Raw genomic sequence first — 57,079 nt, forward strand, 5'->3', positions numbered from 1 at the left:
GGTAACTGCCCTTGAAATAATGAAATATTATTCAGTGTCTTTAAAAAAGGTAACATCCGGTGGTCAAACTCTGCCTTATCAATAAGGCCCAATTCGCGAGCAGACACCAACGCCGCCAAATAAGATGCACTGTCCCACATTGTGGTCGAAGGATAATTATTAACGGCATTAACAAGCCCAGTTGTAGGTTGTAGATTGTGGACAAAATATTGCCAGGCATTGACAGCAACCGCCATCTCCCGCGGCGTTAATTCGCCGTGGCGGATAGGATAGGTTTCAGCCGCTAATTTATCACCCGTCGGTGTGGCATCAGCATAAAAAGACAACATCGCCAACAGTGCCAATATCGAGCATACAACCTTAATAAATAGGCTTGAACTTCGCAAAACTGACTGATTTCTCATCATAAAACCTTCCTACTAAAGTTATTTATCCGTTGCGCCGACTGGCTGTTTCACCTGAGTACAGCCAGTACAAAGTAGTTTTCCGCCATTAATAAACGCCAAACTTTCCAGTACGACACCATTAGTATTGGCATTCAGTGAGGTATTTACTTTGTTGTCTATTTCATAAATACCGGCGTACCAACCCTTTGATGGCACCATCAAACCACTTAATTGACGGCGTGTTTGCTCACTATAAGCCGTGCGCCACAATGCATACCAACTAAAGGCTGATTTGGTTGATAACTGCCGCAATTTATCAACTCGCACCCCTTTTTCAGTAATAACCGCCCAATCGTTACCTGAATAGTGCAAGGTGCTATAGATAAAATAAGGCGCGGTGTCCACATGGTCTTCACTGACTGAAGTATAAATTCCTGTTCGCTGAAAACGATTTTCCTGAGCTTTAAATACCCGCCAGGCTAATTCAGACGAATAAAGATCAAAACCCAGCTCTAAGCCCGTCAAAATATAAGGTTCGCTGACGATAAAGGTATTTGCACCTTCTTTTTGTGAGATACGAATATCATCAGGCACCAATATCCCTTCAACTTTAATAAATTGCAGATGTGCTGTGTAATCCAGGGCTAAACTGGCATTAATACCCACCAGTTGCAGGGTTCGTGCAGCATATTGCTCATAACCCATGCGCCCTTCCTGATGCAAGGAGACGGCCTGATTTTTATCGTTAATCGTTGAACCTTGTAATTGATCATCTGCCACTAGCGCATTTAATTTCCAATGTGAAATAACCTTATTCACCTCGACAGCATGTTGGGGATAATTCCAGACCAATATATTTAATGGCACCATCATTCGACTAATATCAATAGCCGACCAACCAATACCTTTAGTACTGGGCTGATTAATATAATTCACCATAGATAATGTCTGCGTGTTATACGCTTTGTTGGGTAGTTTATCCTCAAATAGAGGCAGTTTAGCCAGCGCACCTAATGCATTACTGATACGAGAATCAAACTCGTCTTGCTGAATAATACCAATCCGTTGAGCGGAAATAATTGCCATAAAGTAGCTACTCGTATCCCACATCGTAGATGACGGAAACTTGTCTACGGAATTCACTAAACCACTTGGCTGGGTATTATTTACAAAGTATTGCCATGCGGCTTTGGCCCAAATTATTTCTTCCGGATTCAATGGGCGCGGATTCGGTGTTAATGGTCTTCCAACACTGGGAGCAATATGAACACGGGAATCACCGTTATCCTCGGAATGACTCTCGACATACAACACAATAGAAAAAGCGATTAAAATACCAATCACCATCGCCAGATAACTTCTCGCCTTCAGGAGGTTATATTTAAATGACATCAGGAACCCTCCTGTGCATTAAGTTCAGCATGGTCAGGCTGCCAAAGAGCGGCCAAAACCATTGGCATCATGGCAGCAATGTTTGCGGCCCCCCAAAAGATATTAATCACGAAGCCTGAGGGATCTTTTATATTCCCCTCGGCTATCTGAATCGCCCCCCAAATCAGCCCCAATAAAGTCAGCCCGATAATGGCGAGTTGGGGCTTAACTAAAGATAGAAAATTACCTTGCTGGCGTTCCTTAGGTGTCACATGAAATTTAATCTTCTCCCCCCGCAGCACAGTATCTAATGCCCGTAAATTCATAGAAAATAAAGCCAGGAAAGATGACTTCCCATCCCAGGCGGAGATACCCCATGTGCCAAACATAAACGCTAATTCCGAGACAATCATAAAGGGCAGAAAATGCAGATAAAAAGGCGATGAATACGTCGAAACAGGAGGAATACCCGTAAAGAGATAAATTAACGGGGCAATCAAAAATACCGTATTCCAGATACAGGCAAAATAGGACCAGAAGGTGGTGCCATACATTATTTTTTGTATTGCACTGAGTTTAATACGTTTGCTGGAAAAAAGGCGGTCATGTAAGGCGATATCCATTGAACCTGCGGCATATTTAAATCGTTGGATCATCCAGGTCAGTAAGTCCTGTGGAGAAAGCATTTTTGATTCTATTTGTGGGTGCATCACGGAGCGCCATTTACGACCAGGATCGCCATGTAAAACGATAGAGGTATAAATATCTTCTGACACATGAAATTTATACGGCATCAACTCGGTATCATGTACCACATGAGGCAGCATGGCCTGAGCCAAATCCGCTTTTATTTCACTGTCGGTTAAATCATTAGTATATTGCTCTATCTCATCTTCAATATTATCGACATAGCGCCGCAGTGCGGCCTGCATAATAGCTTCACGCCGATGAATTGATGCTGCACCACAACAAAAAGCGGCATTAGCCCAATTACGTCTGCGCAAAATAACATCATAAAACATCTGGGGATCATTAAAAAAAGGGTCATGACCTACTGTTAATGGGCCAATCAATTTTTCTATCCCTTTACCAAGCAGATAGCCGGTTGTGCCCAGTTTTTGTTTAGCCCATTCAGGTAATGGTTTGCCCTGCGGTAAATCATAAAACCACTGTGGTGTTTGCACCCAGGCAACATCAACATCACGGAAATACCCTAACGTATCGGTTAATATTGTTGGGAACACACGGGTGTCAGCATCACAAATAATAATAAAGTCCCCCTGCGTCATCTCCATGCCGTTACGAAGATTACCAGCCTTATACCCAATATTATTTTCCCGACTTAAATAGTTAACCCCCTCTTCTTGCGCGACCACCGCCATCTCGCTTCGCTTTCCATCATCTAATACATAAATACGATAATCTAAGGGAAAGGGATAAGTTACGGCCAGTGCATCCCGAATCGATAAGCGCACCAATTCAACATCTTCATTATAAGTGGCAATAAATAAATCAACTTTAATCTGCCGCCCTTCTTGCATCTCTTCAGCTACTATACAATCGTCGATTGTTTCAGGTGCTGGCTGAGCAGGAATATCTCTCACTTTCCAGAGGTTGATAGTAAATAAAGCTGAGCCAATAAATGCCAGAGTTTCAGCCATTACCAACGGGATTGCATACCAAAGCGCATCGTAATTAAGTGAATTCATCCAACGCCAGCGGATATAGTTTGCCCCCAAGATGAGAGCAGCAACCGCCAGGCTTTGCCATAAAAACTCAATAGCCCAATGAGTTTTTAGTGGTGATGGTGGTTTTCTGTTTTCAAACGAAGAGAAATAAAAAGCCATATCACAACCTCAGTCAATCCATGAAGATAAGTGAGATAAATCAGTCCATTCAATGAGCTATTGGGGAGATTTAGCCTGATTATCAAACACAATACTTATGTCGGCCCTTCTGTTTTCTTTATCAATGATAAAGAATTAATACCGTCTTTTATTTCGTAATCAATTTCATCGACAGCATTAAACATCATCATTAACCCCATACCATTCTCCGGCCAGGAGTCAGGTGTGGACACCTCAGGAAAATGAGATAAACCACTTTTATTTTGTAACAACTCAGCGGGTATCGATTTTCCTTTATCTTGCAAGTTCAAGACTAACTGATTATTCCCATAACGCATTTCGACAATAATATTTTGAGTGGCATCATAATTAACACCATGTTTTACTATATTGATAAATGCTTCATTTAATGCAAGTTCCATAGCATAACTGCTGGATGAGTCAATTTGTAAGGGCTGCATAAATTGCACCAACTTCTCATGCAAAATATGCAGACTCGACAACGAGGCTGGCAGGCTTATGCGTATTAACTGAGCCTGTGACGTGCCTGGATGATAACTCATAGCAACATATCTTTATGAAGAAACTCATTGAATAAAGACTTCTCCGCCGTAATAATATCCTTACGTCGTTTATCATCAATAAGCCAATTTAGACCGGCCTCAGATAAATCAATTGCGATTCCCTCAGGCGAAATAACCTTCCCAGCAAAAATTATCTGTTGATGTAAATGCGCGATACCCCCAACGCGGGTGTAATCAGCAATAAAACTTTGATCAATGACAGCCCCCTGCTCTAATAAACACCCAGCACCAATAATTGCTGGCCCTTTAATCGTCACTCCGGGTTGTATTTCTGTACTACTGCCAATATAAACAGGCCCTTCAATATCTAAGGTCGAAAAATCAGCTTTAACGTTAAGCCCACACCAGACTTGGGGGGCAACTTTAATGCCTGGCATGGGATAATGTGGTAACTCTTGATTGAGGATCATCCGGTTCACATGCCAAAAATCCTGTAATGACCCAATATCAACCCATTGGAATGGTAAGGCAATACCATAGAAAGGAATGCCTAATTCAGCAAGCTGAGGAAATAACTGACTACCAATATCATACTCAATACCATCAGGAATATAATCGAATATTTCGGGTTCAAAAACATAAATGCCAGTATTGGCATTGTTTGATAATGCCTCTTCTATTTTAGGTTTTTCCTGAAACTTACTGACTCTACCTTGATCATCAGTGACAACAATACCGTATTTATTCACCTGATCCGCTGAGACAGGGCGCATCACCAAAGTCGCCACACTTTTTCTGGCCCGGTGGAAAGCCAATACCTGGTCAAAGTCTACATCAATTAATGCGTCACCACACACCACCACAAAAGTCTCATCAAAAAAACCCGAGAAGTTCTGAATATGTTTCATGCCACCGGCGGAACCTAATACATTATCGACAAAGGTATTCCCCTCCATAATGCCTTCATAGGAGTAACCCATTTCGACGCCCCAGGCATGACCATCACGAAAATAATTCTCTATATCCATAGACAAATAACTGGTATTCACCATTAACTGATTAAAACCATACTGTCTTAAATGCTCAACAATTGATTCCATAATAGGTTTGCGAATCAATGGGATCATCGGTTTCGGCAATATGGTGGTCAGTGGTCTGGCTCTGGTTCCTTTCCCGGCAGCAAGGATCATGGCTTTCATAAATAAATATTCCTTAGAAATTAAGGTGCTACGGAGCGCATTTGTTGTAACGTTTCGGTTTGATCAGTACCGATAGTAAATATCCTGTCCATCCGGGTTAGCTTAAACATGCCATGAATGTTGTTATTGAGTGAGCAAATAGCAAGTTCACCTTTTCCATTCAAAGTTTTCAGCAGCGAAACCAGAGCCCCTAAACAGCTACTGTCGATGAAATCTACCCGACTAAAATCTAACAAAATACTTTTGGCTCCCAGGGCAATCATTGCCTGTATATCTTCCTTAAACTTCAGGGCAACCGAGGCATCCAATCGCCGTATCAAGGGGGTAATAACCAGCACATTATCAATTGTCTGAGTTTCAAAGTTCATTATTTCTTCCTTACAATGCCGTTGCGTGGGGTGAACAGTTATTGCGCTCGATCACCAGTAAAGAGATATCATCACTAAATGCAGAACGCCCGTTCTGAATATCACTTTGATGCTCATCTGTTAGTATTGGGTGCCAGCAAGTTAACGCCTGCTGTACTTGCCGAAAAACGGCTTGCACACTGTCCCGATGGCTTACAGCCAGCAAGTCTTGTAAGCGCTGTTCACCAAAGAGTTCTTGTTCTGCGTTCTCACACTCAACGATGCCATCGGTAAATAAATAGAGCCGATCTCCTGAGGCAAGCGAGAAAGCGGTATCCTGATAATCCATTGAATCAATCAGCCCAACCGGTGCCCCCCCATTACCAATTGGGGTTACCTGGCCAGAGCCACTGACAATAAACGGGGTTGGGTGCCCAGCCTGACAAAGCACCCCGGTCGCGGTTTGCACATCTATAACGCCATAGATGAGAGTGAAATAGCTGGCTATATCATCGTTCTCAATGCAAAAGCGCCGATTAAGTTCAGCGACAACTTTATGAGGCGGGTTAATCCGATAACCTGAAGGAGTATTAGCAGGTGAAATCAGTAAGTTATCAGCGGCACGCCCATTAAGGAATTGGCGTGCAACTGACAGTGAGAGCATTGCTGCGGCTACACCGTGACCTGCAACATCAATACTATAGAAACCAATGTGTTGGGTGCCCAACTGGAAAAAACTTAACAAATCCCCGGATACATAGGCTGAAGGCATAAACATCCATTCAGCCTGAAAACCACTTACCATCAGCTTTTCCGCGGGTAATACACTGCGTTGCAGTTTTGCTGCGGACTGCAAATCAGCTTCTATCTGTTGATACGCTTGAGATAACTTCTGATTACGTGCATCAAGGGTTGCTTCTAGCATTAATATTCGTTCGCCAGCATGTAAACGGGCGCGTAGCTCACTTTGATTTATCGGTTTTGACAGAAAATCATCGGCCCCCGCATCTAAACCCGCGATCAAATCCTCAACAGATTGGCGCACAGTTATCAATACTAAATAAATATACCGATCAGAATAGTGTTTGCGGATAGTGGTGCAGAGCTTCAATCCATCCATGACGGGCATCTCCCAATCACTAATCACCATATTGATGGCATTATTATCGAGAATAGCCAACGCATCCTGGCCATTTTCTGCTTCAAAAACAGAGAATTGCCATTTTTTTAGCAAATTGACCAGTAAAAAGCGGTAGCTTGCTGAATCATCAACAACAAGTATAGATGTCACACCTGTAACTGGAGCATGAAGTTGCATAAGTTATCCAAATACTTCGTGTAAACATAACTAATCAAACATCATCAGTAATGCGTGATATTCGACGTCCCTGACTTTTTCATACACCGATAAAACATGACACTATCTTAACTATTAATAGTGCTATTAAGCGTAGCACAGAGTTTTAACCTTTCAATTTACAAGGGTAAAGTCCAGCTAAGATTTATTGTTCCACTGCGAAAATTTGCATTTGCGTTCTCCCGCCACGGGTAGCGAGTTCCGGTATAATTGCCATAATAAAGCGACCAGGATCCCGGAGCATAACCAGACGTATAGCCAAAACTATAAGTGTAATCATAATTCCAAGGTTGCTGCTGGTTCTTGTCTGGGTAGTAAAAAGCAGATAAGCGAAAAAAATAGTGTTGTAGTAAGGTATAGCCACAACTCCCTAAAAAACTGTTCTTATTTTCTTTCATGGTTGATGAGGCGTCAGAGTAATAACGCGGCACATAGCTATAGCCAACTTGACAAATCAGTGAGTCGTTTTTGTTAATCAATAACGCAGACTCTACCGTCTTAGGTAAGGCAAATTTGTAGCCCAAAGTCCAAGAGCCTTGCTCAAATCGTGTTCTTTGAGCACCTGTCGCAGGAAAAAAACTATTATTATCGTTGTAATTACCATAAACCAGGCTGAAAGTACCCGGATGCCAATCGTCATAACCAAAACTATAGACAAAATCGGTACTGTATTTACTGGTATTTTGTAATGGAACCCGAATAGTCATATTGCCAAAAAAATAACTTATCGGGGAATACTGCATACTAAAAAGCCCCCGCTGATTGAGTTTGTATACTTCCTCGGAGGTATGTTCCCCAGTAGGAACATTGACCATCTTTTTTTTAAGTGGTGAGCTATAGGTTAATGCCGTCGAAAATGTATCCTCATCACCAGAAAAAAGGCGCGACCAAGGGCTGGTAAATAATTTAACAGCCGGTGGATTAGCTGTCTCCGCCATAATATCTAACGGGTAGACAAATAATCCACCAAGTAACATTGTAAATAATATGTTGTATCTCACTTCAAACTATCCTCTCCCCAAATATCCCTGCTATAACCACGAATAGTCCTGTCACTGGAAAATTCTCCCATACCACTTATTGTATTTAATGCTCTGCTATGCCAATTGTAAGTATTATTGTAATCAGTCAAGGCTTGATGTTGGGCCTGACAATAGCTGGAGAAATCAGCCAAATGGAAATAGTGATCACCATGATTTACCAGCATATTAAATAGGGGGTAAAATAGATTCTTATCTGCATGGAAAAAACCTGAAATGAGTGAATCAACAGTCATTTTCAGTTCTGTATTAGATGCATACTCGTCATATGGAGAACGTCCTTTTGATCTTTGTTCTGCAATTTGTTCCGCTGACAAACCAAAAACATAGAAATTCTCATGGCCAACAGCATCTCTTATTTCGATATTAGCACCATCTAGCGTGCCAATAGTTAAAGCACCATTCATTGCCAACTTCATATTACTAGTACCCGAAGCCTCAGTACCCGCAGTAGATATCTGTTCAGATAAATCAGCAGCGGGGATAATACTCTCAGCTAAAGAGACTTTATAATCCTCTAAAAATACCACTTTTAGCTGCCCATTAACGTTAGGATCATTATTCACTTTCAGAGCAACTTGATTAATCAGCTGTATGATCAGCTTGGCCATTGCATAGCCTGGTGCAGCTTTACCTGAAAAAATATGAACTTTAGGCGCGATAGAGACCACACCGTCAAGAATCCTATGATAAAGATTAATGACATAAAGGACATTAAGTAGTTGCCGTTTATATTCATGAATACGCTTTATCTGGCAATCAAACATTGCATCAGGGTTAATAGTTATGCCTTGCTGACGGGTTATTATCTGACTTAACTTCAGTTTGTTGAATTTCTTAATCTCTGCAAGCTCAGCAATAACATCTCGGTCACTCGCTAACGATCTCAATTTGGTTAGAAGTGTCAGATTGGTAACCCACTCATTACCTAGGTGAGCATCTAAAAATAGTGATAAGCGTGGATTAGCCTGCTGTATCCAGCGCCGTGGAGTAACTCCGTTTGTTTGATTGGTAAACTTCTCCGGCATCAGATGATAAAAATCAGGCACCAGGTTTGACTTAATCAAGTCCGAATGCAATTTAGCCACACCGTTAACTTTGTGGCTGCCGATAATTGCAAGATAGGCCATCCGGACTTTCTTTTCAGGCATCTCTTCAATCAAAGACATTGACGCCAATAAGTCTGTACGTTCCGGCTGCCATCTGTGTACTTCCAGTAAGAAACGCCGATTAATTTCATAGATAATTTGTAGATGTCGCGGCAAGAGCAACTCGAACAAATTAACTGACCACTTTTCTAACGCTTCAGGCATTAAGGTGTGATTGGTGTAGGCGCACGTCCGTTGTGTTAAATCCCAAGCAATATCCCAGTCGACAGCATGTTCATCAACCAAGATCCTCATCAGTTCAACAATAGCGAGTGCCGGATGGGTATCATTAAGTTGTATTGCCACAAACTCTGGCAACTGATTAAGGTCAGTGGAATGCAAGAAGAAATCATGCATAACATCTCGCAATGTACAAGCTACCAGGAAATACTCTTGGGTTAGGCGCAACTCTTTACCCGCCAGAATTTCATCTGATGGGTAAAGGACTTTAGAAATATTTTCTGATGCTATTTTTTGATTAACCGCCTTCAGGTAATCACCATGATTAAAAATATGAATATCAAATGAATCTGAAGCACAGGCACTGTATAGACGAAGTGAATTCACCGTATTATTATTATAACCCGACACCAGATAGTCATGAGGTACGCCAATTATAATCTTCCAATCCATCCACATTGGATTGTAATTACCTTGTAGATCTTTTATTTCCTCAATACGGCCATAAAGCGGAATTATCATCGCCTGACTTTGATGCTCTATAAGCCAGGGTGAATGAGCAGAGTGCCAATCATCAGGTTTCTCTATTTGCTTACCATCCTGAATTTGTTGGTGAAATAAACCATACTCATACTTGATCCCATGACCCGATCCAGCAAGATCTAATGTGGCCATTGAATCAATAAAACAGGCAGCTAGACGCCCTAACCCACCATTACCCAGTGCCGCATCTTCTTCACTTCTGACAATAATTTCAAAATCTACACCGAGAGACTCTAATGCAGCTTTTGTGATTTCCATCATTCCTTGATTTATTAGGTTATTTCGTAATGACTGACCAATCAAAAACTCCATCGATATATAGTAAATACGTTTTTTTCTTGCCTGATAGTGGCGTTCTTGGGTACTGAAGTAGTCATCTACTTGATTTCGTCGCACAACCAATGCTAATGCACTAAATACATCACTGGATGATGCAGTTAAAAGCGTTACTCCGAGAGAATATTTCAATTCATAAAGTATGCTATCACGCAGTTTGTTGACCTGATCTTTATCTGGAGTCGACTGTGTATCTTTCATCTCTGGCCTCTTTATCATTTTGAGTAAAAATATCAGTTAGGAATAAACTTCCTGCCAACATTATATTTCGCTAATAACCATAACATCAGTAAAGCACAGAGATGAACCAGTGTATTTAACAGCCATGCACGATGCCATAATCCAAAATCCACAATTTGATTAACCAGTAAAACCACATATACATGGACAATGAAAACATATAAAGAATGTTGACCTAGCGTTATTAAAAACCAGCCAAATATCTTATTTATCGGCACCCACAAATAGCTCAATATCAAATAACATGTTATTAGCAGACTAAAATCATTCATAACGCGCAGTGGCCCTAACGCATTTTTAGCAGCGAAGTTTTCATAGAACCAATTGAAGCGTGGCGCATTTATAACATGCAGCATAACGTCATAAGGCATAAATGGATTATTATGATTTTGTGCAATAAACATCATTACAAGTGTAAATAAAACTATAATACATAAACTCCAAAATCCAGCCTTAGTGCGAGCCAGAGAAAGCAACTCTTCTTTATACCAACCAATCGTCATGCCCAGCACATAGATTAATTGCCAGGCCAAGAATGGAAACGCAAATTCAAACTGAGCCGAGGTCAACTTAATTCTAGTGAAAAAATAGAGTATATATAATGCAAGGGATATAATTAATAGCCATCCAACCCATCTACGTACCAATAAATAGAGAAAGAAAGGCGTTGCCAGCAACAGATAGAAATATAGACCTAAAATCTGACTTTGGTGTGGCCCAATTTGCAAATAGAGCACCATGTTAAACCAGGATTCTTTTATCTGATCGTAAACTGGATATAACGGATAGTTCACGTCTGAAAATCGATCGGTAAAATGCGTCACTTCAAAGGTGTTTATGAATGTCAATTTAGTTAGCAGCATTATACTTATAATGATAACTATATTGACGATATATATCTTGCAAGCTCGCCGGTATAGTGCATAGCTAACGGTTAGCAAGGCTTCTTTTTGCAGGCGTTGACGATTAATTACGCCCAACATAAACCCCGAAAGAATAACGAATCCTTCCGCGCCGGTCGTCAGACCAAAGCGCTCCCAGGTAAAAATATCCAGTACAGACATCACTTCAATGTGGGCAACAACCATCATCACTAAGGCAATACCCCGCAACAGATCGATTCTTAGGTCACGTTTATCTGGTGACACATAGCGCAACGATTTTATCCAAACGGGAGCAGTTCTACATTTATTTTCAGATATAGCAAATGCGTGAATCATCCAATCACCCGCAAATTTTACCTATCGATAATGAAGGATATTAGCTATCCATCCGTGTTTTAATCTCACGCCATTCACGCACCCACACACATTAGAACATTTTAACTGTAGAACAATGTGAGTAACCTTACAATTGTGGTTAATTATGAGGATAATTTATGAGTATCAGGATACGTAAAAGGCAGCCCCTTCACGGTGAAGATAACTATTGGCCTATGGTAAAAATCTTATTGGATGCCCGCATCAATAAGAATCAGACCAAGGCATATCAAATTCATCTTATTAAGCCAGTAAAAAATGTTATATAATACATTGAATTACATAGCATTACCCTTACGGGCAGGTTAAAATCTAAACTGCCCCAGCATCTGCTACAAATACTAAATTATCAGTATTTTAACCATCATATTTATTCAGAAGCTTCATTCGTTTCTCCGGCATGGCTGTCGTGGTGCTGAACTTATTCTCTCCTCGAGCCGTTGGCCAGCGTAAGCAAACGAGAATGGCAACTGAACTGGCGATAAATACTTTATTAATAGTGTTATGGCGGAGAAAAGCTTTATCTCCTGTTCTATTCAGGAGGCCAGTTTGCAAATGAATGCTGGAAACCTTTGTGTCAACTCAAGGGGGAACACAGTATATGTCGACGGGGAAATACCATAGAAGTGCCGTAGCAGAGAGTTTTTCAGTTACTGAAAATAGAATGAGGCAAGGGTCTGTCTAATCGAGTACAGGTAGTGCTGCTTCAGCATTCGCATTATATTAGCAATGTTATCGTCGTGGATTAAGTGCCTGAGAGTCACTGTCGTTATGCGTAGTGATTGGGGATAATTGTGATCGAGCAAACCCCAAATAAAATAGTCATCGTCAATCACCCAGAACGCAATACTTCGCATAACGATAGATTTTCACAAACATGATTATGACGTGCTTAGTATAATTGCCCTATCAGCCCCCATTTTTAAACCGATGGTGCATATTAATCAGTGTTGCTATGGCGGCGACCAATGCCGGAATACACATAAACAGAAGAATATTATCCACCTGCCAGTGCATATTGAGTAATTGTGCGGCCAATAAAGTACCCGCGACACCCCCAAAACGCCCTATTCCCTGCATCCAGGAAATTCCTGTCGCACGGCTATGCGTTGGATAGAAGTTAACCGCCAAAGATTGTAAACCAGACTGAGCACCGTTCATGGTGACCCCCATCAGAAAAATCAAACCGCCTAATAAGAGTATCTGGCTATTCTGAGTGGACATCAGGACAATCAGAATAGCGGTAATCATAAATCCGCATGACACAACTTTATAAGCATTCCAGCGATCCATCAGCCAACCTGCAATGATAATACCCAGCGTTCCACCGAGGGTAAACAAAGAGGTGAGTATTGCCGATTGTTGCAGTTGATAGCCGAGGCCATTCATCAGGATCGGCATCCAACTCAGTAATACATAATAGATAATTAACCCCATAAAGTAGGTTAACCATAGCATCAGTGTGCCAATCAGGTAGCGGGAAGAGAAAAGCAGGCCAAGGCTACTTTTAGTCTGTGTCAGTGGATCTTGATAAAGGTAGAACTGAGTCGTAGGTTTGATATCCCGTTGCATAAGCAAAATAAGAATCTGGCGAACTTTCTCTGGGTAACGTTGCTTACTGACGAGATATTTCACGGATTCAGGTAATAAAAACACTAACAAAAGGGTCAATGCTAGCGGCATGATAGCCCCAAGTAATAACACGCTTTGCCAGCCATAAAGTGGCACCAACCAGGAAGAGATAAATCCACCCGCAGCAGCACCTAGAGGAAAACCACAGTACATCGTGTTAATCGCCAGTGCCCGGCAACGTGCAGGGGCGTACTCTGATATCAAGGTAATGGCATTAGGCATAGCCGCTCCCAGCCCCAAACCCGTCATAAAACGCCAAAATGTGAGAAGGTTAAGGCTGCTGGCATAAGCGGAGGCCAAACTGGAAAGGCCAAAAAACAAGCAGGAATAAATCAGCACTTTTTTGCGCCCTATCCTGTCGGATATTGGCCCGGCCACCAACGCACCAAGTGACAACCCGAGCAGTGCGGCACTCAATACTAGCCCCAAACTCTGCTTGGGAATCCCCCAGTCATCTGACAATGCCGGCGCGATGTAACCCATAGCGGCTGTATCGTAACCATCAATTGCCAGAATAAGAAAGCCTAATATGATAATTTTCCAATGAAAAAAAGAGAAATGGCTGTTATCGATCTCTTGCTGAATATCCAATTTATAGCTATGAGTCATCATTAAGCTCTCATCGAGTATGTACATGTATATACATTTGTTGCATTTGATGAGCACTTGTCAAATATATTTATTATATTTGTCTGTAGCTTGTTATTTTTGTTGTATATTCTTCCTATTAATTAAATTTCAGTGTTATGTTTACTAATCTGTTAATTAACTAGCAATATAATCTGTGTAACTTAACTTAGTGACTGGAATGTATCGTGTATTGCGGCCTTATTCATGTTGTATGCGCTGAAATTTATTACAGCCGATATCTTTCGAGCAACGCCAACAGATCGCCTTGACGTCACGATATAGACAAACATAAGGTGCAGAAGCGGCGACATGTTTGCATCAGGAATCCAGCTAGATAATTTAGAATAATCCGACAAACGATCATCTGAGTCAGCGCTCCAGCCAATGATGAGCCGGAATGGTTCGACTCTTACTATAAGGAGTTAGTATTGAATACAAAGAATATGCATTACGTCGATATAGGTTCGGGTTTTCCCCTGTTGCTCGGACACAGCTATCTTTTCAGCAGTGATATGTGGTCATCGCAACTGCCCGAGCTAGCCAAGCGCTACCGGGTCATTATTCCTGACTTATGGGGACATGGCGCGTCCCCAGAACTCCCTGATGGCTACAGTAGCCTTTCAGATATTGCCCATGACCATCTCAGCTTAATGGATGATTTGGGTATAAAAGAATTTGGCATTTTAGGGTTGTCAGTCGGTGGAATGTGGGGAGCTGAATTGGCAGCCCTTCATCCTGAAAGAGTCAAATTACTTGCCCTGATGGACACTTTTCTTGGTGAGGAGAGTGACGCTGAAAGGTCGCGCTATTTTGGTATGTTAAATGAGATAGATAAAATCGGGAGCATACAATCTCCACTGCTAGAGTATGCGGCGAAATTATTCTATTCAGATAATGTTTCCAATATGCTGTTACACCCTCTAATCGATCATTTGAGGAGTATCCCAGCCGAACGTTTACGCCAAAGTATTGTTCCTTTGGGTAAGCTAATCTTTGGGCGTCCAAATAAATTATCTTTACTTGAAAAAATCACTGTTCCTTCGATAGTCATTACGGGGGAGTATGACAAACCCAGGCCACCATCTGAAGGTGCATTAATGTCAAAATTACTGCGATGTGATCATGTCATTATTCCAGGTGCGGGACATATCAGTAATAAAGAAAAACCCGATATAGTGACAGACACCTTACTACAATTCTTATCCAAAGCTCATAGCGCCAATTAGTGCAGCAGCGTTAGTCACTAATCTGTCGGGTAGGATTTGCTCCAATCTTGCTATGTTACCCTTGTATTTATACATAAAAAATAGGTCGTTAGGATGAAAGCAGCCATACATCAATTACCCAACGGTATTTCTCTGACCCTGCGTACCACGGAACATCAAGGCAACAAGCCAGTCGTGATCTTGTGTCACGGTTTCTGTGGCATTCAGGAGATTCTGTTACCGGCATTCGCAGAAGCGTTTACCTTAGCAGGGTTTAACACGGTCACTTTCGATTACCGCGGTTTTGGCAGCAGTTTAGGTGAACGTGGTCGTCTGGTTCCAGCAATGCAAATTGAGGATATTCTCAGCGTTGTGGCATGGGTTAAAACTCAGGCAGACATGAATACCAGCCGTATCGGGTTATGGGGAACATCATTCGGCGGGTGCCATGTATTTGGTGCTGCGGCAGATAATCCTGATATCGCATGTGTAGTCAGCCAGCTCGCATTTGCTGATGGTGAAGATATCGTCACGGGAAAAATGTCTGAGGAAGAGAAAAAGAGCTTTATTGCCACACTGGATAAGATGGTAGAAAAGAAGCAAGCCACCGGCAAAGAAACATTTGTTGGTGTAACTCGCGTGCTGAATGACAAAGAATCAAAAACATTCTTCGAAACAAACAAAATAATTTATCCTGCAATGGACATTAAGATCCCATTTCTTACCGTCCGCGAAACCCTGCGATATAAACCTAAAGATAATGCTGCACGAGTCACCTGCCCAACGCTGGTTGTTATCGCAGGTGCTGACACTGTAAACCCTCCGGATCAAGGGCAAGAATTATATAATGCAGTGAGTTCATTACATAAAACGTTGCATATGGAGGATGGGGCTATGCATTATGATATGTATAGTGGTAAGCATTTTGACAATATAATCGCTATTCAGACTGACTGGTTCAGGAAGCATCTTTAGATTAATAAAACATACGGTGACATATCGTGGATATGTCACCGTAGAGATATTGTTGAAACCGGTATTAATTTTGCTATCGTAGGTTACCGTTGCTCGACAATTTCTGACTTCCCAACGCATTAGAGTATCTAACGGCTGAAAGTGTTTGGGATAGAAGAAAAGACGGGAGTATTTCGCTCCCGTCTACGCAGTAATAGCGCAGTGAATTAACTAGACAAATTAAAGCGTAAGATAAAATATACCATGAGTTCTGCCAAGGGAACAATCGGGAGTGTATACAGTGGCGTAGAGAACAAGTTAGTATATATTTAATTTTTTGAATATATGTGAATGAGTATCAGTAAAATACAAAAGATCTGATGTTATATTTAACATGATAAAGCTTTATGCCGAGTATGTTCTTGATAAACAGGGAGTGTTAGAAATTCTGTGTCATTCCAGTAATATGCAATCAAAAAGGAATGACACATGTCCCAACCCTTCGATTTCGACAAAGCGCTTAAGGCACTCCAGTCCGGTCAGGCATTAACCGGGAAAGATGGTATCTTAACGCTATTAATCAAACAGTTAACCGAAGCTGCATTAGCTGCTGAACTCGATTCACATCTGGCTCAGGACGTTGAAGCCAACCGTAAAAACGGCTCAGGCAAAAAGACCGTTAAAACACCCACTGGCAGCTTTGAACTGGCCACGCCCCGCGATCGCAATGGTACTTTTGAACCTCAGTTGGTGAAGAAGCACCAGACCACACTTTCCGATGAGATCGAGCGCAAGATCATCCGTATGTTCGCACTTGGCATGAGCTACAAAGATATCAGCCAGGAAATTGAGGATTTATATGCTTTCAGCGTGTCCAGTGCCACCATCAGCGCGGTCACCGATAAAGTTATTCCTGAGCTGAAACAGTGGCAACAACGCCCGCTGGAAGCGGTATACCCCTTCGTCTGGTTGGATGCTATCCACTATAAAATCCGCGAAGACGGGCGTTATCAGAGCAAAGCGGTCTACACTGTTCTCGCCCTGAATCTGGAAGGCAAAAAAGAGATACTGGGCCTGTATCTGTCTGAAAGTGAAGGCGCTAATTTCTGGCTGTCGGTACTGACCGACCTACAAAATCGTGGTGTGAACGATATTCTGATTGCCTGTGTGGATGGTCTGACAGGGTTCCCGGAAGCGATAAACAGCATTTACCCCGATACAGAAGTTCAGTTGTGCGTCATCCACCAGATCCGTAACTCGATAAAATATGTCGCATCGAAGCATCACAAGGTATTTATGGCTGATTTAAAGCCAGTTTATCGTGCGGTATCAAAAGAGGCAGCGGAAATCGCACTGGACGAACTGGAAGAAAAATGGGGCCAACAATATCCAGTGGTACTTCAGTCGTGGCGGAGAAAATGGGCCAATCTGTCGTGTTACTTCCGATATCCGGCAACGATCCGCAAGGTCATTTACACGACAAACGCCATTGAATCGGTGCATCGCCAGTTCAGAAAACTAACAAAAACGAAAGGCGCGTTCCCGAATGAAAACAGTCTGTTGAAATTACTGTATCTGGGATTAATGAATGCGCAGGAAAAATGGACAATGCCGATCCAGAGCTGGAATTTGACATTGTCCCAGTTGGCGATTTATTTTGAAGGCCGCCTCGATAAAGTGATTACGTTGTAATGATTTTTTAACGTGACACAGAATTATGAACGTTCTCACTTCATACGCTTCCAAAGCGGCACGACGTGTATTTAAGAAAACAAAAATCCCATTTGGTATATCCTTACCCACATGGTTAGGGGGTTATACCCCGCTGACTGCGAAACGAGTTATGGTTCGCAATCTTGCCCCGTTTGTTGGTCGCTCGATCCCCCTGCTTGGCATTATCATTATTGCTGCTGACGTATCAGAGATTACCTACCATACAATTCGTGATTACAACATGATAGCAAGGGGAGCAGATAAATTATGGTAGATGATATTGAACAGCGCATTTATGATCTTGTACGACCTTATGCTGGCTTCTATATATTCACTAGAAAGAAAGTAGCTTTAACTCCCGATACAGACTTAGACACTGACCTTAGTATTGATGAGCTTGAAGTAGAAGACCTCATGAATGATTTCTTTAAAGAATTCTCTGTAGAAAAAGGGAATTTCAATATTAAAAATTACTTCCCTGATGTTCCTTTTTCTTTCAATCCATTCAAGAAAACAGCCCCCATACCCGTTCCAGACTTCACCATCGGTATGCTTATTGAATCCGCCAAAGCGGGTCGCTGGTTGTACGATTGAAATAGGCCGGGCAATTAAGCCCGGTTTTGTATTTTAGAATACCGGTGGCCACGCAGGTACTCGATAGCCTTGATTTACCGCTTCAATCAGTAACCACTGTGGTAATTCTGGTAACTCAATTAACGGCCAGCTTTCCACTGTCGGCCATGAGCGATACGCGGTGCGGGCTTCCATCAGCTCAGTGCGTTGCGCTTCCGTCAACTGTGTATCGCCGATGCAGTAATCACTGACCATCATCGGATCGGTGGCAGTAATAGAATCATCACGATAACTGCGCGCCGTGGCGGCCAGTTCATTGGCGGGTGAGTACTGGCGGTGAGATATCCGCCCACGCAGGCATCTCTGACATGGACACCTCATATTTTAGATATAAAAAAACCCGCGCAGTGGCGGGTTTGATACTCGTAGGAGTACTTATAATGGTGTTTACTGTAACAATCAGTTCGTCACAGTCACCATGACGCTATTAGAAGTCATAATCATTAATGACTTCTAGCAATTGCTTATTCTCTTGGTATTTGGTGCTTAATTTTTTTTGCAATTCAGTTGCTTTAGGGCAAGTAACATTGACTTCTTTCTCTATGGCAATTTGCCGTTCTTTGGGGATTGATGAGTCCCATTCGCCAGCAAGATATTGGCATTCATCTGCTATTTTTAAAAACTCGCTAATATCAGCCGGGTATTTTTCAGCAGCATGGGAGCATCCAAGTAAAAGAATAAATGGCAAAATAAAAACAATCATTTTCTTCATGTTATCTACCATCCGTTGACCAATGAGGTCTATCTTTGGAACCACCATGGTATTTTATAATATCAAAGCTTTTTCCTACGATATGGAGTTCTGTATTCATCCCATCTTTGGGAAAACTCTTAATTAAGACATCTTCCCCTTTTTTATTTTTTATTTTTAAATCTCCCATCCATGAGATATTCATATCTATAGCATTGCCTTCGGTATGTCTGCTTTTTAATGATGGAGCAACATTAAGTCCTGTCATACCGTACGCTCTTACCATATCCTGTGCGGCTTTAATGCTTTTCGCCGTGTCTATACTGCCATCGCTCTTTTTATGTGCCCATTGAATGCTGATACCGGTTTTTTCCGGTACATCTTCAGGCTTGGCAAGGTTTCTTGATATTTTCCAAGACCAATGCATCAAATAAGCCCTTTCAGGTGGTCTTAATGTTGCTGATATAACGATTGTCGCACCCGACTTTGTTAATTCAGATATAAAGTTGTCAACACTTATTTTAAATGACGGGCTTAATGATTGGGTTGAAGCACTTCCCTGAAAACGAGAAACCCATTTTTCTCCACTGATTTCTTTCATTCATAATATCCTTATATTTAATATCCATAAAGATAGTATGTTTTACTCTTTAAATTTGCAATTCATTTACATTATAGGCGATGCAGAATAACAGTCTATTGCTAACCCAACCCCCTTTCCACCACCGCCGCAATCTCATCCAACACATCATGCATCAGTTGCACATCATCAATGGTGTAAGTGCCATCCAGCATATCTGACCACCTTGCCAGTGGCGAGCAGTGTTGCCCGATACCGGCGCAGGGTCGCCATAAAAACCAGTCTACGCGGGAGGGTGCTGCGGATTGTTTTCCGCGCTTTTTCCCTCGCCGCTGAGTTGCCAAAAAGGGCCGATATTTTCCCTCAGTACCTGTCCCAGCAATACCAGGTAATTATGGGCCTCATCTTGGAACAGGTTTTCGCCCACCGGGATGTTATCGGATTGGCGAACGATGCTACCGCTGTTAAAACACAGCTCTTTCAAGCGGTTTAAGCTCATCGTATCGACAGAGGCCAAACTAGCTGCCATACCCATCGCGGTGACATTGGGATTGATCGCCGGTAACAAACCAGACTTAGCGGCGATTTGCAGCATTTCCACTTGATCTCTGGCCGGTGATGTTGCCCCGCGAAAAAGGGTATCACCGATCACAACTTCAATTTGACGCCCCATAGTTAGGTTTCCTCAGAGTCAGAAAATTCAAAAATAAATTGTTCATCCGACACGCCACTTTTCCCGGCGCGGGTGGCTGAGCCACGGTTAGTCATGATGCCGTCTAACCCGGCAAAACGTTCGTCAGTGCCGGTCTGTGAAAAGATAAGGGTGGCATCAATACCGGATTTTTCCACCGCCAATAACTGGCGCGCCTGCACCGAGCCAGGGATCAGGTTGATGGTCAACCGTTTGGCGCGGGTTTTATTGTCCAGCCGTACTGACGTGCCGCCGATACCGCGTTTTAGCGCGGCGCGGGGTTCTAAATCTTCAATGGTGATCGGTGGGTCGGTATCACCAAAATCATCAATAGGAATACCAAAGACGGTGAGGTTAGAGCCATCAGCGCCGTATCTGTGCATGGTCATAAGGGATTACTCCGCGGTGGTATTGATTTCAGCGATATGACCGGCACGGCCTAAAATCACTAACAGGGTGGTTAACGGGTAAACGCGCTTTTTGCGTTGGTCGGAGGTCAGCGAAAGAACATCCTCAGGGCGCGAACGGATGACAAAACCAAAATCAGCCACTTTCGTCACGCCATCGTCAGGATCAACATAAGAGCCGGTACCGAGCACCCCGTTATTGAAAAAGCGTTTGCAGGTAGTGGCAACCGTAGACAGCAATCCGTCATAGTCGCGTGGTGTCAGTGCGAGCTTGGTGCCGACATTGGCAATGTAGTTGTAGCCATCCACCTGAATATGGTTTTTCAACACATCCAGATTGACCACATCATCAATAAATTCGCCATAGGACGACATCGATTTACTGTTGATCACCCGGCTGTTATCAATTTGCCCAGCCAGTTCAATTTTGGTGAAAAACACCGCGTTCTTGGCTTTTAAGGCATTGTAGGCACTGGTGGCCATATTATCGCCCATCACCCCCGGTAACACTTGATACTCGCCGGTAATGGCGGTGTTTAATCCTGTTGGCCTGAACTTATGGAACGCCGCCGCCAATTGCACCATGGCATAGGCTTGGGTCGGGTCAGTATTCACGGATTCAGCAGTTTTATAGCCCGCAAACACATGGCGGTTACCTTTGCTTTTCAGCAGTGAAACCACATCCCCCACCTTGTTCTGGCTGGCAATATCATCATCACTAAACGTCCACCAGACCGGATGGCTATTAGCATCAGACCAATCGGCCAACTGGAGAATAATGTCATTGCTGGCTTTAAAGAAGTAGTGATAACGCCGAAGATGCGAGTCATTAGAATACCAGACGCGCCCGCCGTCCACTCCATCAGCACCGCCAACACCTCCCCCAAGCCACCGAAAGAGATTTTTTTGCGATCAAGGGTTTCTTTGGAATCCAGCAACGCTAGCCGAAAGAGCGATTTCATCATGCCGAAAGTGTTATAGCGTTTGGCTATCGCCTCATCCATATCGCCAGAAGCTAAATCAGTGGCCAGATTTTCTTTACTGATGGTGTCGATATTGGCTTCCAGAATCAGTGAAGAAATCCCCCCTTTGGCAGCGACTGCATCTTTCACATCCTCAAGGCAGCGCCTCAAGCGGCTATCATCCCAGCCGCCGTTAATCATGCGTAAGCGCATCGGCAAGGCCGCACCGGGCGCACGCACAAAATGGCTGAAATGGATTTTCTGCTGACCGCCGTTAACCAGGTAATCATGCCAGTCATCACATTCGACAAACCATCAGCAGTCAGGCGAATGCGGGGTTTACCGCCAAAATCCAGTTTTTCACTCATCGTTAAACCCACTTGTCATAACTGATGCTGCCACCAGCAATTAATTCGATCTCTATCGAATCCATCATTGTGTCGAGAATGTCGTCGTTTTTATGGCTGTCATCCGCTGAGAAATCAGCGCATTCCGTCAGTGCAGGCATCACCCAATCAGTCGAGGCAGCCACCGCGCCATCCCAGTAATAAACCTGCGGGATTTTTTGACCGTCGTCAGTCATCAGTCATCAGTCATCAGTCATCAGTCATCAGTCATCAGTGCCGGAAGATAGACACAACCGGTCTTCATCTGCGGAATGGTATTCAGGCAGCGGATCAGCTTGTTTTGGCCTGAGCCACGCGGGATGGTCAGAATGGGAATGCTTTTACGTTTTACCAGCGTGGTAATCAGACCTTGGGTGGTAATTTCATTGCTGGTGACTTTGGGGTATTTGCCGTCGGTGAAATACACCCGCTCATATTTATCCTGCGCCACCGGGCTGCGGATCGCATCAACCAAGTCAGTCCAGGCAAACCAATAATCATCACGGTAACGGAAAATAGTCGTTGGTTTCAGACTAAAGGTTTTCACTCCATCCACATCAGCCATGATCGGTGTAATAACTCCATGCCGAAAATGACAATTTTTGGCTACAGTGGCCGCTTGCTCAGGCAATAGATGTGGAACCGTCCGAGGCATTTCGCCGCGCATGGTGGTGATATCGATAGCTGACATAATGAGAGGTTTCCGGCAGGCATAAAAAAAGCCCCACTAAAAAGTGAGGCTTGGCATCTTTGGGTAATCTACCGCGTAATTTACTTCACATCAACGGACATTAGCTTTTTTTGACACTAAAGAATCTAAAAAAATGATACATAGCACAAAAAACAATAACGAATCACATATCTGTCTTATCAAGATGTATACAATTTGATAATATTAAAAAAGAAATTAGGTGTACGTTGCAATCTCAAAACTGATTTTTTCAGGACGAAAACATAAGGGAGTTATGTGGCTAATTTAATTTATTTAACTATAGAAGGCGAAAAACAGGGACTTATCTCTGCCGGGTGTTCAACTTATGACTCTATTGGTAACAAATTTCAGGCCGCTCATACCAATCAAATCATGATTTATTCACTAACGCATGGTATTAACCGAGAGCAAAATGCTAACCACTTACCTATCAATATAATCAAACCAGTAGACAAATCTACACCATTGTTGGGCATGGCTATTTCTAATAATGAATTATTGCATCTTACTTTTGATTTTTACAGGACGTCAAAAGAAGGAAGCCAAGAACGTTATTTTTCTATTGACGTCAATAAGGCCACGTTAAAACGAGTGGGAATTAATTATCCTCACATTCTGACACATGAAGATAGTCAACCTGAAGAAATGTTAAGTGTTTCTTATAAAGACATAAAATGGATTCATCATATCGCGGGAACAACAGGCTATAGTGTGTGGGATGAGCGAATTTATTAAACCACACTAACACATACCACTGATGTATAATATATACCCTACTTATATACCAGTGGTTTTATTATCTTTCTAATAACCTATTCCATTGTTCATTTTCATCACTGTTATTCTCATTATTGTTATCTATTATCTGATAGATGGAGAATCCTGTTGCGGAGTTACCGACAAATTCGCTGGTTATTCCTGCTACTCCCAGTGTTTTCCAGCCGATAATATAATCCTCTCTGATGTAGTGGAACAGTTTCCAGGCATCGGGTTTTAGTACAGATCTGAACAGCGTTACTCCAGAGAGCGTCAGGTCTACGGTTGAATAGGCGATATCACCATCTCTTTCTGTGCCACCTAGCTTCACAGCAGCATACCTGTAAGCATCTCGTAGTGGTATGTAACTTGATTCTTCGCGAAATAAAAGATAGTGAATGTTCTCTGACGCATTTTCTAATCCATGAAGAACTAAAGGAGTTCCGATGGAAGCGCATGCAGCCCCTAAGCTTACGCTGCAAATACCATATCCGCCGATAGTCTGTAATACTCCACTGACAAATCCGACTTGAGATAATATTATTTTCTTAACAGAGTTTTCTCTTTTTATTTTTGCTATGGCATATATCTTCGCTTTCCCACTGACTAAATCAAAATATCTGTCATTGAGTATTTTGTATTGCTCATGCAGTTTTGCAATAGCATCGGAATATGAAATCCTTCCCAGTTTGAAATCATTAATATAAACGTTAGCTAATTCACCCTCGCTGCGAATGAAGCTGCTGCGAAGTCTTATGTCATTTATATATAAAAAAGCGACATTCATAGCTGTGCGATTAATATCTTCTTTTTTTCTTTCCAATGTGTTTATTGAATAGCTATTCATTTATTGTCCTTTTAAGCTAAACAACACTTTTAAACTCCAAAAAAAAGTTTTTAATGATGGAGTAAAAAAGTAAATAACAATAACTATTGATATATACATAACTGAGAATGAAATTAAACTTTTAGCGTCCATGTTGTATGTAAAAAAAAAGTAAGCAACTATTAATAATAAATTTGCAAAATACAATCCTCGTAAACTCATGAGGAATACTCTGCTCACGCTAGTGTTCTTTTTTTTTGCCATGTTTATTAATGTGTCTGCATCTAAATTACTGACGCCCAGACGCAATAACTTATGTTTAACCTCTTGCTCATCCATATATTTAAGTCCTTCTAAAATCAGTGTCCATGGTGGATAAGTTTAGTCAATTGCCAAAACGCTGCATCGATCCTTTATCGAACAGGCGAAAGCTTACCCTTATCCATCTGTTATCGCAAATATCTACATCTTTCCCGTAAAACATCCGCCGCTGGTAAGCCAATGTAGGTTACTTACATCTATGTAATAAAATGAGTTAATTACTCAGTATCAATGGATACAGAATTTTTTTCAACCTGTGGCATCTGAACACGCAGATCAACAAAACGCCCTGCCGGTATATCTATTAGCTGGCCGTCCTCATAACCTTCGATAATATTTCTGGCAAATTCAGGCGATACAGGGTGTGTTCGGTGATAAGTTTTAATCAGCAAATCACCGTTGGCAGTCACTTTATAATCTACCCAGATTAATGCCAGCTTGTTTTTATCGAGAGGAATTTCAATACCACCCTCTGTCCCCCAGCTTTCATCTGAGTTAAAACCGAGTACCCCTGATATTTTATAAACACCCTCACTTATGCGTTCGGACATTGCGCCCTCTGATTCGGGGTTTGTTTCAGACGTACCATCACCAAACAATTTAATTACTGGGGATGCAGCTTTGTAAAAACCATTGGAATCTACAGTGGAGTTCTGTTGTGTGATTAGGTCATATTGATATGGGCCAGCAGAATACCCTCCAAATGCAAGCCTATTATTGGTACTTAATCCGAAAAATACGGCGTATTGAGTTACGCGATGGAACATCATGCAAGCAGTCGCATACGTACCCAGCAAGCCCCCCACTTCAGCAGATCCAGAGAAACGGATTGCAATCGTTACCCGCCAGAAGGTGCGCGGTTGCAGCAAGTTACCGCGCGGCGTGCGATAGATATTCATTAGCAGCAAAGCCAAATAAACCCTCGGAGCTACAGCTTAGGCTGTGGCTCTTTTTTTTACCTGTAAGGAACCCAAATAAGTAAATTATCAACAATTAATAGGCGGCAGATTGAATCCTCCCAGATCCTCAGCATCGGCCATGACCCGATTAGCAATACGCTGGCGATTCGCTTTAAGTCGAAAGGTGAACCGGCGGCGCTGTATCACTACCAAAACGTATCCGCTGCTGATTACGCGGCATTCTCCGGTGTTGAATCAATTGGCTCCCACTTCTACCGCAATATCAAGCCAGATACAGATCGCTACCCATTCCAACGCATTAACGAAAAGAAAGACGGCGAAACTGGTAGCTAAACGGCCCGGGCGTCATCGCTATCCACGCGGTGGAAAACCCGCTGTCGTGGCCGCTAATCTGTTGAACCGGCAGTTTAATCCAGAGACATTGAATACCTGGTGGTCAGGTGATATTACCTATCTGCGTACCGCTCAGGGCTGGTTATATCTGGCTATCGTGATGGACTTATGTTCAAGAAAAATAGTGAGTTGGGCCTTCTCAGATAAACCGGACAGCGACTTGACTGTCCGGGCCTTAAGGCTGGCCGTAAATAAACGCCGACCCACAGGGTCTGTGGTGTTCCATAGCGATCAAGGGGCGCAATATACCAGCGCGCAGTTCCAATTCAGCCAGCAGGAACTGGATGTTACAGGTAGCATGAGCCGAAAAGGTAACTGCCTGGATAATGCTGTTACGGAAAGGTTTTTCCGCAGCCTGAAAGCTGAGAGGGTTAACTATCGTCGTTATGAAACCCGAAGTCAGGGTATCGCTGATGTTATCGATTATATTGACAGTTTTTATAATCTGAAAAGGCGGCATTATCGGCTGGGAAATATATCGCCGGATGAATATGAACGCCGACTACAGCAATGTGCCTAAATCCGTGTCCGGTTTTAGTTGACCGTTACAGTGCCAGATAAACTCCGCGCCGACTTGAAAGCGTGGAAGCAATATCGAGTGAAGGTGAAAACGCTGATGTTTCGAATGCGCTAAATATCGAGTGGCCAGTGTCTCCTGATGCTGTTTTAACTGAAGCGTAAAATACAAAACCGGGCTTAATTACCCGGTATCTGCAAGTCATGTTAGGTTACGCAAAGTTATACGCCGTCATGGATTTTATCTGCAATATAGTAAATGGCATATGCGATGATAAATCCGACACAGGATAACGCGGCTTTAAAATATCTAAATTCGGATTCAGATATGAACAAAAACCAGACTATAGAGGCAATTGTTGCGAGTATGACAAAATCACAAAGGCCTGCAATCCCGCGCGAGGCTAAACGCTTAAGTAGGTTCATTAATACCTGACCTTTTGAAAGAAGTACTTAGTGACTTCATCAAAGAGTTGACGATTTCGAGACCATAATGCGGTAGCGTCCTCAAATGGCCTAATCCGTTTTTCTACCAAAAAATATAACAGGTCGAGATCCCCAAGTCGGTTAAGATAGGCGTATAACTCAGGGTCACGCATACTCAGTTCACGGGATGTATAAACAGCACGGGACTGAACAGCCCCAATTGATAGTATGGTCGTGAATGAAAAACCTATCAGCATTTTTGCGATTAAATTTCTGGCAAAGATAGCGCCGATATTACCCAAAACAAGTCTGTTTGCCACCATACTTCCTGCAATGCTGGCTGAGCCGTTAATCGCTATGTTTTTGAGTTTATCCGCGTCAACCTTATCTAAATATCGTGTGAAAATTACGTTTGCAATTTTCTCCAGATTTTCCCCGTTAGCAAAACCACGCTTAACTAATCTAATGCAACGTTCTTTATCTATACTATTAGCCCAACGATTGTCAGTATTGAGGAAATCGTATCCCAGATAGTACAAATCAACAGGTAACTCCAAAGCACCGCCAGCAAAACTACGAAGAAAGCCACTTTTTAAATTGATAGAGTCAGCCATTTTGGTGGCTAATTCTTTAGCGCTCGTCATCGGATAAATTCCCTTTAAAGTTACCGTATCCAGCGCCGATTTCATTTACATAGCGTAGATATATATTTTTGATTTTGATGAATTCATCATAAGTTATCAACAATCTGAAGTTAGATTAATTAACCTAAACATTAGATCAAAAACCAAGTTTGCCATTAAATATTCACGGCACCAAGCTCGAAACTAATTATCAGATATTTCCCACGTATATTGAAAAATATCCTCTACCTCGAAGCCAGGTAGTGTGGCATTACTGCCGGGATAGGGATTATTGAATCAAACTTTCAGCCAGTAGCCCTGCTTGAACGATTACAAGCCCCTGCCCCAACTCCTGCGGCTAAAGCCGAGGTGAATACTGTGGCTCGCTGGCTTAAACGCTATTCAGAGCTATTAAAGCGTCGTGAGCTGGCTGAGAACACCATGAAAATGAGAGTCCTGCAAATCGGATATATTAACCAAGAATTTGGCGAGAGACCGATCGAGACCGTTACCACCAAGCATATCGCTGATTTTATTAACACCTATGTCGATAGTGGTAAAAGTTCAATGGCAGTAAATCTACGTTCTGTTTTGTCTGATGTTTTTAGGGAAGCCATTGCTGATGGCTTAATTAGCAGCAACCCAGTGGAAGCAACACGCACGCCGTCACCAAAAGTTAAGCGGGAGCGACTTGACTATGCAACCTTTTGCAAAATTTATGAGGCTGCAGGCCAACAACGGAACTGGGTTCAACTCAGCCTAGCACTGGCGCTGATTACCGGCCAGCGCCGTGACGATGTGCGGCAATTAAAAAGAAGCGATGTTCATGACGGCAAGCTTTGGGTAATTCAGGGCAAGACCGGCAATCAAATTGCTATATCACTCTCTTTACGGTTGGAAATAATGAACGCTAACGTTGGGGACATTATAGAAAAGTGCCTGAATAACAGTAAAAGTGAATATCTCATCAGCTCATCCAGCAAAAGTTCAGGCCGAGAACCTGGAGCCTTAAACGCCGACTCGCTTACCAAAGCATTTGTTAAAGCATTGAAGGCTACCGATCTGATTTATGAAATATCCCCTCCCAGCTTTCACGAGATCCGCAGCCTGGCATCGCGTCTTTATGAAGCGGAATACGGTAAGGAATTTGCACAGAAATTGCTTGGTCACAAGTCGATGAAAATGACGAATGTATACCTGGATTCACGTAAAAATGAGTGGGTTGAGATTTAGTCCGAGTATAGGATTTCGTGGAAATTTCGTTTATTTTCGTTTGTTGTGAAAAAAAATCTTTAAAATCAACAACTTAAAAAGAGACCGAATACGATTCCTTTATATGCCGAAAAATCAATAAACCCTTTAAATTCATAATGATGCAATAAAAATCCATTCTAAAACACACCGAAATACCTTCGTTTTACTTCCTTTAAATTCAAATGCCTATCTGTTTTTTCGGATCTGTTCGGAAAAATTTCGGTGCATAGTCATAGTAAAAAAAACAATGATCGGCCATCTAAATATGATGTGGGTTATCAGTTTTTCAGGGGCTTTAGAAAATATGGAAACATGGGAAAGTGCTGATGATTGGTTTCAGCCCTAATGCAAAAAAGGCGACCTGAGTCGCCTTCTACACATATTACTGTTTAGTGCTTTCAGTGGCAGCTTCAGTCGTTTTTTCATGAGCCTTTGTAGATGTCTCATGAGCCATGCCAGCTTCTTTTTTCGCTTCTTCTGTCTTGCCTTCTTTATGATGCTGAGCTGCTTTCTTATGCTGCTCAGCAGCTTTCTCATGCTGGACTGCTGCGTCGGTATGAGTCATTGCCGCATCAGCAGCAATGCCAACAAATGAAATCAAGCCCAGAGATAATACTGACACTACTAATAATTTATTAATCATATAAATCCTTTATATTTACAAGTGATTATTTAAACATCAGAAACCCGTTTAAATGTAGAAACACTCCAGTCATAGCACAAGTTGACACCACAGTTTTTGTGTCACAATGGGGTGCAAGTCAAATAAACATAATATTTATTTATGTATTCTTATGCGAACCCCGCTATAAAATGAGACTGGATAATCGCTAAAGTTGAAATAGGCAGGGAGAGAAAAATGATCGTTGACGCACTGCTCATGGCAGCAATCCTCTTTTTATCTTCAATTTTGGGTTGGATATACGTAACCCCCTACATTGCACTTTCGACAATTATGGTTGCTTTATAGTTATATATCAGCTCATTACAACGAACCTCTCTCTATCGATTCGGTAAGCACAATATGAAGGTATACAACTGCCGAAGAAGACTAGAGATGAACTTACTTTACGTTGCTACCATTGTGCTTGCAGTTATGTTTGTTTCTTTGCTGGCGTATTTGACAGTTAGCCCACAGGGTTCAACGAAGGTTGATGAATTCTTACATTATCCCTATAATTTTTGTAATAACAGCTATCTTAGGTCTTTATTACATCCTCGATTGGTTTGAACCTTGGTGGGGTAATGTGAATACGTTTTAGTCATAACTGCCCAATAGAAGTAGGCGCGGGTATTTAAGCCCTATTCGTTTTATTTTCTATTTTCTATTTTCTATTTTCAGAATTTCGCTCACTATAATTATTTAGCGTATTACTCCCAAATCCAATATGCTTGAACGAAAATAAATAGGGTAATAACAAGGATGAGTTATGGATACAGTTGAAGAGTTGGGTGGGACGTACTTTTACCAAGGGCATACAAACCTAAGCCCAGCAGAACTATTCAATATTATCTTTCTTGAAAAATTCGCTGATCATACAGGCATGGAAATTGGGGCCGCTGCTCTGATACTTTCCGGTCAGCCGTATATAACAGTAACGGGTAAACTATCAGCAGCCAGTGCAACACCAGGTACAAGTGTTGCATCTAAAGTATCAAGATATTTACTAAAAGATTTGAGGTTTCCTTATAATTTAAGACCTTGCTCTCCTGTGGGGCAAAACCTCTCAAAACTAAAGATGGTACCCTCCAATAAAATAGCAACCTTTGTCGGGCGCTATATCCCTTGGCTTGGATATGCTCAGTTAGTGACTATTCTTATGGTCGTCACCCAAGATACTCGAACTACATATAATCGCATAGCCAGACCTAAAGATCGTATTCAATGGACCTATTTCTGATGAGTAATAATGAATTAGAAATCGAAATCATCCAGTATCTGATGGATAAGTACCCTATAAGGCAACATTGGCTTAAGTCTGACGTTAAACAGGTAACCAAATACTGGACATTACAGGACGACTTTCAGTTTACCCCAGAGGATGCTCATGAATTTCTGTTAGATGTGTTTGAACATTTCAACATTGATTACAAAAATTTTGACGGCAGAAATTATATTGAATACGAATACCCCATTTGGCAAAAAAAACCAAAGAATCAGGAAATAAAGCCGCTTACGGTTGGAATGATTATCGAGTCCGCCAAGGCTGGCCGCTGGTTGTACGATTGAAATTGGCTGGGCCATTAAGCCCAGCGTTGTATTTTATTACACTGGTAAAACAGGCCATTCAATCTCTGGCGCTATTGATACATCTAATTGCTTAAGTGCTATAACGTATTTTTTCAGCTTGATCAAACGCGCCGTACCCTCATCGTCAATAATCCCCAACATCAGGTCAGTTTGCAGCGCGTTAAGCTCGTCCTGAACTAACCAGATTCTGTGGTTCCTTTCCCTTTCCGCTTCTGCTACCTGCATTTCTTGCAACCAAACCGGATTTACCACGATGGCGTTTTTTGCTTTATTGAACTGCCATGCTTCAATAAATCGCTGGTCTGGCAGCTCTTCACGCAAGATTTTTAGCCAAGGCCCATCATGGGTAAATGCGTCTAAATATTGTTGTGCGGCAAAATTGGCCACCGTCATTCCGCGCCCACTCTCATTCTCAAACACCACAACATAAATATTGTCGTATCCGTCATTGTCTGACAGCGCTTGATTAATCAATTGTTCCATTTTTTATTCCTTACGGGCCAACGACGATAACGTAAAATTCAGGCCAATCTCTCCCGCCATAACTCGTCCCGCCATCTTCTGAGTTCTGTACGCTGAATGAGTTAGGGCTTCTATTCCAAATGTTCGCCGAGTGGGCATTTTGTGCGCCATATTGTGAACCGCCATTAATGCCAACCGTAACAGCGTATGCGCCGTTTGACGTTGACATGACAAAGTTATAGCCGCCCACGTTAGTTCGGTTTATCGCGGCAAAACCAAATGAGCTAATGATTGTGCCGTTTCCTTGCAATGCCGCCCATGCCCTGACTCGGTGGTCTGTACGGTTAGCCAGATAGGTAGATAGGTGGCCACCCCATAAAGGGCCGTAGACGTTACCGTTAGCCTCTAACCATGCAGCAGTATTGCCAGCATAAACCGTTCCTTCAGCTACAATTCCAGAGGCTTTTAAAACACCGCCAGCCGTAAGTGTTTTCTGTATGAATACATCGCCACTGGTTTTGCTGATATGAAGAGAAATACCGACCCCTTCAGTAACAACTCTAAAAGCCCCCGCTGAATCGATGTCAATATATGCGGCTTGTATATTGTCCTTATCATAAAGATTTATCTCACCCCCCTCTGGCGAACCGGGAAGCGGAAACACCTGCAAGCCCTTTGAACCTAAGATGCCGGGTAACTGAATATTGGTGTTTTGGCTACTGATGGCTTCCACTATCCGGCTATCATCGCCAGCGGCGACAGTACCGGTAGTTTTTCCGATATCCAGCACTGCCGCCCCTTTAAGCCCTAAATTGGTTCGTGCGGCGGTTTTATCTGCTACATCGTTGAGGTTTTGGTTTTTCTGTAATGCATTGGTGGCAATGGCTGCGGTATCCGTTAAGCCAAGGTTAGCAATGGCGGCAGCTATTGCCTCTGGCCCTGCCGCCGCGATTTCAGCGAGGTTATTAGCCGTCTGCAAATAGGTGCTGGCCCCCTCTTTACGCCACACACCAATATCTAATGTGCCAGTGGGTTCTACGCCGGTGTTTTCTGACAATGCAATATAGCTATTGCCACCGTGACTCACTCTCGCCCCAGCCTGATAAGGGGCATCGGTAAACCAAATTAGCTGCCCAGGTTTTGCAATTCCTGTAAGGCTAAATCGACCCGATTATGCCACCAGTTTTCCCACTTGGCCTCGGGCGGATCTTCTGATGCCCCCCCTGCCCAACCACGCGCAATCAAACCATCGCCGGGGCGTTCAAATTGTGCAGGCACACTGGCCCACGGCTGGTTAAAGCTGTCATTTCTGGCCATATATTGGCTCCAATTAGATATAAGCGCCCATGCCGTAAGGCTGAGCGTCGAAGGTGCCTTTATAGGCAAAGGGATGATGGTTAACGCGGATCAAGCTGGCTTTGACGCCTTGCGGTCGGGGGATTAAATCAAAAAGCTGAATGAGCACCAAGACATTGGCGGGGATCGGTTTATCGACCCAGATAGTTTTCATGGTCATATCCTGCCCATCGATGATGGCGGAATTAACATCCAAAATGTAATCAACGGCGGTTTTGATTTCATCCAAGGTGGCGTTGGTGTTGTTTTTCTGGATCTTGGCTTTGATTAATATGCGATAGAGATAATCCGACACCGGAACTTTGCCGATTTGTTCATGCGGCGCTTTATACGGCGCGACATTATAGGGCTGTGCGCCGCCGGTACTGTTATAAGCAAATATCGATAAGTAATCGCTGCGGATGAGTGGCCGCTCAGTAAACCCGGCAATGCGGCCACAGATATCCAGTTGATCACCCTCGGCATTATCAATATCCAACAGGTTATTGATTTTAGTGATCTGCTCTTCCAGTGAAGATTGGTTGATGTCAGGTAAAATACTGATCCATTCAAGCAGTTTCGGCGCGTTTTTATATTGCAGGTAAATCCGTGACAGCGCTTTTTTACGGTGGTTATACATAGACCACCTCGATATTCTCAGCACTCAATATGCCTAATTGGTTAAATTCAATCCTCACCGCACTTTTGTTGACCTCATTAACAGAGGTACCTACAGTGATATCATTCACAAAACCATTACCGGCCACCAAATAATTGACTGGGGTAAATAAACGGCCCGCGCCAATACTTTCACCAATTTTAAAGCCCAACTTAGAAAAGCCATTGGTCTGATCAAAACCGGTAATGCTGTAATCGACAATCGCCTGTTTAATCTCTTCGTCAATGAATTCGCTATTACTGGCGATCTCTACCCGTACATAAACCGGTATTAGTTGGGGGCGAAAAAAGGTTACGGTGATCGGGTTACCTTTTGGGGTAACAGTATCCAACGAGATTTTATTGGGGAAAGTGTTATAACGGTTTAACCCACAGCCGGGGCTTTTATTGATGGCAATACTGTTAATAACATCCTCGATACTGCCACCATCAACAAATATCGCCATTGAGTGACCGAGCACCCCATTCTCATCGGCTTGATCCTCAAAGTTTTCATAAATCCGCGCCCGTTTAACATCATCAATATTGACCAGCGCCGCATAAATATTATCAATCTGATTGGAGCCAGGTAACGCCACTGATTCATTGCGCCGGATGCGAAAAGCATTATTGGTTTCTTTATCCAACCCCATAGAAGCTGCTGCGTTATTCGTCACCGCCGTAATACCGCCGATCGGTGTCGCGATGATGGTCAGGTTATTACTATTGGCCCCCTGCGCTCCTGCCAGCGTACAAGTGACATTCACTGTCGTATTCCCTGCAGCGTCAGTAACAACATCACCATCGGTCGCCCATAAGGTATTAGTCGCCCTATTTCTGATTAATGTCCCGGCATTGATCGGCGTAAAAGCAATACCGCTAAAATTAACGGTGGCGGTTGAATAGGTCGCGCTTTTGCGTTTGATTCCGGCAAATGCGGCAATGCGGTCTAATTGTTGGTCAATCGCTGAATTGGGATCGGCTGCGTGATAAGCATTAATAACCGCTTCATCGAGATTGGCTAATGCCTCACACCAGACCGCTATTGCCAGACCATCTGGCGATTCTGGGTTAATATTCCAGCCGTCATCAATAGCAAGATAGCGCTGGCGCATAGTATCCAGATATTCACTCAGCGTGGTGCCGCTGGCCCCGTCACGATTTATGGTTGCCATTAGATAAGATCCTCAGTGAACAGGAAATCAAATGCGTCGTTATTAATATCAATCACCGCAGCAAATATCGTTATTTTGCGATTTTTCATATTGAGATCCATTTCAAAGCGGTTAATAGCCAGCACGCCTTTGGCCGCCAATAAGCGCTGTTTAATATTGGCTTCGGCAATGTCGCGTGAAGTTTTGCCCAATATGCTTTGAAACCACGGCGTTCCCTCGGTGGCATCAAGAAAATACTCGCCAAGAAATAACCGCAGGCAGCAGATCATGGCTTGCCGGGTTTCTTCTTTACCGTTAGCAAACTGGCTGCCGTGGGTAACAATGTCACCATCTTGGAAATTGCGGATCACAGTGCCTCCGGAAACAAAAAGCCCCGGCATAAGCCAGGGCGATAATAGGTAGGATTCAATCAGGGTAATGAGCTATTGCGGCCCATCAGTACGATCATTACCGCGTTGCACACCGCCGTGATCGTGGTCGCCAACCTCCAGCTCGCCAATCGCCAAGCCACCCTGGGTAACCTCAGTGCGGCCATTAAGGGTGGTTTGCCCATTATTAGTGAATTCAGGGCCGCTATAACTCATGCCAGATTCGGTAAGTGCCAATGTGGTACCGCCAGCCGTCAAAGTCATTCCGGCATCAGTGAGGTGAATACGCACCCCGCCACTTTTGTTACTTAAACCAATACCCTCGGTCGGCAAGCTCACAATCGCGGTTTGTTGTGAGCGGTAGCCAGGGGCAAAGAAAGCATCGGACGGATTAAACATCCGTGCATCCAGTGGTGCTACCGGCCCACCCTGACTAAGCCAATTGTCGATAGAACGCTGGCTAAAATGAATATAGCCCTCGGTACCCGCGGGTAATTCATGAAAAACCGTCCATTCGGCGCTACCAGAAAATTGCACTGGCACATGTTCGATAACGGGGAGTGTCTTAAATTGACCGTCACCGATATGGCGTTGAATGCCGCACTCCACCACTGCGCGTTGTAGATCGGCATTATAACTAATGACTTTGCCGGGCATGCCGATCATCAGATCACGCACCATATCGCGCTTGAGCAGCATCATGGTGCTATACAGCGGGTTGCTCTCAATCATCATTACCTCAGGGCATTCGCCATTGACTGATCAGCGTAGTTTTCCACGTATCACCCCATAAGGTGCCTTCGTGGTAGGTACGCAGTACATTAAACTGGCCGGTCTGCTGCTGAATATTCGCCAAATTATTGAGGTCAGTGTTATACATGCCGCTAAAATTAATCGTCCAAAAACTTGAGGTGACATTAATCACATCGGCCGGCTGAATTTGATGATTCATTTTAACGTCAATTTCCATAGTGCTGAGATACCAGCGCGGGACACTTTCCATACCATTTTTAGCGGTGATCTCATGGGTCGCCCATTTTCTGGCGGCTCCCTCTCTGGCTAATAGCACCCTTGATGGCGTGATCATCCAGTAATATTTCCAGTCATCTTTTACGCTATCGAGAATATCGCGACACATGCGGCCACCAGAATTATAGGAAGTGGCAAAACGTGGTAAGTCGGAAAAGTCACCAATCACTTCAACATCAAGGCCAAAAGCCGCGGCAACATCTTTGAGCATTGCAATAGCAGGCGTATTCGCGCCCCAGGTTTTAAATATCGTGGTATTCCATGCCAGACCAATCGTGCGGCAATATAACCGCAGGCAGATATTTACCCCCTCTTTGACCACTTCGACATTGTGAATCCGTCCGCTGAATATCGTGCCGATGTTGTCGCCATAACCGGCTTTTAATACCAGGTTGCCATAACGTTTTTCTTTGTCGTCATAGCGCTGGATCAAGGCGCGGGTGCGTGCTGAAATGCCGTATAGGGTGATTCTGGCAGTAGCATCGACATTCTGCGGGGTATTATCGACAGCAAAACGGATTTCTAATGGCGGCTGATAGGTAAGTTCATCGCCACTCACTGGGGTAATGGTCAGTAAGTAATTGCGGCCAAAATAGCTACTCATTATCGGGATACCATGTCAGGCGATTATTAATGCCAAGATTGGCGATAGTCGGGGTCTCCCCGGCTAATATCAGTAGGCCAATATCGGTATTGAGTCCCGCCAATAAATTAACGCCAATATGCAAAGCACGCCCCAAAACTACCGGCTCGCCCTGTTCATAAATATCGACGCAGAAATAATTAAAACGGGTAAGCCAGTGCAAACGAAAAACCAAATAGTGATTATTTAATTGCACACGAAAACGCTGCACCGCGTAACCATTATTTAATGGGATAATTTTCATTACGTGGCCTCGACAAAAACTTCACCAAATGAGTATTCACGTTGCCCCTGAGTGGCAGCACTATCGCCATAGGGTAAGTTGTCATTGGTTTCAGCAACGGTGTCGTAAATAATATTGAGCTGCAACAGTTCAACCACAATCTCTAACCCGCCCTCATTCTCTTTTTTCAATTGGGTGCGGGTGTTGGTGATCAGACAATTTTTATAGGCCGCCCCACGGCTGGCCACTAATTCGAACGGCGTATGTGAACGCTGTAATTCACGCAATTGCTCGAGTAAATTTTGCGAACGGGTTGAGCGCGATTGTGATCCCAAGCTGCCGGAATACAGACTGGTGCCAACCGAAGCAGCCACCCCAGCCAGCGCCGCCGCCCGACCAGAAAGCAAACTGGCCGCCATACCAGTAGTGATACTGGCACCGGCCCCCAGTAGCCCGGCAATGCTGCTATCTTGCTGGGCCAGCAGTACACGAAACCAGTTATCCGACACACCGATAATCATGGTTAGCGCCAGCGCGCGCGTCACCGCGTTATCGTGGGCGGTATTGGCATCTTCCAGTGGGAACTCACTGACATCAGTACGCAGCTCGCTCGACTCTTCCAGTAATGCATCAAAATAGAGATTGCCGATTTTCGGTCGGTTACGGGTAAATAGTCCGGTAATAGCCATCAGTAGTGCTCCGTATGCATCATGTCGCGTGCTTGCTGGGCCAGTTGAGTGGTGGCCTGTAGCACCCCGTCACGGATGGAGTCGCTATCACCGCCCACGCTACCCACATTGATAATGTTGTGTTGTTCTAGCCTGACATCACCACGGGGCGCGGATGCAGCAACTGATGGCATGGGGATGGTTTGGCGGTCGCTGTAGCCCTGAATCTCTTCCCATGAACGTTTTGGCTGGGCGTAATTTGATGAAGGTAGCGAAGCCCATACACCACCAAGCCCGCTGGTGGCATCAGCAAAATTACCGTTCGTCACATTTTCTAGCTGACCGGCACGTTGAATCAGAAACAGCGCGGCGAGATCCTGACTGCGTGGTGAAAAGTCGGTCAGATTAAGCGCTTTGGCGGCATCATCCCAAGAGCCGCTGGTGAACTGATAACGACCGGCAGCCGAGGTTTTATTTTTAGTGCCGTCCGTTTGCGTGAAATTTTTTAATTGCCGTGGGTGGTCACTGCTGTCATAGAATTGGTCGCCGCCAAACATCGTGTTATAGCCAGAATTAGCATAACTGGCGGTTCCCTCGGCTTTGGATAGCACCTCCAGATACTGGCGAACGTTGGGATCATCAACCAGATTATTAAGGTCACTGCTATCAATGGGGTAAGACACACCGGGGTTATTTTTAGCCCAGTTCTGGCGTTTAAGTGCTTCGGGATTACTCATGGCTTTGGCATCGTCGGTACTGGTGAAAATATTACCGGGCGTTAATGCCGCCGCCGCACCGATGGTGACCGGATTGACCAACAAGCGTGATAACCAGCCGCGCCCACCAGCAGCACCTGTGGGTGGTTTCCCTCCACCGGGCAACATGCCGCCGACAAACTTTACTGCACCGGCGGTACCGGCCAGACCGGCAGCAGTCAGAATCGCTTTTGAGACTTCGGGATTTTCTTTAATAAACTGATTAATACTTTCTAATAACGCATTGATGATTGGCAGTAAGTCGCCCCCCATTGAACGGGCCAGATTGTCAAAGTTAGTCGCCAAATCCGCCATCTCTTTATTAAACTCGTTGGCTGACTCAATAAGTTTGGGATCGAGCGGTTTATATAACTCTTCAAAATTTTTCAGTGAGGCATTAAGCCCCTTGCTACCTCCCTCCAATAAGCGGGTAAAAGGATCATTATCACCGCTGCCAATTCCACTGCGCAGATTTCGCCGTTGGTCATTATCCATTTTGCCGTAAGCATCTATTAGATACTTGAGCGAGTCCATACCGGTTTTATTGGCAAATTCCGTCGGGTTAAACGCGCCATTCCAATAGGCTTTATCACCTAACTCCCCTTGTCTGGCACGCTGTTGCAGGTCAGGGATTTTCTGCACAATCTGATTAGCCGCATCCGGACTAAGACCAAGACTGCGCATCGCATAACGTAGGCCGTCAATCTGCTTGACGGTAAAGTTGGTAATCTTACTCAGCCTGTCCATTTCTAATACTGAGGCAGATAAATCCGCAGTCAGGGCTTTTAACCCAACACCGGTACCGGCTGCGGCGGCCAGTTGCAATATGCCGTCTTTAATCCCTTTAACGGCATCATTGGCGGTTTGAAAGCTCTTTGCATCTGTTTCCAGGCCAAGGGAAACCAATAGAGAATCAATTGTCTCTGACATGGAAACCTCATATTTTAGGTATAAAAAAACCCGCTCGATGGCGGGTTTGATTTTGAGGAGAAAAATTCAATTATTTGAATTAGTTAATGACTCAATTACAGCAAGCCCAACAGCTTCCGCCATTTTAGGTGGAACAGCATTACCTATTTGTCTTGCTTTAGATTGTAATGTGCCTGAGAAAGAATAATCCCTAGGGAAAGTTTGTAAACACGCAGCTTCCCTTACTGATAAAGCTCTATTTTGCTCTGGATGCCCAAATCTACCATTGGAATAACTAATACAACGAGTTGTCAAGCCACTAGCGGGTTTATCCCAACTTAGACGTCCATATACATCTGTATGACCTTTATGATTCTTATGGCATTCAAGTATTAAATGATCTGGCCAGGATAGTCGCCCCCCCCCTTCAGGGGTTGCCTTAATTCTTTCAATATTAATACTCGATAGTTTAGCTGCCTCATGATCAGCAACACTGTCATGTATTTCCCCTGCTTCAATCGGAGGTAATGTAGAAATCCATTCTTTAACTGTTGAATATGGATTAGAATCAATACCATGAGTTTTGTCAGGTAATCTAACATCACAAATTCTAGACGCAATCAAAACAAGTCGTTCACGTGTTTGAGGTACACCAAACCAAAGCGCTGGTAACACATCATACTTATATGTGTATCCCAATTTTGTCAGTAAATGAACAAATTCACTGAAAGTTCCATGAGTTGTACTCACTTTTTGCATTCCTGGCACATTTTCAACAAAAACAAAATCTGGAAGACTATACTCAACAAATCGACTAAATTCTTTTAAGAGATCTAACCTTGGATCATTTTCTTTTCTATGACTATTTTGTCTTGAAAATGGCTGACAAGGAGCACAGCCAGAAAAAAGTATATAAGCTTCATCTCTTAGCGAATTAACGGTGGTGGCTATATCTGACTGCTCCACCGTTCGAATGTCTTCAGCTAAAAAAAACGCGTTAGGGAAGTTTAATTTAAATGAAGCAGCAGAGTCTTTATCATGATCTAAGCCGAAAACAATATCCATCCCAGCTTGATGAAAGCCTTGGCTAGTGCCACCACAACCTGAAAAAAAATCAAAAACTTTTATTTTTTTCATTTTATCTACCAACTAAATTAAACTCTCCTAGAGAGTACCATATTTCATGGCATCTTTCATTATTTTTCTAATTAATAAAAAAGATGGATGCTCATCAGGAATTAAAGCAAGTAATATTTTTTGCATCGCAAAAATTTCGTCACTATTAACTATGTCGTTGCCAAACATTTCACAACACAAATATTCAATTTTGTCTTTGCTAATATTTTTAGCTTTACCAGTCCATTCTTTTCTTTCTAACATCCCCTTATACATATTATTTAACGAGGCAGTTTCAATTAATAGATCTTCTGGGGTTTCAAAAGGTAGATACTTTAATACTTTTTTACCATAATCTATTATCTTACGTTTAGATTCAACCTCTTCATCTTTATTGGAAATACCATTTTTTCCACTAACAGTGACATTTATGTCACATCCAAAATATTTTACCATTTCTTTAGATAAATCAGCATCACCGATATCTATACCATTTGCTAATGAGTATTTTTTATTCTGATCTCCGTCAAGTAATATCAATAATGATTTTTGATCCACCATTGCATAACTAGGTAAGTATTCTGTAATAATTACTGTCGCACCGCCTGGAACATATTTTATATTAAAAGTGTCTTTTAAATGTTTATCGGAGCTTAATGCTTTTCTTACTACCTCTACCGCGAGTCGATCTTCCGTTATTATAGTTTTCTCTCGTATGTCCTCTCCTATTTCATAGAAAGCCTCTGAACTTGTAACCCCTTGAGTAATCAAGGTTTCCTCATTCACCTCATCATACGTAAATAGTTTTATTCCACTAGATGGTAATAAATTCACTATAGCTGGTGAATGTGTTGAGATAACGACTTGATGTTTTTTTCTAGAACTTGTTTATATATATAAAACATGAGTCTTTTTTGCGCGCCCGGGTGTAAGGAAACTTCTGGTTCATCAAGCAATATTAACGAATTATTTCCTGCTCTGCTAATTGCTTTCACAAGAGAAACAACAGCAAACTCACCACTACCAGCAAAAGCTTCAGAATATTTTAATTTTTTAGTTTCTAATATTGCCGTCCCACCATTTAATTTAAATAATTTATGTTCTATATATCTAATTCTATCATATTTTTTATTTAAAATAAAAGATACTACATCTACTTCCTCAGCAGTTAGAACTGTGTTTTCGATGATATGTTCTTTTTTACCTGTAAATTTTTTAAGTGAACCTAAATCATTATCAATAACATATTTTAGTGACTTAGTTCTATATCTAATAAAATCTTGTTTTGTTCTACCACTATCTGAATTAAAGTCAGCATGATACATAAATCGATCAAAAGCACTAATTTCTGATCTGAAATCGATAAATAAAACCTTTTTACTTAATTTTTTCCATCGAGTTCCTCTTAAATTAGATGATTTTATATTTTCATCAGGTAACTCCATTTTATCCCATGCTAAAGGCCTGCTTGTTTCCCAATAGTCAACATTATGTTTCGCTGCATTGATTCTAACCTGTAGAACTTCAGCAAGAAATCCAGACTCAACATCTGAATATCCATATATATATCGGCTACGAAACACCCCTTTTTCCGTATTAATATCATCCATATTATCAATTTCAGTTGAAAACCAAAATCGTCTGATACTATACCCATTTGGACAACCATATAACGCTTTAATTACAGAGCTTTTATTCGTTCCATTTTTACCGACAAGAACTGTTATCGGAAAATTAAACTCTATTTTTGAACCTAACACTATATTCTTAAAAAAGGGAAATCGTATATGCTGAATATACGGTTCAAATTCTTTATCATTAAACTTCTTCGTTATTTCTCTGATGCTTTTTTTTATATTAAATTTTTCCATGTTCACTCTAGACCACATGCATCTAGGCTTATGCCCTTGCTTTTGTGGAGAAATTTCTAGTTGGACTTATTATATATGCTTTGTAAATATTTACTAACTGGTTATAATAACAGCACTTTTATTTATGAAATTGTTTCTCCTAGACTTGTGTTTTGTATGAGTTGATACGAGTTTCTATCGAATTAGCATCCTAGAGAAGCGCTATCCCCCCCTTTCCACCACCGCAGCAATTTCATCCAATACACCATGCATCAATTGCACATCATCAATGGTGTAAGTGCCATCCAACATATCAGACCACCTTGCCAGTGGCGGGCAGTGTTGCCCGGCACCGGTGCAAGGTCGCCATAAAAACCAGTCTACGCGGGAGGGTGCTGCGGATTGTTTTCCGCGCTTTTTCCCTCGCCGCTGAGTTGCCAAAAAGGGCCGATATTCTCCCTCAGTACCTGCCCCAGCAATACCAGATAATTATGGGCTTCATCCTGGAACAGGTTTTCGCCCACCGGGATGTTATCGGATTGGCGAACGATACTACCGCTGTTAAAACACAGCTCTTTCAAGCGATTTAAGCTCATCGTATCGACAGAGGCCAAACTGGCCGCCATACCCATTGCGGTGACATTGGGATTGATCGCCGGTAACAAACCAGACTTAGCGGCGATTTGCAGCATTTCGACCTGATCTCTGGCCGGTGATGTTGCCCCGCGAAAAAGGGTGTCACCGATCACAACTTCAATTTGACGCCCCATAATTAGGTTTCCTCTGAGTCAGCAAATTCAAAAATAAATTGTTCATCCGATACACCACTTTTTCCGGCGCGGGTAGCTGAGCCGCGGTTAGTCATGATGCCGTCGAACCCGGCAAAACGTTCATCGGTACCGGTCTGTGAAAAGGTAAAGGTGGCATCAATACCGGATTTCTCCACCGCCAATAACTGGCGCGCCTGCACCGAGCCGGGGATCAGGTTGATGGTCAGCCGTTTGGCACGAGTTTTATTGTCCAGCCGTACTGACGTGCCGCCGATACCGCGTTTTAGCGCGGCGCGGGGTTCTAAATCTTCAATGGTGATCGGTGGGTCGGTATCACCAAAATCATCAATAGGAATACCAAAGACGGTGAGGTTAGAGCCATCAGCGCCGTATCTGTGCATGGTCATAAGGGATTACTCCACGGTGGCATTGATTTCAGCGATATGACCGGCACGGCCTAAAATCACTAACAAGGTGGTTAATGGGTAAACACGCTTTTTGCGTTGATCGGAGGTCAGCGCAAGGACATCCTCGGGGCGCGAACGGATGACAAAACCAAAATCAGCCACTTTAGTCACGCCATCGTCAGGATCAACATAAGAGCCGGTACCGAGCACCCCATTATTGAAAAAACGTTTACAGGTAGTGGCAACCGTAGACAACAACCCGTCATAGTCGCGGGGCGTTAGCGCTCGTTTGGTACCGACATTAGCTATGTAGTTATAGCCGTCCACCTGAATATGGTTTTTCAACACATCAAGATTGACCACATCATCGATAAACTCGCCATAAGACGACATTGATTTACTGTTGATCACCCGGCTGTTATCAATTTGCCCAGCCAGTTCAATTTTGGTGAAAAATACCGCGTTCTTGGCTTTTAAGGCATTGTAAGCACTGGTGGCCATATCATCGCCCATCACACCCGGTAGCACCTGATACTCGCCGGTAATAGCGGTGTTTAACCCTGTTGGCCTGAACTTATGGAATGCGGCGGCCAGTTGCACCATTGAATAAGCTTGGGTTGGGTCAGTAGTGACGGATTCAGCAGTTTTATAGCCCGCAAACACATGGCGGTTACCTTTGCTTTTCAGCAGTGATACCACATCCCCCACCTTGTTCTGGTCTGCAATGTCGTTAGCGCTAAATGTCCACCAGACCGGATGGCTATTAGCATCAGACCAGTCGGCCAACTGAAGAATAATGTCATTGCTGGTTAAATCGCTGGCTTTAAAGAAGTAGTGATAACGCCAAATACGATCAGTGGCGCTATTCACAATTTCCAACAGTGTATTTTCTTCGTTTTTCATCCAGACGGTAATTTGTGGCGGCTTGGGAATTTGCGCAAAGTAGCGGGTGGCAATGTAATAAATCGGGCTGTCAGTCTGGAAATCAGCACCGAGTTCTGGCAGCGATGCATAGTCACGGAATGAATCTGCAGCAAACTCGCCCTCATCAACTAAATCTGACGGATCAGCAAAAGTAAGTGCACTGGAAAAATCACCGTAGCCCAACCCTGCCGCCGTCAGAATAAGATTGACGGGGATAATATTATCAACCGGATAAGCCATAAGAGCTGTCTCTTTCTCTAATTTGAATGTCAAACCCTGCGGCACGTAATAGCGCGTAGGATGCGGTTTTTTCGATGAATAGATGGATGTCAGCCTGATAGCGCGGCTGTAGTCCGGCTTGTAACAGTCCGGTGAAATTTCGGAAATTGCTGGTATAGCGCCAGGCGATTTTATGGCGAAACAGATAATCACTGACGGGCGTCAGGAAATTGGCGTTGGCTAAATGCATAGCGGCGGTTGCCGCGCCCGTATTGAGCAAATTGACCGACAGCAAAAATTCCATTGAGGTACAGGACGTTTCTTGTAGATCTTGCCACTCTTCCCCTAATGCCGGATCAGTTTCAGCAATGGCCGGGACAAATTCGCGCTTGCGCCGCGTTTGCCCATAGGCCCGAATCGGCACCGGGTTATACGTGGCATATAAATCATTACCGATTGGTGGGTTACGGCCTTGATCGGCTAATACAACACGTTCGAGGGGAACTACAGCGGCGAGTGAAATGAGTTGCTGAAATACCGGATACATCTCTTCAATTGTTTCCATCAGCCAGTACCTCGATAACGTTCAACCAGTGCACGGCAAAAGCTGCGCCAAGGCCGGTTATCACAAGCCACCACCCGCCATTGCCGCATTGCCAACCCATCGCTGAATTCCAGTAAATCGCTAAATTTCCCCTCGTCATCAGGCCAGAGATAATGCACACCATCGTTAATGTGCACCACTCGCAGATCCTGCGGGTTAGCCGTGCCGCCCATGCCGATCAGCATTTGAATATCTTTCCATTTTGCTGATTGCACATTCACCTTCTGCAATTCGGTAACCTGCGGTTCCCCTTGCTGCCAAATACCACCGGGGCCGCTATAGTCACCGGCAGTCGGTCGAATCAGCCGAATACCGCCCTCAATAGGCGAATTAAAGGTGGCATCAATATGCCCGTGCATATCCAGACCATTACCGAACATGATTAATCCTCCACGACGTGAGTCAGTGCGCCTTTTAGCGTACCGTGGTTAACCAGCGGGGTTGCGGAACCTTTAGCGGCAATCGTGGCATCCGCATTGCCTGGTTGAATACCGGCTTCTATCGCCTCCTGGCAATAACCCACCGCACGCAGACCAATCTGATCCAGCATTTGGAATGCCGTGATTTCGCCGCGGGTGACCTGCGCCGTCAGCACACGAAAGGCTTTTTTGATGTTGTCCTGATTTTGTCGCAGTGGAACGCGCAGAAATGAGCGCTCAGGGATACGCCCATCCGCTGAGCCAAATTCCTGTACCGCACCAATCACCACGATGGGAGCACCATCTTCATACACCCCTGTCCCCTCCGGCAGCCCCACCAGCACCCGACGTTTGGCGGTTGCCCGTTGATGGATCTGGCGCAATTTCTGCGCCAGTTTTGTCCCGCCCCGCACTTCGGCCCGAAGTTTCATACCATCATGGCCCCGGTACCGGCTCGGCGACGCAAGCGCAGGAACTCCACCCCGTAGGTGGTCAGTGGTAAATCACCATTGATATTGAGATCGTCAGCAGTCACCGCCGGAACCGCAAAAGAGGTGGATTCATCACCGACTGATTTTGATGAGATGGCATAAGCCGCCCCAACATCACCACTGATAGCCCTTTTGCGCATTACCAGCCGGTGGGCGGCAAAGGCAAACAGGCCGCGTTTTTTGATTGATGCCGGACGAGCATGATATTTCAGCCAACGTTGGCCGGTTTCCGCGTCGCCCTCCTCCAATGCTTGAATAACTGCTTGTTCGGCCCACAACGTGATATCGCTGAATTCCGGATAATACTCACGAAAATCAGCCACAATTTGTGCAGTAATATCCACATCGCCCCCTAAAGCAAAAACCCGTCACGCGGACGGGTCATCAATGTTATCGGTATCATCCGCTGGGGTTTCCGGCTCGGTGGTATCGCTCTGTACCGACTCGGCCTTTTTGCTATCAATCGCCTTTTGCAAGGTTGGCGCTTTAGCTGCCGAGGGGGCTTTTTTACCGAATAAGTTTTCATACTCATCGCGCACCGCAGTGATATCCAGCTCACTATCATCAATATGCCTATTAAGCGACGCATCGAATTGTTCGGCCCGCATCATGCCTGCCTGAGTAAATAGGTGATCCGCAAAATCGCCATTCACCGCCGCTGAATGTCCAACAGCAATCGTGATGCGCTGGCCGGTTTCCTCATCGGTCACCGTCAGCGGTGATGTGTGCAAGTTAGTGAGTTCAAACATGATTAAACCCCATCGACATAGTGAGCGGCTTTAGGAATACGCCATTCCGTGCCACCGGTACGTAAAACGGCTGGCACTTTGAAATTAACGTTGTCTGGTGTAGCTGGTGCGAGGAAGCGCAGCGGCATCACATCGTGGCCTTTCACTACTCGCATATCTTTTTTGTACACCACCAGGCGATCTTTCTTCGCTGCCCCGGCTCCGGCCAGCAAGACATCATCATCAAAATCCATATCTTTGAAGTTGGTGCGCAGGAATTCCAGCAAGGTGACATTTGAAGCGTTATGGGTTGATAACAGGGTGCGCATCAATAATTGATGTTGTTCCGAGGGCAGAACGAAACCATTAGGGCGGTGAACCGTGACGGTATTCTTCAGGTACACCTGGTTATAAGCGGCACCAAAGAAATCAATGATCGGTTGGGTACCCTTGGTAGGGATAGCAGCCACCAACTCGGCTAAGGTCGCCGGAGCCGCCTCAACACCCACATTGGAACTGGTATATAGCCCCTCGCCAATATCATTGTGACCGAGCAAGTAAATCTTATTCAGACCTTGTTCAACCACATCTCGTACCGCCTGACCGCGCTCAGCATCCAGATTGACGTTATTGAGCATGGCAAAACCGATTTCCTCAATGGAGTAGGTGTAACCCAGTGCGGCGGTTTTGATCTCATGGAAACCCTGATTCATGGCGATATCCACCGTCGGCACGTCAGTCGAGTTCGGGCCAAATATCTGTAACTCACCACGGGCATCAATCGAGCGGAACGCCACCACTTTTACCCAGTCGGGCGCACTGTTATCCAGCGGCAGCAATGTGCTGTACTTAAACTGCGGATATTCCAGCCGGTAAATTTCCGATTCAATATGGGCCGCCTGTTGCACCAGAAAAGAGAGCGCCGATACTGGGCTGACGTCAAATACACTTCGTTTCATACATATTTTCCTTTAATTTTACTCGCCGCTATCGGGCGCAGGGGTAGGAACGCCGGTTGACGCTAAAATGCCATCAACGCGAATCTCGCCCACTTCACCGGCCACTACATCATCAACCCAACGGACGAAATCCAACCCAACCCCAGCACTGCCTGCGGTTAACCGCCCCTGATTCGCACCTGTCGCCGTAATCACGGTTACCGTGTCACCGGCGCTGGCACCATCAACACACAAAGCAAACATCGGCCCACGGCGCAGTATTGACGCCACATGTTCGACCTCATAACCCACTTCATAATCTGGCGGATTGGTCGGCACGCTGTTGCTAAATACCGCCATTGAGCGCACGGTAAAACCGATGATCTGCGCGGCGGTAGTGGTCGGCGTGACCGGTGCACAAGAACGCGCGCCCACCCCACGCATCACCGCACGGCCAAATGACACCATTTTGGTTTCCACCCGACGCGAGACCACTTCACAGACATCCGTGGTTGAAATTTGGCCCTCGTAGGCTTTACCGCGCCATTTGGTGAATTCACTCTGAGCAATCGCCATTATTTATTCTCCGCTTGTTTGCCATAACGTTTGTCCAGCCAGCTTTGGCGCACACTGTCACGGGTAGTTTGTGCATCGCCGGTTTTGACTTTCTTCATATCGCGACCCAAATTGATGATGGAGTCATTAACCTCGTTTTTATCATCAGGATCATCGTCATCCTCGTTTTCGCGCCGCTCTTCTTCGGCGTCGAAATAAGCGGCCAGGTAAGCATCCGGCGCTTTATCCCATGAGGGGTATTTGCGGCATTTGATCCCGGCACTGTCCAGCGCGGCTCGTTTGATTTTCAGCGGGTCTACCGCATCACAGCTAAATTCTGCACCGGCAATTTTGATAGCAGAGTCACGCGCTGCCACCACATCGGCCAGCCGCTTCGAAATCGCATCCTCAGACGATTTTTCTTTTAATGCCGCGATTTCTTCATCTTTGGCATCGGCTTTGGCTTCGGCCTCCTCTTTTTTCTGTTCAGCTTCATCCTTGGCGGCTTCGGCTTTTTCCTGCCCTTCCTCTGCGTCGCTGACACGTTTTTTTAGCGCATCCATCGATGATTGGATCAGCTGCTGGGTCGCTTCGTCAGCCACCTCTACGCGCACGCCGGAATCCAGCACAACTTTATACATGGGGGTTACTCCCTTGGGTTTACGGTCAAATAACCGCGCCAGGTGTCCGGCTCTGGCCTGATCACACAGTGCGATATGGTTGATGGTGATGGTGCATTGAATAAATTCGTAGGCAGTACCGCAGGGCGCGATACCGGGGGCATAACGGTATTCAGAGGTGTAACCGGCGGATAATTCCTCTTTATTTTGGTTGATGGCATCAATGGCGTACTGATCTTTAATCAGCAGATCGACCACCACATAATCAGGGTCATCGCTATCCTGTCGCCCTGGCGAAATAGCATGGCCTGCGGTGACTTGCTTAAAGGTTTGGGCATTCACCAAATCATCAGGGTGATCAATGGTGACGTCTTTATTGTCATAACTTGCCAGGCTAACCGGATCAAATACCTCCGCCGGTGGCCGGTACACATTGACAATTTGACCGGGTGGCCTGTCTTTTAATCCCAATTCAGAGGCGAGATATTGCTGCACACCGACGCGCGCAACCCGCCCGGGGACTTTTAAATAGCCCTCAGGAGTCATTTCTCGTTGGGAATTAATCGGAAAGGACACGCGGTCACGAACGGTGATCCGCATAATATATCCTGTTAGTAATCAAGCCCCTTGATTTGGGGAATAGCATGGCAGCGGCAGCCAATATGGGCTCTGCCGGGGAATAATCCGCTTTCGCCGTGATAAGCCGCACCCCGCGACCAAAGATAAATACCCGCGCCATAACCCACATTGCTGCGGGAAATTTCAAAGCATTTGATTTTGGCCCGTGGGTATTTACCAGCGGGATTACCGGACACACGTACATCTTGCGAGGTAGACCAACGAAAACGGTTAATTCCCGCGCCGACTTGCCGAGTATGAGTAATATCACTGCGGATTTTGGCGGTTTGGTCACGAGAAATAAGATGCGCACGCTGATAGCTGGCACCGGTCACTTGCTGGAGATTTCTGACCATGGTGCTGAGCGAATCACCGCGCATGATGCTGTCCATCACTTCCCGCTGAATATCATCGAAATAATCAGCGGACAGCGACTTAATCAGAGCGACATTGCTTTCGACCGAGGCATCGAAATAATCCACTAATGACTCATTGACCATAAGTGAGGTCATATCAATACCGATAGCGCGATTAATTTGCTCAACAAATGCCGCAGAGCTTTCAGATTCTGCGCGACTTACCACGCGTTGGGCTAATCGGTCAGCCTGACGGCCCATCACCGAGCTATTGAATTTGTCGGCGGCCTGCCTGATTGACTGTTTGATGATATCGACCAGATAACTATCAGCGGTGTAATTACGGCGCAGAACTGGTGTTAATACTTCATCAATCGACTGGGCCATCATCCGAACCATTTCACGTAACTGAGCACGATAATAACGTTCGGTTTCATCTGTCAGTTTAACTGGCCTGAGTTGCGCCCTCCGGCGCGGCGGCTGGGGTTTTATCATCGCCTGCAGTGTTGCCAAGCCGGAATTGATAATCACCTTGCCGCTCGGCTGACTCATCATCTTCAAGTCGGGTGATGTCATCTTCTTGAATACCATAAACCCCTTGCTCCATCAGCTTACGGGCCACTTGCGACGGCAACACCACTTTTTGCTGGAGGCGAATATCATCAGCCTGTGCATCAGCCAGTCGCTGGGCCGATATCTCGCTATCGGTCGGTTGTGACAGTGGCGCAAAGGTAAAATCCAAACCATCGGGCATGGTGCCAAGAGTCGAACGCACCAGCACCTCATCCAGCTTTTTCAGAAATGGGCGGTATTTCGCTTCCTGATCCCCCTTGATAGTACTGAAATAATTGTTCTGGTCGCCTTGCCCGGAATCCCCTAGTCCTTTGGCCTGTACGCCGAAGATGCGAGTCATCGGAATACCTGATGCGCCCGCCGTCCACTCCATCAGCACCGCCAACACCTCACCCAAGCCACCGAAAGAGATTTGTTTGCGATCAAGGGTTTCTTTGGAATCCAGCAACGCCAGCCGAAATAGCGATTTCATCATGCCGAAAGTGTTATAGCGTTTGGCTATCGCCTCATCCATATCACCAGAAGCTAAATCAGTGGCCAGATTTTCTTTACTGATGGTGTCGATATTGGCTTCGAGAATTAGTGAAGAAATCCCCCCTTTGGCTGCAACGGCATCTTTCACATCCTCAAGGCAGCGCCTCAAGCGGCTATCATCCCAGCCGCCGTTAATCATGCGTAATCGCATCGGCAAGGCCGCACCGGGCGCTCGCACAAAATGGCTGAAATGGATTTTCTGCTGACCACCGTTAACCAGGTAGTAATCCGGCTGCATAAAGTTTTCAGCCAGCGGGTTAGAAACGTTGTATTGCTGCCCATTGATCAACATGCGATCCAACACCAACAAACGCTTAAGTGAGCCTTTCTTGATATTCTTTAATTCCAATTCATGAGACAGGTCTTGGTCGGTCAGCATCAATATCCCCGCCCCGCCATACAATCCGGCCCATTTAAAGGACTCTTGGGTGACCCCCTGAATATTGAACTGGTTTTCAGCATTGCGTAGTGCGGTAGCATCGTCTGACGGAAAGGAGCGCCATTCGCGAGTGGCATCATCAACCGGAATATCAATAATCGAACGGGCGATCCAGTTTTCGGTATAAGCCGCCTCCAACTCAGCAAAATCTTGCATCGCGCCATACATAAAGCGGCTATACATGCGCCGGTCACGGTCGGTACCCATGCCAGTCATCACATTCGACAAACCATCAGCAGTCAGGCGAATGCGGGGTTTACCGCCAAAATCCAGTTTTTCACTCATCGTTAAACCCACTTGTCATAACTGATGCTGCCACCAGCAATTAATTCGATTTCTATCGAATCCATAATTGTGTCGAGAATGTCGTCGTTTTTATGGCTGTCATCCGCTGAGAAATCAGCGCATTCCGTCAGTGCAGGCAGCACCCAATCCGTCGAGGCAGCCACTGCGCCATCCCAGTAATACACCTGCGGGATTTTTTGACCGTCGTCAGTCATCAGTGCCGGAAGATAGACACAGCCGGTTTTCATCTGCGGAATGGTATTCAGACAGCGGATCAGCTTATTTTGGCCTGAGCCGCGCGGGATGGTCAGAATGGGAATGCTTTTACGTTTTACCAGCGTGGTAATCAGACCTTGCCCGGCCTGTTTATCCTCAATCCCCATATGACGTAATGGCGCGGGGCGTTTCGGATTATACGGCCGCCATTTCTCCCATAAGTCTTGCGCGGTGGTCAGTAAGTCTTCCGGGTCCCAGCGACCACGCACACTGTCAATAATGTAGAGATTGCCATCAACGCCCATCCCTACCAGGGTAAAGACGGTGTAGTCGTTGTAATCTTCAATTTTGCCGGAGTTGGTATCGACATAAACGGCGCGGTGAGTCAGCGGGGGTAAATGGGTGTAGCGTTTAAACCAGTCGGTATCAATTAACCCGCCAGTCAATGCCCGTGGGCGCTGCATATATTGCGACATGAAAGTGTATTCGTCGCTTTCCCACAACCGCAGCAAATCACCGACATATTCGTTTACCGGCCAGTAAGACCAATAACGCACCCCGCCGACCACCACGCTTTCACTATTTTTAACCGAGAACCAGCAGTGTGAGCGCCACGGCTCCGGCAACGCATCGATGTATTCTTCACTGACCAACGCCGGAATAGTGATGTGGTGAAAATCCACCCCCATCTTGCCGGACAGCATAAATCCGGTGGCGTCATCGGTATGTAACCGCTGTTGGATAGAAACGAACGGTGTCGGATGCTCTTTGCTCTTATCACCGCGCCGTGAGCGGATGGTGTTCACCAAAATACGGTTCGCACTGGCCCGTTTGGTGGCCGAAAACATATCTTCGGGTTTGTTGTAATCATCCAGCCCGACAAAGCCGGAAAAATCAGGGCCGGGGAAACCCGCACGACCACCGGTTAATTGCCCACCGCTGGAGCGGGAAACCGTCTGCCCCACCATTCGGCCCCGACTATTAACGATTTCCCACTCTTCTGCCTGATTAATACCGAAGCGGCAAGGCCACAGTGATTGATACTCAGGGCTGGCGATAATATCGCGGGTGCGGCGGCTATTACGCTTTACCAGTGTGTCAGCAAACGACACATTGAGATTACGAAAGCGCCGTAACTGGCCAGTCTGCACCAACATATTGATATAGGCTGGCAAATGAACCGAAATAAACTCGGTTTTAGTGCCACCTGGCGGCACGTTCACAATCAGGTTACGCGGTTGCAGCCGGTTATTGACCAAATCATCCAGCTTTGCGGCCATCATTTTATGATGCCAGTTCACCAGTAACCGGTCACTTTGCAGCAGCTCAAACCAAATGCGAGTGAAATTAAGAAAAGACTTCTCCGATCGGGATTTCAGGGCGACACGCGACGGGAAATCCAGATTTTCCCATTCGAGAATATCGCTCATGTGGTGATCCTGCGGGTTGGTGATCCTTGGTCAAATATTTAGATTATTAACATAGTGACTGAGTAACCCAAAAAATGTGTCATTTATCACTTGAAATAACACCTCATAACCCACATGTTTATAATGGGTTTTATCCAATATTTCCTTTCTGAGTAAGGAAATAAAATGACGTTACTTCGTAGGCTAATAGATAAAAACTTTCTCTTTTTATTTGTCTATGGTCAGTTCCAGACCAGATAACAATTAAATACGTACGATATTCATACAAACAAGGAAACGTGAAATGGTAGGTACTGTTAATCTTCCCCACACTTGCCCTAATTGCAAAACCACAACAGCACACAATGCAGGTCAACTTCAGACACTTTTTGGCTTTAGAACTATACCTTCCGGTGCAACAAATCAAAGCTGGTGCCGAGATTGCCGTACAAATACAAAAAAATAACTGGGAGTGTTAGAAATTCTGTGTCATTCCAGTAATATGCAATCAAAAAGGAATGACACATGTCCCAACCCTTCGATTTCGACAAAGCGCTTAAGGCACTCCAGTCCGGTCAGGCATTAACCGGGAAAAATGGCATCTTAACGCCATTAATCAAACAGTTAACCGAAGCTGCATTAGCTGCTGAACTCGATTCGCATCTGGCTCAGGACGTTGAAGCCAACCGTAAAAACGGCTCAGGCAAAAAGACCGTTAAAACACCCACTGGCAGCTTTGTACTGGCCACGCCCCGCGATCGCAATGGTACTTTTGAACCTCAGCTGGTGAAGAAGCACCAGACCACACTTTCCGATGAGATCGAGCGCAAGATCATCCGTATGTTCGCACTTGGCATGAGCTACAAAGATATCAGCCAGGAAATTGAGGATTTATATGCTTTCAGCGTGTCCAGTGCCACCATCAGCGCGGTCACCGATAACGTTATTCCTGAGCTGAAACAGTGGCAACAACGCCCGCTGGAAGCGGTATACCCCTTCGTCTGGTTGGATGCTATCCACTATAAAATCCGCGAAGACGGGCGTTATCAGAGCAAAGCGGTCTACACTGTTCTCGCCCTGAATCTGGAAGGCAAAAAAGAGATACTGGGCCTGTATCTGTCTGAAAGTGAAGGCGCTAATTTCTGGCTGTCGGTACTGGCCGATCTACAAAATCGTGGTGTGAACGATATTCTGATTGCCTGTGTGGATGGTCTGACAGGGTTCCCGGAAGCGATAAACAGCATTTACCCCGATACAGAAGTTCAGTTGTGCGTCATCCACCAGATCCGTAACTCGATAAAATATGTTGCATCGAAGCATCACAAGGCGTTTATGGCTGATTTAAAGCCAGTTTATCGTGCGGTATCAAAAGAGGCAGCGGAAATCGCACTGGACGAACTGGAAGAAAAATGGGGCCAACAATATCCAGTGGTACTTCAGTCGTGGCGGAGAAAATGGGCCAATCTGTCGTGTTACTTCCGATATCCGGCAACGATCCGCAAGGTCATTTACACGACAAACGCCATTGAATCGGTGCATCGGCAGTTCAGAAAACTAACAAAAACGAAAGGCGCGTTCCCGAATGAAAACAGTCTGTTAAAATTACTGTATCTGGGATTAATGAATGCGCAGGAAAAATGGACAATGCCGATCCAGAGCTGGAATTTGACATTGTCCCAGTTGGCGATTTATTTTGAAGGCCGCCTTGATAAAGTGATTACGTTGTAGAACGTTTAACGTGACACAGAATTCTGAACGCTCTCAAATAACTTTCTAAAGCCACTTTCGAGTGGCTTTCCCTTTGATAACATCCATTAGTTGAAAACTTAGTTAACCGACTTGCCTATTTCATATAGCTTATTTTTTTAGCATTCAATCCAACCCCGGCAATTTACCCTCTAACATCTGCTGCGCTTTCACATAATCTTCTGGCGTGTAGTTCACCTGATTAATAGCCCCACCATCAGGGCCGCTAATTTCAGTTTTATTTTTCAGCATACCCAAATGTTGCCCGACCATTTTTAGTGCGTCATCCTGATTACGGGTAATGACTTCTAAGCCAAACTTACCTTGCTTAACACCGGCATAAAGGCGGCGTGCCGAAACTGATAAATCCCGCGAGTCATGAAAATGTGCCCTGCCTTGCCCCTCACCATTACAACGTGGGCAATCTGGATTAGGATCGAGCGTACTGTCAAAACCGTAACCGCCATCATCCAGTGGCGCAGGTTTTCCGTTATTGGTTCTTTTCTCCGACTCTTCCTGATATTCCTGCTCGTTAATCCACTGGTATTTATTTTCAATCCCCCAGCAGTGACGACAGCATAAACGACGAAACTCTGAAATTTCGTTGGCGTTGGCCGTGGCAATATCCCACCACCAATTTAAAACGGCATCTTGCGTGATATGCGTCCGTTTCTCTCTGGCTTCCATTGCATCGCGTATGGCTCTGTTTACCGATACATGGCGATACAACCGGCGGGCAGCAGCAGCACCGGTTAATCCCTCGCATTTATATCCGGCCCGTTTATAAGCAGCCGTCTTATCCAAATCAATTAAATACTCACTGACGAATTTTGCCTGCATATCGTTAAGCCCGTATCTACTGGCGATAGAGCGGCTTTCTTCAATTTGATTTTCAATTTCAGGCAATTCGATATTTTCAATTTTCGAAATTGATTTTTTATCTTTGGTTCGCAGGTTCGCACCGGAATTATGCGAACCTGTTTTTCGAACCTTTTCAGGCTTAGGCCAAGTATCAGCTTTAGCCCTCTTCCGTACTGCGGTATCACTTACACCGTACTTTTCAGCTAACGCGCGAATTGAAAGTTGTCCGGCACAGTATTCGCGCTTTATCGCCTCCCAATCCGGCTTTTTCATTTTTTACTCACACAATTGGTGTTGAACCATTCCCAGTATATTCTGTTAACTCTCACATCAAAGAACTGGGAGGTTCAACATGTCAGGTTATTCAAACTTATGGTTCAGCATAAAAAATCATATCAACGAAGTTCGTGGTATCAAAAACGTTGGCTACGCAGATGCAAATGACAGCCTAAAAGTCGATAACAGAACAATGCAGATATTTATATTAGATGTTTTCTTACATGAGCACCGTAAAAAATACGGTTCGGGTGTATTCCCTTTACAAGGTAAGAATGCCCTGCACCACAAAATCCTGATGAAATACAAATGGCCACTGTCCGTTATACGGGAAATGAGCCTAAATGATTCCCTTTTTGTTCTTCAGGACGAGCTGATTCTTGCGAACCTACCTGAAGATGCTCAGAGATATTTGTCACATCAGGAAGGGACAGTTCAGATTGCTTTTGATGACCTACAGGAACATGAGTGGAAGCCGACGATTGCCGAAATATTCCTGCAAGTGCAAGAACGCTAACCTCGGGATGCTTATCACTCAATTCGGCAAGCCTTTCGTTCAGAGATGCTTGCTGATTCTCATTTGAAATAAGGTACCCGAGTTCCAATAGTTTCTGAGCTAACCAATTGCTCAACTCTCGATTA

At 44.5% G+C, this 57,079-nt stretch carries 65 protein-coding genes and 2 pseudogenes (1 of these 67 only partly in view); 13 read left to right on the forward strand and 54 right to left on the reverse strand.

Features of this window, described 5'->3' with window-relative positions; translation table 11 throughout:
• From AT01_RS03400 to AT01_RS03450, 11 genes are all read right to left on the reverse strand, one after another.
• A protein-coding gene (locus AT01_RS03400; RefSeq protein ID WP_144404967.1) for a DUF3131 domain-containing protein crosses the window boundary here: on the reverse strand, window positions 1–329 show its start. 1,189 nt of this gene lie to the left of the window's left edge; the window shows 329 of its 1,518 coding nt (coding positions 1–329); it begins with the start codon at window positions 327–329; its stop codon lies off the left edge, out of view.
• Between the two features lie 96 nt (window positions 330–425).
• Window positions 426–1,778: a DUF3131 domain-containing protein gene (locus AT01_RS03405; protein ID WP_042546093.1), complete on the reverse strand. Its 1,353-nt coding sequence runs from the start codon at window positions 1,776–1,778 to the stop codon at window positions 426–428.
• Window positions 1,778–3,604, reverse strand: coding sequence for a glycosyltransferase (locus AT01_RS03410; protein ID WP_042546094.1), 1,827 nt, complete (start codon window positions 3,602–3,604; stop codon window positions 1,778–1,780). The genes AT01_RS03405 and AT01_RS03410 overlap by 1 nt, the downstream gene beginning before the upstream one ends.
• Before the next feature lie 95 nt (window positions 3,605–3,699).
• Window positions 3,700–4,167 carry an ATP-binding protein gene (locus AT01_RS03415; RefSeq protein WP_082039535.1) on the reverse strand — a complete coding sequence of 156 codons (468 nt, stop codon included), beginning with the start codon at window positions 4,165–4,167 and terminating at the stop codon, window positions 3,700–3,702.
• The gene (locus AT01_RS03420) at window positions 4,164–5,327 is read right to left on the reverse strand and encodes a sugar phosphate nucleotidyltransferase (protein ID WP_004698790.1); all 1,164 of its coding nucleotides are present in this window, start codon (window positions 5,325–5,327) and stop codon (window positions 4,164–4,166) included. The genes AT01_RS03415 and AT01_RS03420 overlap by 4 nt, the downstream gene beginning before the upstream one ends.
• 20 nt (window positions 5,328–5,347) lie before the next feature.
• Complete coding sequence (locus tag AT01_RS03425; RefSeq protein WP_004698787.1) at window positions 5,348–5,695, reverse strand: STAS domain-containing protein; 348 nt, start codon at window positions 5,693–5,695, stop codon at window positions 5,348–5,350.
• A gap of 10 nt (window positions 5,696–5,705) precedes the next feature.
• Window positions 5,706–6,992 carry a PP2C family protein-serine/threonine phosphatase gene (locus AT01_RS03430; protein WP_042546095.1) on the reverse strand — a complete coding sequence of 429 codons (1,287 nt, stop codon included), beginning with the start codon at window positions 6,990–6,992 and terminating at the stop codon, window positions 5,706–5,708.
• 158 nt (window positions 6,993–7,150) lie between these two features.
• Window positions 7,151–8,008 carry a hypothetical protein gene (locus AT01_RS03435; protein WP_004698784.1) on the reverse strand — a complete coding sequence of 286 codons (858 nt, stop codon included), beginning with the start codon at window positions 8,006–8,008 and terminating at the stop codon, window positions 7,151–7,153.
• 20 nt (window positions 8,009–8,028) lie between these two features.
• On the reverse strand, window positions 8,029–10,479 hold the full coding sequence (locus tag AT01_RS03440; RefSeq protein ID WP_004698782.1) for a glycogen/starch/alpha-glucan phosphorylase: 2,451 nt from the start codon (window positions 10,477–10,479) through the stop codon (window positions 8,029–8,031).
• 32 nt (window positions 10,480–10,511) lie between these two features.
• Complete coding sequence (gene opgC, locus AT01_RS03445; protein WP_042546096.1) at window positions 10,512–11,738, reverse strand: OpgC domain-containing protein; 1,227 nt, start codon at window positions 11,736–11,738, stop codon at window positions 10,512–10,514.
• Between the two features lie 948 nt (window positions 11,739–12,686).
• Window positions 12,687–14,018, reverse strand: a complete 1,332-nt coding sequence (locus AT01_RS03450) for an MFS transporter (RefSeq protein WP_042548475.1) — start codon at window positions 14,016–14,018, stop codon at window positions 12,687–12,689.
• A gap of 464 nt (window positions 14,019–14,482) precedes the next feature.
• Here AT01_RS03450 and AT01_RS03455 point away from each other — a divergent pair, with 464 nt between their 5' ends.
• The 5 genes and pseudogenes from AT01_RS03455 (at window position 14,483) to AT01_RS03475 (ending at window position 18,505) form a co-directional block, all read left to right on the forward strand.
• Complete coding sequence (locus AT01_RS03455) at window positions 14,483–15,265, forward strand: alpha/beta fold hydrolase (protein WP_042546097.1); 783 nt, start codon at window positions 14,483–14,485, stop codon at window positions 15,263–15,265.
• Between the two features lie 93 nt (window positions 15,266–15,358).
• Entirely contained in the window at window positions 15,359–16,219 is an 861-nt protein-coding gene (uilS, locus tag AT01_RS03460; protein WP_042546098.1) for a UilS family quorum-quenching N-acyl-homoserine lactonase, read from the forward strand.
• A 468-nt stretch (window positions 16,220–16,687) separates the two neighbouring features.
• Entirely contained in the window at window positions 16,688–17,890 is a 1,203-nt protein-coding gene (locus AT01_RS20520; protein ID WP_042546099.1) for an IS256 family transposase, read from the forward strand.
• 37 nt (window positions 17,891–17,927) lie between these two features.
• Window positions 17,928–18,185 (forward strand): annotated as a pseudogene (locus tag AT01_RS20525) (STM2901 family protein); the annotation flags it as partial.
• A complete protein-coding gene (locus AT01_RS03475; protein ID WP_042546100.1) occupies window positions 18,179–18,505 on the forward strand; it encodes a DUF1493 family protein in 327 nt (108 codons plus the stop codon). The pseudogene AT01_RS20525 and the gene AT01_RS03475, both read left to right, overlap by 7 nt.
• Before the next feature lie 33 nt (window positions 18,506–18,538).
• Here AT01_RS03475 and AT01_RS22165 read toward each other — a convergent pair whose 3' ends face one another.
• The 9 genes and pseudogenes from AT01_RS22165 to AT01_RS22550 all read right to left on the reverse strand — a co-directional run bounded on the left by AT01_RS22165 (window position 18,539) and on the right by AT01_RS22550 (window position 22,952).
• The gene (locus AT01_RS22165) at window positions 18,539–18,865 is read right to left on the reverse strand and encodes a hypothetical protein (RefSeq protein WP_235427213.1); all 327 of its coding nucleotides are present in this window, start codon (window positions 18,863–18,865) and stop codon (window positions 18,539–18,541) included.
• 106 nt (window positions 18,866–18,971) lie between these two features.
• On the reverse strand, window positions 18,972–19,304 hold the full coding sequence (locus tag AT01_RS03485; RefSeq protein WP_042546101.1) for a hypothetical protein: 333 nt from the start codon (window positions 19,302–19,304) through the stop codon (window positions 18,972–18,974).
• Window positions 19,258–19,836, reverse strand: coding sequence for a hypothetical protein (locus AT01_RS03490; protein ID WP_042546102.1), 579 nt, complete (start codon window positions 19,834–19,836; stop codon window positions 19,258–19,260). Before AT01_RS03490 ends, AT01_RS03485 begins: the two co-directional genes overlap by 47 nt.
• Before the next feature lie 262 nt (window positions 19,837–20,098).
• Window positions 20,099–20,488 (reverse strand): phage tail assembly chaperone, encoded by a 390-nt coding sequence (locus AT01_RS03495; RefSeq protein WP_019079702.1) that lies wholly within the window; start codon window positions 20,486–20,488, stop codon window positions 20,099–20,101.
• A gap of 2 nt (window positions 20,489–20,490) precedes the next feature.
• A complete protein-coding gene (locus AT01_RS03500; protein WP_042546103.1) occupies window positions 20,491–20,895 on the reverse strand; it encodes a hypothetical protein in 405 nt (134 codons plus the stop codon).
• A gap of 6 nt (window positions 20,896–20,901) precedes the next feature.
• Complete coding sequence (locus AT01_RS03505) at window positions 20,902–21,681, reverse strand: DUF3383 family protein (RefSeq protein ID WP_235427217.1); 780 nt, start codon at window positions 21,679–21,681, stop codon at window positions 20,902–20,904.
• Entirely contained in the window at window positions 21,579–22,088 is a 510-nt protein-coding gene (locus AT01_RS03510) for an anti-CBASS protein Acb1 family protein (protein WP_391592591.1), read from the reverse strand. The genes AT01_RS03505 and AT01_RS03510 overlap by 103 nt, the downstream gene beginning before the upstream one ends.
• A complete protein-coding gene (locus AT01_RS22170) occupies window positions 22,073–22,243 on the reverse strand; it encodes a hypothetical protein (protein ID WP_158503530.1) in 171 nt (56 codons plus the stop codon). Before AT01_RS22170 ends, AT01_RS03510 begins: the two co-directional genes overlap by 16 nt.
• 2 nt (window positions 22,244–22,245) lie before the next feature.
• Window positions 22,246–22,952: pseudogene (locus AT01_RS22550) on the reverse strand (hypothetical protein).
• Window positions 22,953–23,228: 276 nt separating this feature from the next.
• Between AT01_RS22550 and AT01_RS03525 the strand changes: the two are divergent.
• Window positions 23,229–23,708: an Hcp family type VI secretion system effector gene (locus AT01_RS03525; protein ID WP_042546106.1), complete on the forward strand. Its 480-nt coding sequence runs from the start codon at window positions 23,229–23,231 to the stop codon at window positions 23,706–23,708.
• 61 nt (window positions 23,709–23,769) lie between these two features.
• On the opposite strand, the gene AT01_RS03530 is transcribed toward AT01_RS03525, so the two are convergent.
• From AT01_RS03530 to AT01_RS20155, 3 genes are all read right to left on the reverse strand, one after another.
• Window positions 23,770–24,576 (reverse strand): DUF4225 domain-containing protein, encoded by an 807-nt coding sequence (locus AT01_RS03530; protein WP_042546107.1) that lies wholly within the window; start codon window positions 24,574–24,576, stop codon window positions 23,770–23,772.
• The gene (locus tag AT01_RS03535; protein ID WP_042546108.1) at window positions 24,577–24,894 is read right to left on the reverse strand and encodes a hypothetical protein; all 318 of its coding nucleotides are present in this window, start codon (window positions 24,892–24,894) and stop codon (window positions 24,577–24,579) included.
• A gap of 200 nt (window positions 24,895–25,094) precedes the next feature.
• The gene (locus tag AT01_RS20155; protein WP_052489934.1) at window positions 25,095–25,775 is read right to left on the reverse strand and encodes a phage tail fiber protein; all 681 of its coding nucleotides are present in this window, start codon (window positions 25,773–25,775) and stop codon (window positions 25,095–25,097) included.
• Window positions 25,776–25,907: 132 nt separating this feature from the next.
• Between AT01_RS20155 and AT01_RS22180 the strand changes: the two genes are divergently transcribed.
• Together AT01_RS22180 and AT01_RS03545 are read left to right on the forward strand one after the other, a co-directional pair.
• Window positions 25,908–26,129 carry a KTSC domain-containing protein gene (locus tag AT01_RS22180; protein ID WP_327212972.1) on the forward strand — a complete coding sequence of 74 codons (222 nt, stop codon included), beginning with the start codon at window positions 25,908–25,910 and terminating at the stop codon, window positions 26,127–26,129.
• Entirely contained in the window at window positions 26,023–26,709 is a 687-nt protein-coding gene (locus AT01_RS03545) for an IS3 family transposase (protein WP_042548481.1), read from the forward strand. Before AT01_RS22180 ends, AT01_RS03545 begins: the two co-directional genes overlap by 107 nt.
• 421 nt (window positions 26,710–27,130) lie before the next feature.
• Here the strand turns inward: AT01_RS03545 and AT01_RS03555 are convergent, their stop codons facing one another.
• Window positions 27,131–27,820, reverse strand: a complete 690-nt coding sequence (locus AT01_RS03555) for a hypothetical protein (protein ID WP_235427220.1) — start codon at window positions 27,818–27,820, stop codon at window positions 27,131–27,133.
• A gap of 312 nt (window positions 27,821–28,132) precedes the next feature.
• Here AT01_RS03555 and AT01_RS03560 point away from each other — a divergent pair, with 312 nt between their 5' ends.
• Entirely contained in the window at window positions 28,133–28,987 is an 855-nt protein-coding gene (locus AT01_RS03560; protein WP_235427221.1) for a tyrosine-type recombinase/integrase, read from the forward strand.
• 403 nt (window positions 28,988–29,390) lie between these two features.
• Here AT01_RS03560 and AT01_RS03565 read toward each other — a convergent pair whose 3' ends face one another.
• The gene (locus tag AT01_RS03565; protein ID WP_042546111.1) at window positions 29,391–29,651 is read right to left on the reverse strand and encodes a hypothetical protein; all 261 of its coding nucleotides are present in this window, start codon (window positions 29,649–29,651) and stop codon (window positions 29,391–29,393) included.
• A 787-nt stretch (window positions 29,652–30,438) separates the two neighbouring features.
• Between AT01_RS03565 and AT01_RS03570 the strand changes: the two genes are divergently transcribed.
• The gene (locus AT01_RS03570; RefSeq protein WP_042546112.1) at window positions 30,439–30,909 is read left to right on the forward strand and encodes an STM2901 family protein; all 471 of its coding nucleotides are present in this window, start codon (window positions 30,439–30,441) and stop codon (window positions 30,907–30,909) included.
• Window positions 30,909–31,238, forward strand: a complete 330-nt coding sequence (locus AT01_RS03575; RefSeq protein ID WP_042546113.1) for a DUF1493 family protein — start codon at window positions 30,909–30,911, stop codon at window positions 31,236–31,238. The genes AT01_RS03570 and AT01_RS03575 overlap by 1 nt, the downstream gene beginning before the upstream one ends.
• A gap of 36 nt (window positions 31,239–31,274) precedes the next feature.
• Here AT01_RS03575 and AT01_RS03580 read toward each other — a convergent pair whose 3' ends face one another.
• The 28 genes from AT01_RS03580 to terL form a co-directional block, all read right to left on the reverse strand.
• Window positions 31,275–31,742 carry a tail fiber assembly protein gene (locus tag AT01_RS03580; RefSeq protein ID WP_042546114.1) on the reverse strand — a complete coding sequence of 156 codons (468 nt, stop codon included), beginning with the start codon at window positions 31,740–31,742 and terminating at the stop codon, window positions 31,275–31,277.
• A 10-nt stretch (window positions 31,743–31,752) separates the two neighbouring features.
• Window positions 31,753–32,808, reverse strand: a complete 1,056-nt coding sequence (locus AT01_RS22185; protein ID WP_235427222.1) for a hypothetical protein — start codon at window positions 32,806–32,808, stop codon at window positions 31,753–31,755.
• A gap of 38 nt (window positions 32,809–32,846) precedes the next feature.
• A complete protein-coding gene (locus tag AT01_RS22190; RefSeq protein WP_235427225.1) occupies window positions 32,847–33,038 on the reverse strand; it encodes a hypothetical protein in 192 nt (63 codons plus the stop codon).
• 13 nt (window positions 33,039–33,051) lie between these two features.
• The gene (locus AT01_RS03590; protein WP_042546115.1) at window positions 33,052–33,696 is read right to left on the reverse strand and encodes a DUF2612 domain-containing protein; all 645 of its coding nucleotides are present in this window, start codon (window positions 33,694–33,696) and stop codon (window positions 33,052–33,054) included.
• Window positions 33,689–34,888, reverse strand: coding sequence for a baseplate J/gp47 family protein (locus AT01_RS03595; protein ID WP_042546116.1), 1,200 nt, complete (start codon window positions 34,886–34,888; stop codon window positions 33,689–33,691). Before AT01_RS03595 ends, AT01_RS03590 begins: the two co-directional genes overlap by 8 nt.
• The gene (locus AT01_RS03600) at window positions 34,888–35,238 is read right to left on the reverse strand and encodes a hypothetical protein (protein ID WP_042546117.1); all 351 of its coding nucleotides are present in this window, start codon (window positions 35,236–35,238) and stop codon (window positions 34,888–34,890) included. Before AT01_RS03600 ends, AT01_RS03595 begins: the two co-directional genes overlap by 1 nt.
• 72 nt (window positions 35,239–35,310) lie before the next feature.
• Window positions 35,311–35,991, reverse strand: coding sequence for a Gp138 family membrane-puncturing spike protein (locus AT01_RS03605; RefSeq protein ID WP_235427226.1), 681 nt, complete (start codon window positions 35,989–35,991; stop codon window positions 35,311–35,313).
• 4 nt (window positions 35,992–35,995) lie between these two features.
• Window positions 35,996–36,889: a baseplate hub protein gene (locus AT01_RS03610; RefSeq protein ID WP_042546119.1), complete on the reverse strand. Its 894-nt coding sequence runs from the start codon at window positions 36,887–36,889 to the stop codon at window positions 35,996–35,998.
• Complete coding sequence (locus tag AT01_RS03615) at window positions 36,882–37,172, reverse strand: phage baseplate plug family protein (protein WP_042546120.1); 291 nt, start codon at window positions 37,170–37,172, stop codon at window positions 36,882–36,884. The genes AT01_RS03610 and AT01_RS03615 overlap by 8 nt, the downstream gene beginning before the upstream one ends.
• Window positions 37,172–37,840, reverse strand: coding sequence for a phage baseplate protein (locus tag AT01_RS03620; RefSeq protein WP_042546121.1), 669 nt, complete (start codon window positions 37,838–37,840; stop codon window positions 37,172–37,174). The genes AT01_RS03615 and AT01_RS03620 overlap by 1 nt, the downstream gene beginning before the upstream one ends.
• The gene (locus tag AT01_RS03625) at window positions 37,840–39,504 is read right to left on the reverse strand and encodes a glycoside hydrolase family 24 protein (RefSeq protein ID WP_042546122.1); all 1,665 of its coding nucleotides are present in this window, start codon (window positions 39,502–39,504) and stop codon (window positions 37,840–37,842) included. Before AT01_RS03625 ends, AT01_RS03620 begins: the two co-directional genes overlap by 1 nt.
• Before the next feature lie 66 nt (window positions 39,505–39,570).
• Complete coding sequence (locus AT01_RS03630; RefSeq protein ID WP_042546123.1) at window positions 39,571–40,620, reverse strand: DNA cytosine methyltransferase; 1,050 nt, start codon at window positions 40,618–40,620, stop codon at window positions 39,571–39,573.
• A gap of 27 nt (window positions 40,621–40,647) precedes the next feature.
• Window positions 40,648–41,433 (reverse strand): hypothetical protein, encoded by a 786-nt coding sequence (locus tag AT01_RS22195; protein WP_235427228.1) that lies wholly within the window; start codon window positions 41,431–41,433, stop codon window positions 40,648–40,650.
• A complete protein-coding gene (locus AT01_RS22200) occupies window positions 41,433–42,470 on the reverse strand; it encodes an AAA family ATPase (protein WP_071841483.1) in 1,038 nt (345 codons plus the stop codon). The genes AT01_RS22195 and AT01_RS22200 overlap by 1 nt, the downstream gene beginning before the upstream one ends.
• A gap of 359 nt (window positions 42,471–42,829) precedes the next feature.
• On the reverse strand, window positions 42,830–43,219 hold the full coding sequence (locus AT01_RS03640; protein WP_019079702.1) for a phage tail assembly chaperone: 390 nt from the start codon (window positions 43,217–43,219) through the stop codon (window positions 42,830–42,832).
• Between the two features lie 2 nt (window positions 43,220–43,221).
• A complete protein-coding gene (locus AT01_RS03645; RefSeq protein WP_025378479.1) occupies window positions 43,222–43,626 on the reverse strand; it encodes a hypothetical protein in 405 nt (134 codons plus the stop codon).
• A 6-nt stretch (window positions 43,627–43,632) separates the two neighbouring features.
• Complete coding sequence (locus AT01_RS03650; RefSeq protein WP_042546124.1) at window positions 43,633–44,790, reverse strand: DUF3383 family protein; 1,158 nt, start codon at window positions 44,788–44,790, stop codon at window positions 43,633–43,635.
• Window positions 44,774–45,334, reverse strand: coding sequence for a phage neck terminator protein (locus AT01_RS03655; protein WP_042546125.1), 561 nt, complete (start codon window positions 45,332–45,334; stop codon window positions 44,774–44,776). Before AT01_RS03655 ends, AT01_RS03650 begins: the two co-directional genes overlap by 17 nt.
• Window positions 45,334–45,753, reverse strand: coding sequence for a hypothetical protein (locus AT01_RS03660; RefSeq protein WP_042546126.1), 420 nt, complete (start codon window positions 45,751–45,753; stop codon window positions 45,334–45,336). Before AT01_RS03660 ends, AT01_RS03655 begins: the two co-directional genes overlap by 1 nt.
• A 2-nt stretch (window positions 45,754–45,755) precedes the next feature.
• Complete coding sequence (locus tag AT01_RS03665) at window positions 45,756–46,223, reverse strand: hypothetical protein (protein WP_042546127.1); 468 nt, start codon at window positions 46,221–46,223, stop codon at window positions 45,756–45,758.
• The gene (locus tag AT01_RS03670; protein ID WP_042546128.1) at window positions 46,220–46,627 is read right to left on the reverse strand and encodes a DUF4054 domain-containing protein; all 408 of its coding nucleotides are present in this window, start codon (window positions 46,625–46,627) and stop codon (window positions 46,220–46,222) included. The genes AT01_RS03665 and AT01_RS03670 overlap by 4 nt, the downstream gene beginning before the upstream one ends.
• Window positions 46,628–46,651: 24 nt before the next feature.
• Window positions 46,652–47,032 carry a hypothetical protein gene (locus tag AT01_RS03675; protein WP_042546129.1) on the reverse strand — a complete coding sequence of 127 codons (381 nt, stop codon included), beginning with the start codon at window positions 47,030–47,032 and terminating at the stop codon, window positions 46,652–46,654.
• A 2-nt stretch (window positions 47,033–47,034) separates the two neighbouring features.
• Entirely contained in the window at window positions 47,035–47,970 is a 936-nt protein-coding gene (locus AT01_RS03680) for a DUF2184 domain-containing protein (RefSeq protein ID WP_042546130.1), read from the reverse strand.
• Window positions 47,971–47,988: 18 nt separating this feature from the next.
• Window positions 47,989–48,525: a structural cement protein Gp24 gene (locus AT01_RS03685; RefSeq protein ID WP_042546131.1), complete on the reverse strand. Its 537-nt coding sequence runs from the start codon at window positions 48,523–48,525 to the stop codon at window positions 47,989–47,991.
• Complete coding sequence (locus AT01_RS03690; RefSeq protein WP_042546132.1) at window positions 48,525–49,724, reverse strand: DUF2213 domain-containing protein; 1,200 nt, start codon at window positions 49,722–49,724, stop codon at window positions 48,525–48,527. Before AT01_RS03690 ends, AT01_RS03685 begins: the two co-directional genes overlap by 1 nt.
• Before the next feature lie 11 nt (window positions 49,725–49,735).
• Window positions 49,736–50,593 (reverse strand): phage minor head protein, encoded by an 858-nt coding sequence (locus AT01_RS03695; protein ID WP_235427229.1) that lies wholly within the window; start codon window positions 50,591–50,593, stop codon window positions 49,736–49,738.
• Window positions 50,544–51,929 (reverse strand): DUF1073 domain-containing protein, encoded by a 1,386-nt coding sequence (locus tag AT01_RS03700; protein WP_042546133.1) that lies wholly within the window; start codon window positions 51,927–51,929, stop codon window positions 50,544–50,546. Before AT01_RS03700 ends, AT01_RS03695 begins: the two co-directional genes overlap by 50 nt.
• 2 nt (window positions 51,930–51,931) lie before the next feature.
• Window positions 51,932–53,575, reverse strand: a complete 1,644-nt coding sequence (gene terL / locus AT01_RS03705) for a phage terminase large subunit (RefSeq protein WP_042546134.1) — start codon at window positions 53,573–53,575, stop codon at window positions 51,932–51,934.
• Window positions 53,576–54,079: 504 nt separating this feature from the next.
• On the opposite strand from terL, the gene AT01_RS03710 reads away from it, so the two are divergent.
• A complete protein-coding gene (locus AT01_RS03710; protein WP_042546135.1) occupies window positions 54,080–55,282 on the forward strand; it encodes an IS256 family transposase in 1,203 nt (400 codons plus the stop codon).
• A gap of 144 nt (window positions 55,283–55,426) precedes the next feature.
• Here AT01_RS03710 and AT01_RS03715 read toward each other — a convergent pair whose 3' ends face one another.
• Complete coding sequence (locus AT01_RS03715; protein ID WP_042546136.1) at window positions 55,427–56,434, reverse strand: terminase small subunit; 1,008 nt, start codon at window positions 56,432–56,434, stop codon at window positions 55,427–55,429.
• Between the two features lie 79 nt (window positions 56,435–56,513).
• On the opposite strand from AT01_RS03715, the gene AT01_RS03720 reads away from it, so the two are divergent.
• A complete protein-coding gene (locus AT01_RS03720) occupies window positions 56,514–56,954 on the forward strand; it encodes an ECs1072 family phage-associated protein (protein ID WP_025378494.1) in 441 nt (146 codons plus the stop codon).
• Window positions 56,955–57,079 lie beyond the last annotated feature (125 nt).

Origin of the sequence: Yersinia aldovae 670-83, assembly GCF_000834395.1 — a bacterium.
Lineage (GTDB): Bacteria > Pseudomonadota > Gammaproteobacteria > Enterobacterales > Enterobacteriaceae > Yersinia > Yersinia aldovae.

Excerpts from the sequence above, each read along its gene's own strand:
- AT01_RS03650 (WP_042546124.1), bottom strand. The coding sequence starts at position 44,790 with ATGGCTTATCCGGTTGATAATATTATCCCCGTCAATCTTATTCTGACG.
- AT01_RS03590 (WP_042546115.1), bottom strand. The coding sequence starts at position 33,696 with ATGTATAACCACCGTAAAAAAGCGCTGTCACGGATTTACCTGCAATAT.
- AT01_RS03640 (WP_019079702.1), bottom strand. The coding sequence starts at position 43,219 with ATGGGGCGTCAAATTGAAGTTGTGATCGGTGACACCCTTTTTCGCGGG.
- AT01_RS03565 (WP_042546111.1), bottom strand. The coding sequence starts at position 29,651 with ATGATTAATAAATTATTAGTAGTGTCAGTATTATCTCTGGGCTTGATT.
- AT01_RS03720 (WP_025378494.1), top strand. The coding sequence starts at position 56,514 with ATGTCAGGTTATTCAAACTTATGGTTCAGCATAAAAAATCATATCAAC.
- AT01_RS03695 (WP_235427229.1), bottom strand. The coding sequence starts at position 50,593 with ATGATAAAACCCCAGCCGCCGCGCCGGAGGGCGCAACTCAGGCCAGTT.
- AT01_RS03415 (WP_082039535.1), bottom strand. The coding sequence starts at position 4,167 with ATGAGTTATCATCCAGGCACGTCACAGGCTCAGTTAATACGCATAAGC.
- AT01_RS03580 (WP_042546114.1), bottom strand. The coding sequence starts at position 31,742 with ATGGAACAATTGATTAATCAAGCGCTGTCAGACAATGACGGATACGAC.
- AT01_RS03660 (WP_042546126.1), bottom strand. The coding sequence starts at position 45,753 with ATGTTCGGTAATGGTCTGGATATGCACGGGCATATTGATGCCACCTTT.
- AT01_RS03435 (WP_004698784.1), bottom strand. The coding sequence starts at position 8,008 with ATGTTACTTGGTGGATTATTTGTCTACCCGTTAGATATTATGGCGGAG.
- AT01_RS03665 (WP_042546127.1), bottom strand. The coding sequence starts at position 46,223 with ATGAAACTTCGGGCCGAAGTGCGGGGCGGGACAAAACTGGCGCAGAAA.
- AT01_RS03535 (WP_042546108.1), bottom strand. The coding sequence starts at position 24,894 with ATGGATGAGCAAGAGGTTAAACATAAGTTATTGCGTCTGGGCGTCAGT.
- AT01_RS03555 (WP_235427220.1), bottom strand. The coding sequence starts at position 27,820 with ATGAAATCGGCGCTGGATACGGTAACTTTAAAGGGAATTTATCCGATG.
- AT01_RS03570 (WP_042546112.1), top strand. The coding sequence starts at position 30,439 with ATGGATACAGTTGAAGAGTTGGGTGGGACGTACTTTTACCAAGGGCAT.
- AT01_RS03690 (WP_042546132.1), bottom strand. The coding sequence starts at position 49,724 with ATGCGGATCACCGTTCGTGACCGCGTGTCCTTTCCGATTAATTCCCAA.
- AT01_RS20520 (WP_042546099.1), top strand. The coding sequence starts at position 16,688 with ATGTCCCAACCCTTCGATTTCGACAAAGCGCTTAAGGCACTCCAGTCC.
- uilS (WP_042546098.1), top strand. The coding sequence starts at position 15,359 with ATGAAAGCAGCCATACATCAATTACCCAACGGTATTTCTCTGACCCTG.
- AT01_RS03685 (WP_042546131.1), bottom strand. The coding sequence starts at position 48,525 with ATGGCGATTGCTCAGAGTGAATTCACCAAATGGCGCGGTAAAGCCTAC.
- AT01_RS03455 (WP_042546097.1), top strand. The coding sequence starts at position 14,483 with ATGCATTACGTCGATATAGGTTCGGGTTTTCCCCTGTTGCTCGGACAC.
- AT01_RS22170 (WP_158503530.1), bottom strand. The coding sequence starts at position 22,243 with ATGAGTGAAAAACTGGATTTTGGCGGTAAACCCCGCATTCGCCTGACT.
- AT01_RS22165 (WP_235427213.1), bottom strand. The coding sequence starts at position 18,865 with ATGAGGTGTCCATGTCAGAGATGCCTGCGTGGGCGGATATCTCACCGC.
- AT01_RS03425 (WP_004698787.1), bottom strand. The coding sequence starts at position 5,695 with ATGAACTTTGAAACTCAGACAATTGATAATGTGCTGGTTATTACCCCC.
- AT01_RS03710 (WP_042546135.1), top strand. The coding sequence starts at position 54,080 with ATGTCCCAACCCTTCGATTTCGACAAAGCGCTTAAGGCACTCCAGTCC.
- AT01_RS03500 (WP_042546103.1), bottom strand. The coding sequence starts at position 20,895 with ATGACCATGCACAGATACGGCGCTGATGGCTCTAACCTCACCGTCTTT.
- AT01_RS03430 (WP_042546095.1), bottom strand. The coding sequence starts at position 6,992 with ATGCAACTTCATGCTCCAGTTACAGGTGTGACATCTATACTTGTTGTT.
- AT01_RS22190 (WP_235427225.1), bottom strand. The coding sequence starts at position 33,038 with ATGGCCAGAAATGACAGCTTTAACCAGCCGTGGGCCAGTGTGCCTGCA.
- AT01_RS03440 (WP_004698782.1), bottom strand. The coding sequence starts at position 10,479 with ATGAAAGATACACAGTCGACTCCAGATAAAGATCAGGTCAACAAACTG.
- AT01_RS03630 (WP_042546123.1), bottom strand. The coding sequence starts at position 40,620 with ATGAAAAAAATAAAAGTTTTTGATTTTTTTTCAGGTTGTGGTGGCACT.
- AT01_RS22200 (WP_071841483.1), bottom strand. The coding sequence starts at position 42,470 with ATGGAAAAATTTAATATAAAAAAAAGCATCAGAGAAATAACGAAGAAG.
- AT01_RS03715 (WP_042546136.1), bottom strand. The coding sequence starts at position 56,434 with ATGAAAAAGCCGGATTGGGAGGCGATAAAGCGCGAATACTGTGCCGGA.
- AT01_RS03575 (WP_042546113.1), top strand. The coding sequence starts at position 30,909 with ATGAGTAATAATGAATTAGAAATCGAAATCATCCAGTATCTGATGGAT.
- AT01_RS03675 (WP_042546129.1), bottom strand. The coding sequence starts at position 47,032 with ATGTTTGAACTCACTAACTTGCACACATCACCGCTGACGGTGACCGAT.
- terL (WP_042546134.1), bottom strand. The coding sequence starts at position 53,575 with ATGAGCGATATTCTCGAATGGGAAAATCTGGATTTCCCGTCGCGTGTC.
- AT01_RS20155 (WP_052489934.1), bottom strand. The coding sequence starts at position 25,775 with ATGAATATCTATCGCACGCCGCGCGGTAACTTGCTGCAACCGCGCACC.
- AT01_RS03700 (WP_042546133.1), bottom strand. The coding sequence starts at position 51,929 with ATGAGTGAAAAACTGGATTTTGGCGGTAAACCCCGCATTCGCCTGACT.
- AT01_RS03625 (WP_042546122.1), bottom strand. The coding sequence starts at position 39,504 with ATGTCAGAGACAATTGATTCTCTATTGGTTTCCCTTGGCCTGGAAACA.
- AT01_RS03510 (WP_391592591.1), bottom strand. The coding sequence starts at position 22,088 with ATGCGCTTACGCATGATTAACGGCGGCTGGGATGATAGCCGCTTGAGG.
- AT01_RS03405 (WP_042546093.1), bottom strand. The coding sequence starts at position 1,778 with ATGTCATTTAAATATAACCTCCTGAAGGCGAGAAGTTATCTGGCGATG.
- AT01_RS03495 (WP_019079702.1), bottom strand. The coding sequence starts at position 20,488 with ATGGGGCGTCAAATTGAAGTTGTGATCGGTGATACCCTTTTTCGCGGG.
- AT01_RS03475 (WP_042546100.1), top strand. The coding sequence starts at position 18,179 with ATGGTAGATGATATTGAACAGCGCATTTATGATCTTGTACGACCTTAT.
- AT01_RS03530 (WP_042546107.1), bottom strand. The coding sequence starts at position 24,576 with ATGAATAGCTATTCAATAAACACATTGGAAAGAAAAAAAGAAGATATT.
- AT01_RS03450 (WP_042548475.1), bottom strand. The coding sequence starts at position 14,018 with ATGACTCATAGCTATAAATTGGATATTCAGCAAGAGATCGATAACAGC.
- AT01_RS03595 (WP_042546116.1), bottom strand. The coding sequence starts at position 34,888 with ATGGCAACCATAAATCGTGACGGGGCCAGCGGCACCACGCTGAGTGAA.
- AT01_RS03610 (WP_042546119.1), bottom strand. The coding sequence starts at position 36,889 with ATGAGTAGCTATTTTGGCCGCAATTACTTACTGACCATTACCCCAGTG.
- AT01_RS03655 (WP_042546125.1), bottom strand. The coding sequence starts at position 45,334 with ATGGAAACAATTGAAGAGATGTATCCGGTATTTCAGCAACTCATTTCA.
- AT01_RS03490 (WP_042546102.1), bottom strand. The coding sequence starts at position 19,836 with ATGAAAGAAATCAGTGGAGAAAAATGGGTTTCTCGTTTTCAGGGAAGT.
- AT01_RS03485 (WP_042546101.1), bottom strand. The coding sequence starts at position 19,304 with ATGGTGGTTCCAAAGATAGACCTCATTGGTCAACGGATGGTAGATAAC.
- AT01_RS03420 (WP_004698790.1), bottom strand. The coding sequence starts at position 5,327 with ATGAAAGCCATGATCCTTGCTGCCGGGAAAGGAACCAGAGCCAGACCA.
- AT01_RS03410 (WP_042546094.1), bottom strand. The coding sequence starts at position 3,604 with ATGGCTTTTTATTTCTCTTCGTTTGAAAACAGAAAACCACCATCACCA.
- AT01_RS03620 (WP_042546121.1), bottom strand. The coding sequence starts at position 37,840 with ATGGCTATTACCGGACTATTTACCCGTAACCGACCGAAAATCGGCAAT.
- opgC (WP_042546096.1), bottom strand. The coding sequence starts at position 11,738 with ATGATTCACGCATTTGCTATATCTGAAAATAAATGTAGAACTGCTCCC.
- AT01_RS03605 (WP_235427226.1), bottom strand. The coding sequence starts at position 35,991 with ATGATGATTGAGAGCAACCCGCTGTATAGCACCATGATGCTGCTCAAG.
- AT01_RS03645 (WP_025378479.1), bottom strand. The coding sequence starts at position 43,626 with ATGACCATGCACAGATACGGCGCTGATGGCTCTAACCTCACCGTCTTT.
- AT01_RS03680 (WP_042546130.1), bottom strand. The coding sequence starts at position 47,970 with ATGAAACGAAGTGTATTTGACGTCAGCCCAGTATCGGCGCTCTCTTTT.
- AT01_RS03615 (WP_042546120.1), bottom strand. The coding sequence starts at position 37,172 with ATGAAAATTATCCCATTAAATAATGGTTACGCGGTGCAGCGTTTTCGT.